The 49,049-nt window shown below is 57.8% G+C and carries 28 protein-coding genes and 1 pseudogene; 18 read left to right on the top strand and 11 right to left on the bottom strand.

Annotated elements, in window-relative coordinates; translation table 11 throughout:
- Window positions 1-27: 27 nt before the first annotated feature.
- The gene (locus ABJK56_RS07170; RefSeq protein ID WP_347243983.1) at window positions 28-1,701 is read right to left on the bottom strand and encodes an FAD-dependent oxidoreductase; all 1,674 of its coding nucleotides are present in this window, start codon (window positions 1,699-1,701) and stop codon (window positions 28-30) included.
- Between the two features lie 299 nt (window positions 1,702-2,000).
- Between ABJK56_RS07170 and rfbB the strand changes: the two genes are divergently transcribed.
- The 3 genes from rfbB (at window position 2,001) to smpB (ending at window position 4,642) form a co-directional block, all read left to right on the top strand.
- Window positions 2,001-3,089, top strand: a complete 1,089-nt coding sequence (gene rfbB, locus ABJK56_RS07165) for a dTDP-glucose 4,6-dehydratase (protein ID WP_347243982.1) — start codon at window positions 2,001-2,003, stop codon at window positions 3,087-3,089.
- A 25-nt stretch (window positions 3,090-3,114) separates the two neighbouring features.
- On the top strand, window positions 3,115-4,005 hold the full coding sequence (gene rfbA, locus ABJK56_RS07160) for a glucose-1-phosphate thymidylyltransferase RfbA (RefSeq protein WP_347243981.1): 891 nt from the start codon (window positions 3,115-3,117) through the stop codon (window positions 4,003-4,005).
- A gap of 142 nt (window positions 4,006-4,147) precedes the next feature.
- Entirely contained in the window at window positions 4,148-4,642 is a 495-nt protein-coding gene (gene smpB / locus ABJK56_RS07155) for an SsrA-binding protein SmpB (RefSeq protein ID WP_347243980.1), read from the top strand.
- A 137-nt stretch (window positions 4,643-4,779) separates the two neighbouring features.
- Here the strand turns inward: smpB and ABJK56_RS07150 are convergent, their stop codons facing one another.
- Window positions 4,780-5,943 (bottom strand): aldose 1-epimerase family protein, encoded by a 1,164-nt coding sequence (locus ABJK56_RS07150; RefSeq protein WP_347243979.1) that lies wholly within the window; start codon window positions 5,941-5,943, stop codon window positions 4,780-4,782.
- A 447-nt stretch (window positions 5,944-6,390) separates the two neighbouring features.
- Here ABJK56_RS07150 and ABJK56_RS07145 point away from each other — a divergent pair, with 447 nt between their 5' ends.
- Together ABJK56_RS07145 and aceE are read left to right on the top strand one after the other, a co-directional pair.
- Window positions 6,391-7,293 carry a PfkB family carbohydrate kinase gene (locus ABJK56_RS07145; protein WP_347243978.1) on the top strand — a complete coding sequence of 301 codons (903 nt, stop codon included), beginning with the start codon at window positions 6,391-6,393 and terminating at the stop codon, window positions 7,291-7,293.
- Between the two features lie 253 nt (window positions 7,294-7,546).
- Window positions 7,547-10,291 carry a pyruvate dehydrogenase (acetyl-transferring), homodimeric type gene (gene aceE / locus ABJK56_RS07140; protein ID WP_347243977.1) on the top strand — a complete coding sequence of 915 codons (2,745 nt, stop codon included), beginning with the start codon at window positions 7,547-7,549 and terminating at the stop codon, window positions 10,289-10,291.
- 40 nt (window positions 10,292-10,331) lie between these two features.
- Here the strand turns inward: aceE and ABJK56_RS07135 are convergent, their stop codons facing one another.
- Entirely contained in the window at window positions 10,332-11,393 is a 1,062-nt protein-coding gene (locus tag ABJK56_RS07135) for a PIN domain-containing protein (protein ID WP_347243976.1), read from the bottom strand.
- A gap of 1,056 nt (window positions 11,394-12,449) precedes the next feature.
- Between ABJK56_RS07135 and ABJK56_RS07130 the strand changes: the two genes are divergently transcribed.
- The 4 genes from ABJK56_RS07130 (at window position 12,450) to ABJK56_RS07115 (ending at window position 20,425) form a co-directional block, all read left to right on the top strand.
- Window positions 12,450-13,778: a DUF1501 domain-containing protein gene (locus ABJK56_RS07130; protein WP_347243975.1), complete on the top strand. Its 1,329-nt coding sequence runs from the start codon at window positions 12,450-12,452 to the stop codon at window positions 13,776-13,778.
- 55 nt (window positions 13,779-13,833) lie between these two features.
- The gene (locus tag ABJK56_RS07125) at window positions 13,834-16,365 is read left to right on the top strand and encodes a pre-peptidase C-terminal domain-containing protein (RefSeq protein ID WP_347243974.1); all 2,532 of its coding nucleotides are present in this window, start codon (window positions 13,834-13,836) and stop codon (window positions 16,363-16,365) included.
- A 30-nt stretch (window positions 16,366-16,395) separates the two neighbouring features.
- Window positions 16,396-18,870 carry a DUF1549 and DUF1553 domain-containing protein gene (locus tag ABJK56_RS07120; protein WP_347243973.1) on the top strand — a complete coding sequence of 825 codons (2,475 nt, stop codon included), beginning with the start codon at window positions 16,396-16,398 and terminating at the stop codon, window positions 18,868-18,870.
- A gap of 103 nt (window positions 18,871-18,973) precedes the next feature.
- Window positions 18,974-20,425, top strand: coding sequence for a c-type cytochrome domain-containing protein (locus ABJK56_RS07115; protein WP_347243972.1), 1,452 nt, complete (start codon window positions 18,974-18,976; stop codon window positions 20,423-20,425).
- A gap of 62 nt (window positions 20,426-20,487) precedes the next feature.
- Here ABJK56_RS07115 and ftsH read toward each other — a convergent pair whose 3' ends face one another.
- Window positions 20,488-22,671, bottom strand: a complete 2,184-nt coding sequence (gene ftsH / locus ABJK56_RS07110) for an ATP-dependent zinc metalloprotease FtsH (RefSeq protein ID WP_347243971.1) — start codon at window positions 22,669-22,671, stop codon at window positions 20,488-20,490.
- Between the two features lie 514 nt (window positions 22,672-23,185).
- Here ftsH and trkA point away from each other — a divergent pair.
- Both trkA and ABJK56_RS07100 read left to right on the top strand, forming a co-directional pair.
- Window positions 23,186-24,541 (top strand): Trk system potassium transporter TrkA, encoded by a 1,356-nt coding sequence (gene trkA / locus ABJK56_RS07105; protein WP_347243970.1) that lies wholly within the window; start codon window positions 23,186-23,188, stop codon window positions 24,539-24,541.
- Between the two features lie 185 nt (window positions 24,542-24,726).
- Window positions 24,727-25,896 carry an aminotransferase class V-fold PLP-dependent enzyme gene (locus tag ABJK56_RS07100; protein WP_347243969.1) on the top strand — a complete coding sequence of 390 codons (1,170 nt, stop codon included), beginning with the start codon at window positions 24,727-24,729 and terminating at the stop codon, window positions 25,894-25,896.
- 165 nt (window positions 25,897-26,061) lie between these two features.
- Here ABJK56_RS07100 and ABJK56_RS07095 read toward each other — a convergent pair whose 3' ends face one another.
- The 4 genes from ABJK56_RS07095 to ABJK56_RS07080 all read right to left on the bottom strand — a co-directional run bounded on the left by ABJK56_RS07095 (window position 26,062) and on the right by ABJK56_RS07080 (window position 32,851).
- Window positions 26,062-28,533, bottom strand: coding sequence for a family 10 glycosylhydrolase (locus ABJK56_RS07095; protein WP_347243968.1), 2,472 nt, complete (start codon window positions 28,531-28,533; stop codon window positions 26,062-26,064).
- A gap of 49 nt (window positions 28,534-28,582) precedes the next feature.
- The gene (ribD, locus tag ABJK56_RS07090; protein ID WP_347243967.1) at window positions 28,583-29,692 is read right to left on the bottom strand and encodes a bifunctional diaminohydroxyphosphoribosylaminopyrimidine deaminase/5-amino-6-(5-phosphoribosylamino)uracil reductase RibD; all 1,110 of its coding nucleotides are present in this window, start codon (window positions 29,690-29,692) and stop codon (window positions 28,583-28,585) included.
- Window positions 29,693-30,258: 566 nt separating this feature from the next.
- Window positions 30,259-31,701: a radical SAM protein gene (locus ABJK56_RS07085; RefSeq protein ID WP_347243966.1), complete on the bottom strand. Its 1,443-nt coding sequence runs from the start codon at window positions 31,699-31,701 to the stop codon at window positions 30,259-30,261.
- Between the two features lie 268 nt (window positions 31,702-31,969).
- The gene (locus ABJK56_RS07080; protein WP_347243965.1) at window positions 31,970-32,851 is read right to left on the bottom strand and encodes a biotin--[acetyl-CoA-carboxylase] ligase; all 882 of its coding nucleotides are present in this window, start codon (window positions 32,849-32,851) and stop codon (window positions 31,970-31,972) included.
- 564 nt (window positions 32,852-33,415) lie between these two features.
- Here ABJK56_RS07080 and ABJK56_RS07075 point away from each other — a divergent pair.
- From ABJK56_RS07075 to ABJK56_RS07060, 4 genes are all read left to right on the top strand, one after another.
- Window positions 33,416-34,633, top strand: a complete 1,218-nt coding sequence (locus ABJK56_RS07075; RefSeq protein WP_347243964.1) for a hypothetical protein — start codon at window positions 33,416-33,418, stop codon at window positions 34,631-34,633.
- Window positions 34,634-34,919: 286 nt separating this feature from the next.
- Complete coding sequence (locus tag ABJK56_RS07070) at window positions 34,920-36,983, top strand: biotin/lipoyl-binding protein (RefSeq protein WP_347243963.1); 2,064 nt, start codon at window positions 34,920-34,922, stop codon at window positions 36,981-36,983.
- A 106-nt stretch (window positions 36,984-37,089) separates the two neighbouring features.
- On the top strand, window positions 37,090-37,983 hold the full coding sequence (locus ABJK56_RS07065; RefSeq protein WP_347243962.1) for an HlyD family efflux transporter periplasmic adaptor subunit: 894 nt from the start codon (window positions 37,090-37,092) through the stop codon (window positions 37,981-37,983).
- Window positions 37,984-38,081: 98 nt separating this feature from the next.
- Complete coding sequence (locus ABJK56_RS07060) at window positions 38,082-40,328, top strand: HlyD family efflux transporter periplasmic adaptor subunit (RefSeq protein WP_347243961.1); 2,247 nt, start codon at window positions 38,082-38,084, stop codon at window positions 40,326-40,328.
- A gap of 142 nt (window positions 40,329-40,470) precedes the next feature.
- Here ABJK56_RS07060 and ABJK56_RS07055 read toward each other — a convergent pair whose 3' ends face one another.
- The 3 genes from ABJK56_RS07055 to ABJK56_RS07045 all read right to left on the bottom strand — a co-directional run bounded on the left by ABJK56_RS07055 (window position 40,471) and on the right by ABJK56_RS07045 (window position 45,186).
- Complete coding sequence (locus ABJK56_RS07055; RefSeq protein WP_347243960.1) at window positions 40,471-41,439, bottom strand: CPBP family intramembrane glutamic endopeptidase; 969 nt, start codon at window positions 41,437-41,439, stop codon at window positions 40,471-40,473.
- A gap of 176 nt (window positions 41,440-41,615) precedes the next feature.
- On the bottom strand, window positions 41,616-43,622 hold the full coding sequence (locus ABJK56_RS07050; protein WP_347243959.1) for a sulfatase-like hydrolase/transferase: 2,007 nt from the start codon (window positions 43,620-43,622) through the stop codon (window positions 41,616-41,618).
- 160 nt (window positions 43,623-43,782) lie between these two features.
- A complete protein-coding gene (locus tag ABJK56_RS07045; RefSeq protein WP_347243958.1) occupies window positions 43,783-45,186 on the bottom strand; it encodes an MATE family efflux transporter in 1,404 nt (467 codons plus the stop codon).
- A 525-nt stretch (window positions 45,187-45,711) separates the two neighbouring features.
- Between ABJK56_RS07045 and ABJK56_RS07040 the strand changes: the two genes are divergently transcribed.
- The 3 genes and pseudogenes from ABJK56_RS07040 to ABJK56_RS07030 all read left to right on the top strand — a co-directional run.
- Entirely contained in the window at window positions 45,712-45,999 is a 288-nt protein-coding gene (locus tag ABJK56_RS07040) for a hypothetical protein (protein ID WP_347243957.1), read from the top strand.
- 434 nt (window positions 46,000-46,433) lie between these two features.
- Complete coding sequence (locus ABJK56_RS07035) at window positions 46,434-47,648, top strand: DUF1573 domain-containing protein (protein ID WP_347243956.1); 1,215 nt, start codon at window positions 46,434-46,436, stop codon at window positions 47,646-47,648.
- Window positions 47,649-47,693: 45 nt separating this feature from the next.
- A pseudogene (locus tag ABJK56_RS07030) lies at window positions 47,694-49,049 on the top strand (hypothetical protein); the annotation flags it as partial.

Here is a 49,049-nt window from a genome sequence, read left to right as displayed (position 1 = left end):
GGCAGAAGCTGTCTCACAACAGATGGCTTACCCGTTGCTCCTTGGTGTGCCCCGCCGGTAAGCACGATAGGTCGAGTATCCGCCGGAGAGATTGCGTGCGCGGAAACCTTTTTGAGTGAGGATTCGCGCACCGTAATAGGAACGCTGGCCGCCGGCACAATGAACCCAAATTTCGCGATCCCGCGGTAATTCGTGCAGCCGGCCACGGAGTTCTCCCAGGGGAATGTTGACCGCGCCCGGCAAAGCTCTCGCGGCAAATTCGCCAGGGGTTCGCACATCGAGGATGAATGGGCGTTGCTCCTCGGGAAAACGGTCCAGCTCATCCCAGTGGGCAGGGGTCACATCGCCCCGCAGTATATTCCCTGCCACAAAGCCCGCTATATTGACCGGATCTCTTGCACTGCCCACTTGCGGTGCGTAGCAGAGTTCCGCTTCTTCCAGATCGTACACGGTGCCACCCTTTTGGATCATCGCTGAGATGACGTCGATCCGTTTGTCTACGCCTTCACCACCAACCGCCTGGGCTCCCAGAATACGACCGTCGCGGGGATCGAAAAGCAGTTTGATGGTTATCGGTTTGGCCCCCGGATAATAGGTCGCATGGCTGGCAGAATGGGTGAAACTTTTTTGGTAGGGGATCCCAGCCCGCTGAGCGGCTTTCTCGGTCAGGCCTGTTTTTGCGATATCCACACCGAAGACTCGAACGAGTGCAGTTCCCAGCACCCCCGGGAAACGGCTGGGACGGCCGCAAATGTTGTCTGCCGCCACGCGTGCCTGGCGGGAGGCAGGCCCCGCTAACGGTACCCAGGTCGGCTGGCCGGTGATCAAATCCTTGACCTCGACTGCATCTCCGACAGCCCAGATTAATGGATCGCTCGTCTGCATGTGCTCGTTGACACGGATTCCGCCCAGGGAGCCGATCTCCAGGCCGGCATCTTGTGCCAGCGTCACGTCTGGACGAACGCCAACGCTGAGGATGACCGCGCCACAGTCGATCTTTTCTCCGCCCGCCATCACCAGAAGCTGGGAACCATCCGCCTCAATCGCTTGGAGGGGGTGCCCAAGGAGTAGACGAACATCGTGGGCGGCCAGTTTATCGTAAATAGGCACGACCATCTCCGGATCGAAACCCGGAAGAATTTGGGGTGCGGCCTCCATGACGGTGACCGTAATGTTGCGATTGACAAGATTCTCCACCATTTCCAGGCCAATATAACCTGCCCCCACCACGACAGCCCGGGTCACATGCCTGTCCTGTAGCCAGCGATAGATACGCTCTGCGTCCTCGAGGAGTCGAAGTGTGAAGACCCCAGGCAAATCGACCCCAGGAACATCGGGGACAATCGGCTTTGCCCCTGGGGAGAGCACGAGGGCGTCATAAGGCCGGGTGAAACGGGCTCCCGTCTGCCGGTTGCGGACTTCCACAAGCCGATTTTCGCGGTCAATGCGAGTGACTTCGTGATTGACCCGAACTTCGACGTTGAAATAGTCTCTGAAGCGCTCCGGTGATGCAACGAGTAGTCTTTCGCGAGGAGAAATAACCCCCCCAATGTAGTATGGTAGGCCGCAGTTCGCGAAGGACACAAAGCCACCGCGCTCGAATACGTAGATTTCAGCATTTTCGTCCAATCGTCGCAGTCGGGCAGCGCAGGATGCCCCGCCCGCCACTCCGCCCACAATCACCACGCGTCTGGAGATCATCGTCAGCTCCTCTTCGAACGCCACCTGAGGGTTTGAGTTGTGTTCTCCGCCACAAAGATGGGAAAACGCCAATTTTTGTTAGCAGATTTCCAGTTACCGCTTATTTCGATTGTAGATTGTTATGGAATGCTTGTCACGGAAGGTGGCGCAAATAACCAAGAAAAGGGGGTTTGTGTCTTGCGAAGGCACTCGGTAGAAATGGTACGCGAATTAAGCTATATAGAGAAAGCAGTACCAGCAACCTGATCACCGGCGGAACAATCACGGCAACCAGGAACTTTTCAAGGGGACCGGTTACTATGGACACCATTCTCGTCACAGGCGGGGCCGGATTTATCGGGAGTAACTTCGTTCGGTTCTGGCTGCGGGAAGAGCCGGGACGAGTCGTCAATTTGGACAAACTCACATATGCCGGGAACCTGGACTCCTTAGCGGACGTGCTCGATGATCCCCGCCATGTGTTTGTGCAGGGGGATATCTGCGACGGGCCTATGGTGCGGCAGCTCCTGGAGGAGTTTCGTCCCTGGGCCATTGTGAACTTTGCAGCCGAGTCTCACGTGGATCGTTCCATTGACGGACCTGCGGCATTTGTTCAGACCAACGTGGTCGGCACCTTTCGACTCCTGGAAGCCGCCCGCGATTACTGGAGTGGCTTGCCCGCCGATGAAAAGGAACGCTTCCGTTTTCTTCATGTCTCCACCGATGAAGTGTACGGTTCGCTCGGTCCCACGGGATACTTCACCGAGGAAACACCTTATGCCCCGAATTCGCCTTACTCAGCTTCCAAAGCGGCGGCCGATCATTTCGCGCGGGCTTATCACCACACGTATGGGCTGCCGGTCCTAGTGACCAATTGCTCCAACAATTATGGCCCCTATCAGTTTCCGGAAAAATTGATTCCCTTGATGATTCTCAATGCCGTGGAGGGTAAACCGCTGCCCGTTTATGGAGACGGTCAAAACATTCGGGATTGGCTGTATGTCGAAGACCACTGTCGGGCGTTACGGTTGGTGTTGAAAAAAGCCCGGCCCGGTAGCGAGTACAATATCGGCGGCAACTGCGAACGGACCAACCTCCAGGTTGTCCACGCGATTTGCGAGATTGTGGATCGTCTTCGCCCAGATCTACCGCATCGGCCGTGTTCCCAATTAATCACGTTTGTTCAGGATCGGCCCGGTCACGACCGCCGTTATGCCATTGATGCCAGCAAGATCCGTCGCGAATTAAGGTGGGAACCCCAGGAAACGTTCGAGACAGGGCTCGAACGCACGGTCCGATGGTATCTTGAGAACACCGCCTGGGTGGAGCGGGTGACCTCGGGCAAATATCGGCGGGAGCGTCTCGGGCTGGGGCGGGTTAGAAGCGAACAACGCGTCTCTCAGGGGTGAAGTGCGGCTTGATGGAGGGCTTCTCATGACCATCTACTGCAAAAAGGGGATTGTCCTTGCAGGGGGAGCAGGCACCCGACTTCATCCCTTGACGCGGGCGGTAAGCAAACAGCTCCTGCCGATCTACGATAAGCCGATGGTGTATTACCCGCTTTCTACCCTCATGCTTGCCGGGATTCGCGATATTCTGCTCATTTCCACCCCCGAGGATACCCCGCTCTTTCAGCGTTTACTGGGCGATGGGTCCGAGCTGGGAATCTCCATTCGCTACGCTGTTCAACCCAAGCCCGAAGGATTGGCACAAGCATTCATTATCGGGCGTGACTTCATCGGGCCGGATCACGTGGCGATGGTGCTGGGCGACAACATCTTCTATGGGCAGGGGTTCCAGGCGATGCTTGTGCGGGCGGCCTCGCGCCCGGAAGGCGCCACCGTCTTTGCCTATCTTGTCAAAGACCCACAGCGCTACGGGGTGGTGGAGCTGGACGAGCAGGGCCGACCTGTTCGAATCGTGGAAAAGCCCAAAGAACCACGCTCGAACTACGCGGTGACCGGTTTGTACTTTTACGACAATGATGTGGTGGAAATTGCGGCCCAGCTCAAGCCCAGCGCTCGCGGAGAACTGGAAATCACCGACGTCAACCAAATCTATCTGGAGCGGGGGCGACTCCATGTAGAGATTCTCGGCCGCGGTTTCGCCTGGCTCGACACAGGGACGCACGAATCGCTCCTGGAGGCGTCCAATTTTGTGGAAACCATCGAGCATCGTCAGGGATTGAAAATTGCCTGCCTTGAAGAAGTTGCCTATCGCAAGGGATTCATCGACGCCGCCCAACTCGAAAGGCTCGCTCGCCGCTACAATAACAGTTATGGGCAGTATTTGCTCGATCTTCTGAAATATCCTGGACTGAAGTGACGCGGCGCCAGACTGGAGGCGTGAGCAACGAATCGCGGCATATGTCGCCCATGCCGCGCGCAGATCCGAGCGGCACATTGTCAATAATCTACAGCAGGTTGCGGACCGGGGGCGAATGCTTCGTGTTGCTCCGGAAAAAATTATGGCCAAGGACAAGAAACCGACCGACTCCGAACACAACAACGAACGCGTCGTAACCCAGAATCGACGCGCCAAGCGCGACTATGAAATCCTCGACACCCTCGAGTGCGGCATCGCCCTTTTGGGCAGCGAGGTGAAAAGCCTGCGCAACGGAAAAGTTTCCATCGAGGAGGCCTTTGCCCGGGTCAAAGACGGAGAAGTTTGGCTCTACAATTGCGACATTCCAGAATATCCACAAGCGAATCGATTCAACCACGACCCCAAGCGTCCGCGAAAACTCCTCCTTCATCGGCGAGAAATCACACGATTTGCCGGACAAGCGTCGCAAAAAGGCCTGACGCTCATTCCATTGAAAATTTATTTCAAGCGGGGACTGGCCAAGGTCCTGCTCGGCTTGTGTCGTGGGCGCAAAGAGCACGATAAACGGGAAATCATCAAGAAAGAAGAGTCGCAGCGGGAAATTCGACGGATTATGCAACGCTATCAGAACCGTTGACGCCAGCCGGGCTTCCTCCGTCTCGCCTGCTCATCCCGATATACACCGCGTGGAGCAACGAAAGTCCAACTGTACACATCCGGCTCCTGCGAGGTGATTGTCACGGACCACAGGGCTGGGAGAGGGGAAGAGTTCCCTCACGGAGACCATTCGGGCCAGGGTTCTCGGAGTACCTCGGGCGCCGTGCTTCCCTGCAGCCAAAGGATTTCACTCCGCGCACTGGAAACGGCCTCAGAGCTACAGAGAGCGGCGATTGTGACCGTGAAGCTGCGGGATTCACCCGGCTGAAGGGTGATGACGCGGCCTTTGGACTTTTCGAAGGAGCGGCGGTTGGGGAAATTCACGGCGGGCTCCAAACCCGTCACGTATCCGTCGCAGAAAGGCTGCTCGTTCTTCCACAGGGTGAAGTAAGGCAGCTCGTGGACATTAAATCCTACGCGAACACCCCGGGTGCCTGTCTCATTGTGCAAAACGGCCTGCGTAAAACCTTTGCCATCACCGAGCGGCTGGATGAAATAGACCGTCTCGGGCTTGCCCGGCGTCTCCGGACCATACCTGTCCCAGCGATCGATTTCCGGCGCCGCCACGGCGTCGCGGGGTGCCAAACGTTTGACCGGCAGGATGACGCGCGACCCCGGCTCCAGGACGGGTCGACCAAAATTAATGTGATAGAGGAGCTCCATTTCGCCGGGCACGGCGGCAAGGTTGGTTACGGTGTCGGTGACAGCTAATTCACAGGAATTGGGCAAAGTGCTGATAGCCGTGGAAAGTTTGAGTTTGTTGAAGAAGAGTCGGGTTTCCAGGACTTCTCCACAAATCGACACCTGGCCGGTTTCGTCGTCGACCACGATTTCTACCCGTGAAGCCGGGAGATTCGCGATCTTGCCGTGGAGGGGATAGCGCAAAACGCCGCGGTCATCAAATTCCGGTGCACCATTGCTTTCCAGACCGCAGCGAACAAAAAGTTCGTCAAAACCGTCCAGCCATCCTAAGCCACTCGGTTCCCAAAGATTGACCCACCGGGGATGCACTGGGCCGCGGATCGGCGCCTTCCAGCCTAGCTCCAGATCGCCGCACCATGCGCGCCAGATACCCATTCCCCGAGTGGGGAGCACCACCACGCGAAGATGTCCGTTGTGGACTTCAATCGTCTCCACGCCTTCAGAACGGCCACCGTGCAGGGTCCGCTTGGTAATGGTAACCCCTTCCGGAATCGCAGGGGCAATATCGTGCGTGAGAGTCAACTGTTCCACCCAAATACCGCGGCTTACGTCGGTGATGACCCATTTTTGTTGCGCCATGGCCGGTCCCGTCTCCGTTGTGGTTTTGTTGATCGACTGATTGCTGGGGATTCCGGGTGCGAGTCTCCGTCGACGTCCGTTGGGGCTCGCTCACCCACAGCACCCTTACCCCTCTCCTGAATTCCTGGTACTGTCGCGTTAGTTTACCTGCGCAAAAGTGTCAAGGAAAGCATGGAGATTGAATCGCTTGCTCCAAAGAGGCGCCCCGAGCGGGCCCCGGATAAATCTCACCTCGCGATTGGAGTCCTGGTATACCAAAGAGAGCTCCTGTTCGATTGGCAAGCATGCCACAAGCACCGGCTCGGTGGTTCCCGCTGAGTTTTGTTCTGCTGGGCAGAGTCAGCAAAAGTCGGTATCCTTAGAAAGACGTCAGATGCTTGTTGGAGGCAGTTCGTATCGCAGATCGAGGTAGGCCGAAAAGGTACTTGGTAACGGAGAGCAGGGTCCATGCCGCTTGTTGTTGTGGGTTCCGTCGCTTTGGACAGTGTCGAAACGCCCGAAGCCAAACGAGAAAACCTCCTCGGAGGATCGGCGGTTTACTTCTCGCTGGCGGCGCGCTTTTTCACCCGTGTGCGTCTGGTTGGGGTGGTGGGGGAAGACTGGCCTCCCGAGCATACCAGGCTCCTCGAGGATTGCGGGGTGGACGTCACCGGTCTCAGTGTGGTCGCGGGAGCGAAGACGTTCCGCTGGCGTGGGCGGTATTTCCCCAACATGAACGATCGTGAGACACTGGAAGTGCAGCTCAATGTGATGGAACAGTTCGACCCTGTGCTTCCCGAGGAACATCGCCGGTGTCGATTCCTTTTCCTGGCCAATGGGTCGACCCGCATGCAGCTTCGCGTGCTGGAACAATGCGTGGGACCCAACCTGACTGTCGCTGATACGATGGACCACTGGATCCGCACGGAGCCTGAGGAATTACGGACGTTACTCCAACGAATCGACGGATTGGTGCTCAACGACTTCGAGGCCAAGCTACTGGCAGAAGACCAGAATCTCATCCGTGCTGGCCGAAAAATCCTTGATATGGGACCCACCTTCGTGGTCATCAAGAAGGGTGAACACGGGGCCATGTTCTTCAGCCGCCACGAAATGTATGTTCTTCCCGCCTACCCAACGGCCGATGTGGTCGATCCCACTGGAGCCGGAGACAGTTTCGCCGGCGGTATGATGGGTTATCTTGCGGAGCAAACTGAATTCTCACCAGAGGATCTCAAGACTGCCATGGCCTACGGAATCGTAGTGGCCAGTTTTACTGTGGAAGATTTCAGCGTGGATCGGCTTCTCAAGATCAGACGCCAGGACATCGACGCCCGGCTCGACGCCTACCGGAAAATGCTGATGTTCTGAATCGCTCCGGCATGGGATACGCGCTACAACGGGGGCGAAGCGAGTTGAGCATTTTCCCATTGAGAATAGTGGCAATTCAGACCGATGAATCGGAAAACTGCCCGCGGGGTCGGTGTGCAAGATATAATTAACAAAATTTGAGAAAGACATACCGGCCCGCACAGGATCTCGCCGAAAGGTCGTGGGCTTTGCTGGCGATCAGAAGTCTGGGATTAAGCCGTTAACAAGAGGGGTAAGCAAGGAGTTACACCTGATGTGTGCCCTAGACGTTCGGGAACACGAAGCGCAGGAGCGCAAGCTACGGAACGGACAACTGCCGGATGGTGCCATTCCGCAATTGGCCAAAGATATCGATCCCGAAGAAACCCAGGAATGGCTGGATGCGCTGGAGTACGTTATTCGAAAGCATGGAGGCGAGCGAGCGGTTTATCTCTTAGAACGCTTGAAAGAAAAGGCATTCCGAAGCGGCGTGCCATGGGTTTCCGCTGCCACGACTCCCTACATCAACACAATTCCCCCGGAAAATGAGCCCGAATATCCGGGCGACCGCGCTCTCGAGCGGCGCATCAAGAGCATCATCCGGTGGAATGCCATGGCGATGGTTGTGCGGGCCAACCGGGTCAGCTCAGGAATCGGAGGACATATCTCCACATTTGCCTCAGCGGCTACTCTGTATGAAGTGGGGTTTAACCACTTTTTCCGCGGAAAACAGGGGAATCATCCGCCCGATTTTGTTTACTTCCAGGGGCATGCCAGCCCGGGAATTTACGCGCGGGCGTTTTTGGAAGGGCGAATCACCGAAAAACAGCTAGAAAACTTCCGTCGCGAGTTGGCGGAAGGTGGGGGACTGAGCTCTTATCCCCATCCCTGGTTGATGCCCAATTTCTGGGAATTTCCCACGGTGTCTATGGGACTGGGGCCGATCATGGCGATTTATCAAGCCCGGTTCAATCAGTATCTCGCCGATCGGGGAATTCTTCCGGAAGCCCGCGAATCCAAAGTCTGGTGCTTTTTGGGTGACGGGGAATGCGACGAGCCCGAGACGTTGGGAGCGATTACCCTCGCAGGTCGGGAACGCCTCGACAACCTCATTTTCGTGGTAAACTGCAACCTGCAACGGCTCGACGGACCTGTTCGTGGGAACGGCAAAATCATCCAGGAACTGGAGGGGGCCTTCCGAGGTGCTGGATGGAACGTGATCAAGGTGATTTGGGGATCCGATTGGGATCCGCTTTTGGCCAAAGATAAGGACGGCCTCCTGGTCCGCCGAATGAATGAAGTGGTGGACGGCCAGTACCAGAAGTACACCGTCATGCCGGGAAGTTACATCCGCAAGCACTTTTTCGGTGTGGATCCCCGGTTGGAAGCTTTGGTCGCCGATTTGACTGACGAGCAAATTCGCCGCCTCAAACGCGGCGGACACGACCCGATCAAAGTCTATGCGGCGTATAAAGCCGCGGTTGAGCATAAAGGTTCCCCCACGGTCATCCTGGCCAAGACGATCAAAGGTTATGGGTTGGGAGAGGCTGGAGAAGGGCGCAATATCACCCATCAGCAGAAAAAATTGAATGAGGAGGAGCTGCGGCGATTTCGGGATCGCTTCGACATTCCCATTCCCGAGGACAAAGTGGCCGAGGCGCCGTTCTATCGTCCGCCCGAGGACAGCCCCGAAATTCAGTACCTCAAAGCCCGGCGCAAGGCGCTCGGCGGGCCGGTGCCAAGTCGTCGGCAGCCAAAAGTGAAGTTAGAGCCACCCAAATGGGAAGACTTTGCCGAGTTCTTTGCCGGAAGCGAGGGACGCGAAGTCTCCACCACCATGGCGTTTGTGCGGTTGCTGGCGCGTTTGATGCGGGACAAGAACATCGGGCGGTATATTGTCCCCATTGTTCCCGACGAAAGCCGCACCTTTGGCATGGAGGCGCTGTTCCGACAGTTCGGAATTTACTCCCACGTGGGTCAGCTCTATGAGCCGGTGGACTCTGACACGGTCCTGTACTACCGCGAGGCGGTGGATGGTCAAATCCTGGAAGAAGGCATCACAGAAGCTGGGTCGATGGCGTCTTTCATCGCGGCCGGTACGGCACATTCGACACACGGAATCAATATGATTCCGTTTTTCATCTTTTATTCCATGTTTGGTTTCCAGCGAATTGGAGATCTCATCTGGGCCGCCGGTGATATGCGGTGCCGGGGCTTCCTGATGGGAGGAACTTCGGGCCGCACGACGCTGGCTGGAGAGGGTCTCCAGCACCAGGATGGCAACAGCCACCTGTTTGCTCTGGCCTACCCGACCTGCCAGGCTTATGACCCCTGCTACGCCTACGAAATGGCGGTCATCGTGCTGGATGGCATCCGGCGGATGTACTACGAGGAAGAAGACATTTTCTACTACATCACGCTGATGAATGAAAACTACGAGATGCCGATCCTGCCGATGGGCTCGACAGAAGGCATTTGCAAGGGCATGTATCGACTCTCGGTGCGTGATCTGGGGCCGGACCGTCCCTGCGTGGACCTTATGGCCAGCGGCGCGATTTTGCGAGAGGCGCTGCGGGCACAGGAGATTCTCGACCAGAAGTTTGCCGTCTCCAGCCGGGTCTTTAGCGTCACAAGCTGGAAATGTCTTCTGGAAGATGCCCGGGAGGTCGATCGCTACAATCGGCTCCATCCAGACTCACCGTCCCGCGTACCGTATGTCCAGCAGGTGCTGGAGGGATCGAAGGGAACGGTAGTCGCGGCGTCGGACTACGTGTCTGCTGTGCCGCTCACCCTTGCCCGGTGGATTCCCGGCGATTATGTGGTGCTGGGAACGGATGGCTTCGGTCGGAGCGAAGCCCGCCGCGAACTCCGCCGTTTCTTCGAAGTCGATGCCGAGAATATCACGCTGGCCGCACTCAGCTCTCTGGCGGAACGGGGGCTTTATCCGAAAGACCGCCTCTCGTCGGCCATCAGAGAACTGGGGCTAGACCCAGATAAGCCCGTGCCGTGGAAGGTTTGAAGTTTCGGTATTGTTTTCCGACGGTCGTGTGACCGAAGGCTCACGCCACGCTGGCGTCCCTGGCGTGGGCGTTGTGTTCCACGACTCGCTCGAAGCGACCGAAAATCATGCGGCCGGCGCTCGTTTGAAGGACGCTGGTCACATTGAGGACCACGGTTTTCCCGACATATTCCCGGCCGTCTTCCACCACGACCATCGTCCCATCGTCGAGATAGCCGACGCCCTGGCGTTCCTCTTCACCCGGCTTGACCAAGCGGACCTGGATCTGCTCGCCGGGGAGGAAGCGCGGCTTGAGGGCGTTGGCAAGGTCATTGATATTAATCACCCGAACACCGTGGACTCGTGCCACCTTGTTGAGGTTGTAGTCGTTGGTTACGAGTCGCCCTTCCAGGTGTTTGGCGAGGGTGACGAGCTTGACATCCACGGACTGCCCGGCGAACTCAGGAAGGTCTCGGTCCCAGATATTAAGCTCAACATCGGGATTATTGCGGAGGCGGTGGAGAATATCGAGTCCGCGTCGCCCCCTGGCCCGCTTGGAACGATCGGCACTATCGGCGATCGCCTGGAGTTCGTTGATGACGAATCGGGGTATGACAAGTCGACTGTCGAAGAGATTCGTTTCCACGAGATCGGCGATGCGCCCGTCAATGATCACGCTGGTGTCCAAGATGTACGGTCGGCGTCCCTTAACCTCCTTGGTAAACTCGACGTAGGGGATAATGAATCGGAAATCGTCTTTGGTCTGAAACAGGAAACTGATACAAACGTAACAGAGGACTGCCGCAAGGATGAGCTGCACCACGTTGCGTACCCGCTCTTCGGTTTGCAGACTTTCGAAAACGGGCGTGAGCGCTAGTCCCGCCACATAACTGAGAAAGAGTCCCACGATCAAACCGAAATAGACGGAGCTGATAATCTCCAGCGGCTTGCGCGGGATCAGGATATCCAGCAGAATGACTGCCCCGCCGATGGCCATGATTCCCAGCACAATCAACCAGGCTGTCCACTGAAGGTCCTGGGGATACAGGCCGGCCTTAACAACGATGACCGCCACACCCGCTAGAACGACGAGGAAGGTGAGGCGCAAAAAAGTGAGAACCATGCTGGTGCCCTCTCTGTTACCGAATGCGCAATCCTATAGCCATATAGAAGGATGGGTCACAGGCCCAGAGGACGCTGCCGACGAAACATCCCTTATCCAGAAGGTGCTCTTTCCCGTGACTCGCCGGCTTCGCTGGGCGTCTGCCCTCGGCTAGCGCCTACCGGGACGAATACGTTCCTCCGTCGATTCTAGCCGAAACGGAAGCCACCATAAAGCCTTTTCGCTGCCAGGACACCTTTTGCGGTGTTCCTCTGGAACTATGTTGTTCGATTCCACAGGTCATTGCATTTGCTAAGAGTCTGCGAAAGGTTTTTCTACAGCACAGAGGAAGGGAAAAAGGCACTCTTCTCCCGAGAAACTCGTTCGTCGCGCCTGGCGAAATCAAAAGGACAACTAATAAAACGGACGTGACGAGCATGTCCCATCGAGACGGCTGGGTAGGCTGGTCGTGCCCGCTCTGACTCGCTGGCTCAGTCAATGAAAGGGAGGCTCCTAGGACTGACGGAGTTTGCTGCCCAAGAGCAGCATTTAGGTACTAATTTACTAAATTCTCCGCCTCATCAACGCTGAAAAATTTTTGATCCCCACACTTGCTTGTCGGTCGAAGGCGAGTACAATGAGGCGGCAAATATAACAGATAATTTTGCCAGTTTTGGAATCTTCCCTTGGAGTTTCTGGGCGCCTCCAGCAACAAGCCGCGCTTAAGTTTCCGCCAACGAAATACTCCCCCAACGAAGCAGACAAATTCCGGTTTCTGACCGGCCGTAAAATTCCCACCGCTGCGTTCCTACGATGGTTGCTTCGCGGCAGATAGCAGGTTTGCGAAGAAGCTGGCAAAGCGGCAGCGGATTACTTGCTGCCCTTTTGGGAGCGCTTCCTCTAGCCCAAGTGTCCAGTCGGCAAGCTCAGTCAGGTGAGGCGGTGGAGGTGTCGGAAAAATGCGGTATTGCGGTGTTGTGTTGCGAGAATAGTGCCCAAAGCCTGTTTTTTAGCATTCAACGATAGGCGAGGGGCTTAATAACAGGTGTTCACAGATTTGTTCGGGGGAGTAAAACGATGGCTCACACCAATTGCCGTGGTAATACGTTCTTTCAGGGTAGTCGCCGGGAATTCCTCACTGTGGGGGCTCTCGGCTTTCTCGGCCTGACGCTCGGTGACCTCTTGCGTCTGGAGGCTGCTCAAGCACAGGAGGGGAGTGCTTCGGCGGATCCCACCTTCGGGAAAGCCAAGGGATTGATCCACATCTTTCTCCCCGGTGGAATGGCTCAGCAGGAGTCATTTGACCCTAAGCCCTATGCCCCTCTGGAATACCGTGGCTCTTTTGGAACTGTGAAAACCAATACCGGCGAGCTGTTCTCCGAAAACTTTCCTAAGCTTGCCCAGGTAGCGGATAAATTCACAGTCATTCGCTCCATGAGCCACGGCGAAGCGGCGCACGAGCGGGGCACACACAACATGTTTACGGGTTATCGGCCGAGTCCTGCTGTGACGTATCCCAGTTTGGGAAGCATCGTGAGTCACGAGCTGGGCCCCCGAGAATCGCTCCCTCCTTACGTGTGCATTCCCAATCAACCGAACCCGTACGCTGGGCCGGGTTATCTTAGTTCAGCGTACGGACCGTTTTCGCTGGGGGCTGATCCGGCAGGACGCGGTTTTCGAGTCCGCGACTTGAGCCTGCCCCAGGGGGTGGATGAGCACCGGTTTGCACGACGTCGCACTCTTTTGGAAGCCGTCAATGCTCACTTTGCCGCTCTCGAAAAGGCTGACGCCGTTCAGGCGATGGACTCCTTCTATTACCGGGCGTACGAAATGCTCAGTTCGGCCAAGGCCCGAGAAGCATTCAACCTAGAAGCCGAGCCACCTCAAATCCGTGAACGGTACGGTTACACTGAGGCCGGCCAACGATTCCTGCTGGCGCGGCGGTTGATTGCGGCGGGTGTCCGCGTTGTCACGGTCACGTATGGCGGATGGGACTTTCATCAGCAGATCGTGCCGGGGACGAAGCGGCTGGCTCCCGCGCTCGATCAGGCGCTGGCGGCTTTGTTCTCGGATCTCGATGCCTCAGGGCTATTGGATGAAATCATCGTGATGGTTTCCACGGAATTCGGCCGAACTCCCAAAGTCAACGGGACAGCGGGTCGCGATCACTGGCCCAAGGTCTTTAGCATTCTCCTGGCTGGAGGTGGCATCGCGCGCGGCCAGATTTTCGGTAGTTCGGATGCCACGGCGTCCGAGCCGGCCAGCGAGCCCATTGGTCCCGAGGACCTCTTTGCCACGATTTACCATCTGCTGGGGGTGGATTACGAGAAGCGCCTGATCGGTCCCGGGAATCGGCCGCTCAACATCGTGCGTGACGGCCGGGTGCGACGAGGCCTGATCGCGTAATGAACCTGCCATGCAGTCCTCCCGCTCGTTGCCTGCCAGTTGGGAATACCTCGCCATGATGCGGAACAATCGCTCAGTCCTCTGGATGAAAGGGTTCGGGATGCCTTGGTCGATTCTGGACCCCGCGCGATGGGAGCACTCCAACCCGTTCCTCGGCGGCAGAAACACTTCATGTGCGGTCGTCCATCGAGCCGTGATTGCCTGCGCGGGACTCGTCCTCAGTTTGATCTTTTCCAGTTGTTTGTGGGCCGTCGATCCGGAGATCACACGTGTGACGCCGATCAGCGCTCAGCAGGGCACGGAAATTGAATTGACTATCGCTGGTTCCCGTTTGGATGACGCGGCGGAGTTGCTTTTCACTAGTGCCGGTTTTTCGGTACGGGAGATCACGACCAAATCAGGCACCAGCTTGGTGGCGAAGGTGGCCGTGGCTCCCGACTGCCCGGTTGGAGAGCACGGCCTCCGGGTGCGCACGGCGACCGGGATCTCGAATCTGATCACATTCCACGTGGGGCTCCTTCCGGAGATTGAAGAGAAAGAGCCTAACAACGACTTCCAAAATCCCCAGGTGATCCCGCTCAATACAACAGTCCGCGGAGTCGTTGAGAACGAGGATGTGGATTACTTCGCCGTGGATCTCAAAGCTGGGCAGCGATTATCGGTGGAGGTGGAGGGAATGCGACTGGGGAAAGCCTTCTTTGATCCTGCTGTAGCCATCCTGGATTCCAAACGTTTTGCGCTGGCTGCTGCGGACGACACGGCATTCGGAGGTCAAGACGCGGTTTGTTCGGCGATAGCGCCGGCGGACGGGCGGTACATTGTGCAGGTGCGGGAAAGCGCCTTCGGAGGATCTGGAGATTCCTATTATCGGTTGCACGTGGGCACGTTCCCGCGACCAGTGGCGGCATTTCCCCTCGGCGGTATGGCTGGTCAATCTGTGAAGGTGCGCTGGGTCGGTGACCCGCTCGGCCCCTGGGAAGAGGAAATGACGCTTCCCTCCCAACCTATGGACCGATGGCCTGTTCTGGCACATCGGGATGGTCAGGCGGCCCCCACGCCCAACTGGATGAGAGTGAGTCCGGACGGTTCTGAAGCCGGAGAGGTTGAGCCCAACGACGCCCCGAACCAGGCCACTCCGGCGTCCGCCCCGGGGGCGTGCAATGGCGTGCTGGATCGACCAGATGATCGCGATTTCTTCCGCTTCTCAGCCAAAAAAGGTCAGGCCTTTGACATCCGCGTCGTTGCCCGCCAGTTGCGCACACCTGTAGACAGCGTGCTCACCGTGCACGCGGCGGACGGCCGGCAACTGGCCGCCAACGATGACGCGGGCAGTCCGGACAGCCTCATTCGCTGGACGGCCCCCGACGATGGCGAGTATCTCATTGGGATTCGCGATCATCTGGGGGCGGGCGGCCCAGATTACGTTTATCGCATCGAAATCACACCCGTCCAACCAAAGCTGCGACTGAGCTTGCCGGAGCGGCAACAATTTCGCGACATTGTGGCAGCCGTGCCACGCGGTAATCGATTCGCCTTCTTGGTTTCGGTGACGCGTGAGGATTTTGACGGCCCCGTGGACCTGCGCTTTGAAGATCTGCCGCCAGGTATCAGCGTGGAGACCTTTCCCGTTCCGCCGGGCCAGACGGTCGTACCCGTCATCCTCACTGCCGCCGCTGATGCTCCGCTGGAAGGGCGATGGGTCAGCATCAAAGGCGTTTCGAAGGTCGGCGAGCAGGAGATTATGGGAGAACTGCTCCAGCGGACTTCACTTGTTCGCGGCCAGAATAATCGCGAGTACTGGAATTTTTACTCCCATCGCCTGGCGACAGCGGTCACCGAACCTGTGCCGTTCCAGGTGACAATTCAACAGCCCAAGGTTCCGCTCGTTCAGGGTGGCACAATGGAACTGACTATCAAGGCGGAGCGAGTTGCTGGATTTGACGGGCCGATCACGGTGGCGATGTTGAACTTACCGCCAGGCGTGTCGGCCCCTACGTCGGTCACGATCGCTCAGGGTGCTCAGGAGGTGCGGATGCCGCTTACCGCCAACAGGGAGGCCGCTGTAGGAACCTGGAAAATCGTAGCCCTGGCGTCTGCCAATATCGGAGGGACCGTTGAAGTGGCCACGCCTCCCGCGGATCTGACGATTGCCACACCTTTTTTGGTGATGACATTCCCTCAGATTTCGCTGGATCAAGGACAGTCAGGAAACTGGCTGGCTCAGGTCGAAGTTCGCACCAAGTTTGACGGGAACGCTCAGGCGGAGCTTCTCGGACTTCCTTCGGGAATAGCGTCAGATCCACAATCGATCACAGCCGACATCCAGCAGTGCACGTTCCCCCTGCGAACAGAACCTACTGCGCCGGTGGGACTTCACAAATCGGTCATTGTGAAGGTAACGGTCATCCAGGACGGCGAGCCCGTCGTTCACCTATTGCCGGCAGGGGAACTGCGCATCCAGAAACCGGCTCCGGCCCAGGTGGCGAAGGCCGCTCCGCCTCCGCCGCCACCTCAACCGACGGAGAAACCTCTCAGCCGTCTGGAGCAACTCCGGCGGCAGCGCCAGAATCAAACCGCGACGCCGTAAACCTTCCTTTAACAGGAGGGCTTCCAAGCCATGAATCGAGTACGTTTCCCTTTCTCGAGGTTTCCTCAGCGTGCAACCCGTTCGGCCGGGATGGCCACACTTGCTGGTTTGATTGCGTTTTGGGGCGTAATCGCGGCCAGCCATGCGGCGGAAATTGTCCGGCTGGAGATCTTCCCTTCTGACGCCCTGCGCCTCGAAACGAAGGACGATCGGCAGTCGTTCGTAGTGGTGGCTGTGGCGGCCGACGGGGTCACTCAGGATGTGACGGCCCAGGCCAATCTCCGTTTGGAAAACCCCGCTCTCGCCCGGTTGGAAAATGCCACCCTCTATCCCCAGGCCGACGGCGAAACTCGTTTGATCGCGGAGTACGGGGGGCAGAGTGCAGGTGTGGCCGTCGTGGTCAAAGATGTGGAAAAGGAACGCCCTCTCAGTTTTCGCTTAGACGTGATGCCGGTATTCATGCGGGCGGGCTGCAACACGGGGGTCTGTCATGGCGCTGCCCGCGGGAAGGATGGTTTCCGGCTCTCCCTCTTTGGATTCGATCCCGAGGGGGATTATGAGCGCCTCATCCACGAGGTGCCATTCCGCCGAGTCAATCTCGCCGTTCCGGAGGACAGTCTCATTTTGCAGAAGGCCATCGGAGCCGTTCCGCATACAGGTGGCAAACGCTTTGAGAAGGATAGCGAATTGTACCGTACTCTCTATCGCTGGCTGGAACTGGGCGCCCCGCGCGACAGTGGAAGCGTGCCCAGCGTGGAGAAGGTCGAAGTATTCCCTCCGCAGAGTGTCCTGCAGGGTGAGAACGTCACCCAGCGGCTGGTGGTTCGAGCTCACTACTCGGACGGCACGGATCGGGATGTTACCCACCTGGCCGTTTTCCTCAGCAATAACGATTATGCGGCTCCCGTTGACGAAAACGGGTTGGTTAAGGCGGCGCACCGTGGCGAGGCGTTCATTCTCGCTCGCTTCGACACAAAGGTTGTGGGAAGTCAGGTCCTCGTGCTTCCCGCCGATGCACCCATGGTGGCCACCGATGAACCTGCAAACTATATCGATGAACTGGTCAATGAGAAACTTCGCAAGTTACGCATCCAGCCGAGCGGTTTGTGCAGCGATGCCGAATTCCTCCGCCGCGTGACGCTAGACATCATCGGCCAGCTTCCGACGGAGGACGACTATGCGCGGTTCCTGGCCGATACCCAACCGGACAAACGGGCAAGGTTGGTGGACGAACTTCTCCAGCGCAAGGAATTTGCGGAACTCTGGGCGATGAAATGGGCAGAAGTTCTTATGGTCCGTTCCGACGTAAACGTCAGTTATAAGTCGGCGTATCTTTATTCCCAGTGGCTGACGGAAAAGATTGCTTCCGGAGAACCTTTTGACGAGATCGTTCGCGAGCTGCTGGCATCCGAAGGTGGCACGTTCACCAATCCCGCCACGAATTTTTACCAGGTGGAAACGGACACCTTGAAGACCGCTGAAAACGTGGCTCAGGTGTTTATGGGCCGTCGTATTCAGTGCGCGCAATGCCATAACCATCCGTTCGACCGCTGGACGATGGACGATTACTATAGTTTCGCCGCGTTTTTTGCCCAGATTGGTCGTAAGGGAGGAGAAGACGAACGAGAAACGATCGTCTTCAACCGGGGAAGCGGCGAAGTCCGTCATCCGGTGGACAATCGCGTGATGGCCCCGAAGTTTTTGGGTGGCCCGCAGCCGCAGATAAACGGCGAGGATCGTCGCAAGGTTCTCGCCGAGTGGCTGACATCGCCCGATTGTCAGGATTTTGCCTGCAACGTTGCCAACCGGATTTGGGCGCACTTTTTCGGGATGGGTATCGTCGATCCGGTGGATGATGTCCGCATGAGCAATCCCCCCAGCAATCCACAACTGTATGAAACGCTGGGGAAAAAGCTCATCGAGTACAAGTACGACTTCAAACGCCTGGTGCGGGACATCTGCCTATCCAAGACTTATCAGCGATCGGCGATTCCGAATGAGAGCAACCGCGAGGACACGCGTAACTTCTCCCACGCCCACGTCCGCCGCCTGCAGGCCGAAATTCTCCTGGATTGTATCTGCCAAGTTACCGAGGCGCCGGAAAAATTCCGCGGTTTACCGCTTGGTGCCCGGGCGATTCAGATCGCGGATGGAAGCACGACCAATTATTTCCTCACTACGTTTGGTCGGTCTCCCCGAGATACGGTCTGCGCGTGTGACGTGCGTACCGACCCTACACTCTCTCAGGCGCTTCATCTGATCACGGGCAATACGATCGAAAACAAGATCAGGCAAGGTGGTCTCATTGACCGGTGGTTGAATGAAAAGGTGTCGCCCGAAGATATTGTCAAGCGGCTGTTCATCCGCACGTTGACCCGCGAACCGACCGAACAGGAAATGCAGGCGGTTCGGGAAGCGCTCAAGGAGCAGGCCGATCCGAAGCCGGTTTTGCATGATGTCTTCTGGGCCCTTTTGAATTCCCGCGAATTTTCCTTTAATCATTGACCGTCCCCGCCTGTGGACAAGAAAAGAGGAATGGCCACCTATTCTTGTCGTCAGGTTGCATTAAACTTGCGGCGGCATTGAGTGTGCGAGGAGTAAGCGTTCCATGCGAAAGTGTCTCTTAAGCGGCTGGTTCGGTGGTGTGGCCCTGGTCTTCTTTGGATGTCTGAGCCTGCGTTCAGTCCTCGCGGAGGAGGCCAAAATCACTTACGCGGATCATGTCCGGCCTATCTTTCGTGAGCACTGCTTCGCCTGCCACAACCAGAATAAGGCTACCAACGATCTGGCCCTGGATAGCTACGAACGGCTCATGCAGGGCGGGGCCAGCGGAGCGGTCATCGAGCCAGGAGATCCTGACAACTCCTATCTCTGGATGCTCGTTTCCCACAAGCAACAGCCTTACATGCCCCCGAACCAGGACCCGCTCCCCGCAGAGAAGCTCGAGATCATTCAGAAATGGATTCAGGGCGGGGCGCTCAAAGACAGCGGGAGCTCGGCTGGGGCGGCCAAACCCAAGGTGGATCTTTCCATGGCGCAGGTGACGCCGGCCCAGCAGGGAACGCCCATCATGCCGGAGAATCTGCCCCAGGAACCGATCCTCGTCACACGACGACCTTCCCCCGCTTACGCGCTGGCCACGGCTCCCTGGTCGCCGCTGGCAGTCATCGCGGGTCAAAAACAACTGGTCTTCTACCATACGGAAACCGGCCAGCGGCTGGGTATTGTGCCTTTTCCTTCGGGGGTGGCCTACGATCTGAAGTTCAGCCGTTCCGGAGCAGTGCTTGCGGCCGGCGGCGGGATTGGGGCCAAGGTGGGAAATGTCGTGATGTATGACGTAAAAACCGGCAAAGAATTGACAACCATCGGCGACGAGCTGGACGTTGTGCTCGCCTGCGATGTCAGTCCGGACCTGAAACTTGTGCTCCTGGGCGGTCCGCAGAAAATCGTACGGGTCTTCAACGTGGAAGACGGTTCTCAGCTCGTCGAAATCAAAAAGCACACGGATTGGATTTACGCAGCCGCCTTCAGCCCCGACGGGGTGCTAATGGCCACAGCCGACCGCGCCGGCGGACTGTGGGTGTGGGAGGCGGGTACGGATCGCGAGTTTGCCAGTCTGGATGGCCACAAGTCCGCTGTGACGGCACTCGCCTGGCGGCCAGATTCGAACGTTTTGGCGTCTGCTTCCGAAGATGGAACGATCAAGCTCTGGGATATGAACAATGGCCAGCAAATCCGCAGCATTAACGCCCACAGTGGCGGCGTGACCACCGTCGCTTTCATGAACGATGGGCGTCTGGTATCAGGGGGACGCGACAAGACCGTGAAAATCTGGGATATCTCTGGACGAAATTTGAAGACGTTGCCCGCGTTTCCAGAGCTGATTCTTCGGGTGGCCGCCACTTATGATAACAAGCGGGTGGTGGCTGCTGACCTTTCCGGAGAAGTACGCCTGATCGACATCGAGTCGGGGAGCACGGTAGCCAATCTGCCGGCCAATCCGTCCCCCGCGTCGGAGGCCCCACCTGCCACAGCCCAGGCTGCCAGTTCAGCAAAATGAAGCTCCCAACAATTTTCGCGGGTGCGTTGACGCGCCCTCGTCTGGAGTGGTAAACACCTTTTCTAGGAAGATGCTCCGCTTTCCGCTTCTGATCCCTCGCTATTCCTGCGCTCTGCGATGGAGTTGGGTGCCGTCCATTTTGGTTTCACTTCTTCGGTTCCGGGAACGACGAATGGACCGGGCGAGTAAGTCTCCACGATTTCCCGCAGCTCTTCCTGATCAATCACTTCCTTTTGCATGAGCCGCTGGGCCAAGGCTTCCAAGGCCGGACGGCGCAACTCCAGGATCCGCCGCGTCCGCTGAAGGGCTTCGTCAATGATCCGCCGGATTTCGCGGTCGATTTCCTCGGCCGTCGCTTCGCTGTACCAGCGAGGTCGTCCAAAATCACTGTAAACACCGAGGTGCGAGGGCACGTCATCGCGGAATGCCAACTTCCCAAGTCGGCTCATCCCGAATTCCGTGACCATGCTTCGCGCGATATCGGTGGCCCGTTGCAGGTCGTTCTGCGCACCGGTCGAAACGTCCTGGAATACCAATTCCTCGGCCACGCTTCCCGCCAGTAAAACCTGAATACGGGCTTCCAATTCGCTCTGGGTCAAGAGGTAGCGATCGCCCTCCGGACGCTGGAGAGTATACCCCAAACCGGCAATACCCCGCGGGATGATGGAGACTTTGTGAACCGGGTCCGTGTTGGGTAAGGAGTAAGCCACCAGGGCATGGCCGCTTTCATGATAGGCTACCCGGAGCTTTTCCTCTTCACTCATCACGCGCTGACGTTTTTCTAGCCCGGCGGTTACCCTTTCCACCGCCTCGGTAAACTCCTCCATGGTGACCGCGTCTTTATTCTTGCGGGCAGCGAGCAGGGCGGCCTCGTTCACGAGATTGGCCAGGTCCGCCCCCACGAAACCGGGGGTTAACGCGGCGATTTCGCTGATGTTCACCGAGGGATCCAGCTTCACGTTTCGGCAATGGACCTTGAGGATGGCCTCCCGTCCGCGGACGTCGGGACGATCCACGAGGATATGCCGGTCGAATCTTCCCGGCCGCAATAGAGCAGGGTCGAGAGTCTCCGGTCGGTTCGTCGCCGCCAAGACAATGACACCGCTATTCGAATTGAACCCATCCATCTCGACGAGGAGGGCGTTGAGGGTCTGTTCCCGTTCCTCGTGCCCGCCCACGATGCTCGTCCCGCGCATCTTCCCCAAAGCATCCAGTTCGTCGATGAACACGATGCACGGAGCGCGGGCTTGGGCCTGCTGGAACATGTCCCTGACGCGGGCGGCGCCCACCCCGACAAACATTTCCACAAAATCCGACCCGGAAAGGCTGAAGAAAGGCACCCCGGCTTCTCCGGCGATGGCCTTTGCCAGCAAGGTTTTTCCCGTTCCTGGAGGGCCCACTAGCAACACCCCTTTCGGAATCCGACCGCCCAGTGCCCGAAATTTTTGCGGATTCTTCAGAAACTCGACAACTTCCTTGACTTCTTCAACGGCCTCATCAATTCCCGCGACATCCTTGAACGTAACGCCAACATCTTCAGGAGCATACAGGCGGCTGCGGCTTCGGCCAAATGCAATGGCCGAACCTGGCCCCCCCATCCGACGCAGAAGAAAGAGCATCAATAGGACAAACACCAAAAGAAGGATGATGTGGGGGCCGTATTGTTCCCAGAAAGTTGGGGGTTCCCCACCCCGAACATCGCGGAATCCTTTGTCCAGAAGCAATTGCAGGAGGGCGTTGTTATCGTTTTCGAATCCCAGCCGGGACGAGCGAAACGTGACCTCTTCCGGCTTGGAACGTTTGCTGGGGGGATCCAGGATCTCCCGAGTTACGGTGCCAACCACTTCCTGGGGTCTGACGACCAGGTCGCGAAGGCCCGAATAGCGTATGCGGTACAGTTCGTTGCCTACTTTTTTGGTGACGACGATGGCCGCTTTCGGATTCTGCTCGGGGCTCCCCTGCTGGATCAGTCGCACAAGCTCCAAATACGGAATTTCTTCCGTGATGGTTGGTCGGACCAGTCCAGCCAGAAGGAGGCTTACGGCAAGCGCAACCAGGAGATACCACAGGATAGCGGGGCCACCGGGACCTCGCCGTTCTTTGGCCTTTTTCTCACCTGGTGGTGACGGCTCTCCCCTGTTGGTATCGTTTCGGTTGCCGGAGTCTCGCGAGAAGAGGTTCCGGATTCTCTGCAAGTCGTTGGGTATTAGATACCAGGCTTTGTCGCCGATTTTCCAGTTCATCATGCCTACGAATAAGCCAATTGTCTGAAAAAAATTGGGATGACTGTCCCGGCTGGCCCCTCCCTGTGTCCTTTTCAATGATAGGTCATAGCCAATATTATTGAGGTCGTCCTTCCGGAGGGAACGCTTGTCCAGTTCTCTGGTTGAGCGGGTTTTTCGCTAACCGGAGAAGTCCCACTCGGATGCACAGGCGGGCTCTGACATCGTTTCCTTTCATTATCCCACTTGTGGGAAAAGAGGCAAATAGCCAAGCGAACTTGCTGGCTCTGCGGTGATTTGATGAAGGGAAATCGGAGTAATCCTTACCCCGGATGCTGGCAGAGACGTTGGCCGGCTCCACAGTTTATTTTCGACCGGCAAAATCGTCGCAGGACAGGCGGGCACAATTTAAGCCCCGATAAACGAGATATAATGTAGTGTTTGGGCATCCCTTCGTGCCACATTGCGGGGGCAGCAAGTGTTGCGGCGGTAGACTACGGGCTTACTTAAGTTCTGGGGCAACCTTTTGATTGCAGCCATGGCCAACTCTATGCGAATTTTGATCCTGGGAGCAGGTACCATTGGAAGCTCGATTGCCGAGTTCCTTTCCCCACACCACAGGGTGACGTTGATCGATCGGGACCGCGAAACGGTTGATCGGATCAACGCAACCATGGATGTGCGCGCACTTGTGGGCTCGGCTTCCGATGCGGTTCTGCTTTTCCAGGCGGGAGCAACCGACGCCGATTTGTGTCTGGCGGTGACTAATTCAGATGAGGTAAACCTTGTCGGGGCCAGTGTGGCCAAAGCGATGGGGACACGGCGTGCCATCGCTCGAGTGTATTCCCCCAACATGCTGGACACCAGCACCTTTGATTACCGCGATCACTTTCGTCTCGACCGGCTGGTAAGTCTGGAGCGTTTGGCCGCGCTGGATCTTGCGAGGGTGGTCCGCGGGACCGGTACGCTGAGCATCGAGATTTTCACCGTCGCGGATTTGGAAATGCAGGAAATTGAAATCCGTGGCAAGGCCCCTGGGGTGGGGGTTCCGCTTCGGGAACTCGGATTGCCGCGCGGTGTGCGAGTAGGGACGGTGCTTCGGCAGGGCAAACTGTTCATCGCCGGTCCGGAGGATTCGATTGAAATCGGGGACCGTGTCGCGCTGTTGGGCAGGCGCGATGAGCTGGACGTCGTGAAAACCCTCTTCGAGACGGAAACGCCCCATCGCCTGGGGGTGGTTATCGCCGGGGGGGGTGAAACCGGCTTCCAATTGGCCCGTCTTCTGGAGGGACCCCGCCACAACGTAGTCCTGATGGAGTCCAATCGAGAGCGTTGTGAGTACCTGGCCAGCCACCTCCGTGAGGTGACGGTGGTCTGCTGCGATGTTCGAAGCCGGACAGCACTGGAAGAGGAGCGAGTGGGTAGCGCCGATTATTTTGTGGCCTGCACGGGCGACGATGAAAACAATCTTCTGGCGTGTGTGGAAGCCAAAGAACTCGGGGCCCAGAAAGTTGCGGCGGTGGTCGCTCGATCAGATTACCGCTATATTCTGACAAAACTCGGTGTGGACCATGTCACGACTCCGCCGGACGTCGTGCGCCGGGAGGTGGAAGCCCACCTCACCACTGGAGTGGTGGTCTCAAAAAAGCCCCTGGTGCCAGGCTCCAAAGTCTTCGTCATGGAGCTGGAGGTCGTAGAAGGGGCGCCGGTTACCGAGCACGTGCTTGCCCGGGTTGGATTGCCCAGACAGTGTCTTATCGCGGCGGTTATCCGCGAGGGCTTTGCCATGCTTCCGGGGGCCGACGATCGCATCAAGCCACGTGACACGGTGATTGTCCTGGTCCACGAAGACATGATCGATGAAATGCTTGAGTTCTTCCAGCCGCCGGAATGAAGTGTGACGCTCCCCTCCTGAATCGTCATCTTACTGGAACATTTCCAGAACAGCGCGGTTTTCTGATCGGACGTCACCTGCCGGCCTAAGTCGTCGGTCCGTTGGTCTCGGTCACGAGGATCGGGGGACGGAACAAGCATACGGCGCTAACACTGATCAACGAAAAACCTTTTGGGGATCATGATATGGCAACGAAACGCATTTATCTGGATAATGCAGCCACAACCTGGCCGAAACCACCAGCCGTTTATGAGGCAGTCGATGCCTATCAGCGGAATCTGGGCTGTTCGCCGGGGCGGAGCACGTATCGGGATGCTATGGAGGCCGACCGCGTGGTGGCTGAGGCCCGTCGAGCGGTGGCTCGATGTCTCGGGCTTTCGGATCCCCATCGCATTGTCTTTGGATTTAACGGCACGGATGTACTGAATATGGCGATTCGGGGTGTCGTTCGGCCGGGCGATCACGTCATCACCACGGCAGCCGATCACAACTCTGTTCTTCGACCCCTGCGTTTTTTTGAAGAGTATCATCACGTTCAGGTGGATCGCATTCCTTGCGATTCCCAGGGGTTTGTGGTTCTCGAAGAGCTGGAAAAAGCACTTCGCCCAGAGACGCGTCTCGTGGCGGTCAATCACGCATCCAACGTGGTGGGGACGGTGCAGCCGCTGGAAGAGATCGTCAAATTGGTGCGGCGGCACTGCGAGGCGATCATTCTGGTGGATGCGGCCCAATCGCTGGGACATCTCCCACTTTTTCCCAAAGAATTGGGAATCGATCTGTTGGCGGCCCCTGGTCATAAGGGGCTCCTTGGGCCGATGGGAACCGGGGTCCTCTATTTGGCTCCCAAGATGGAAGAGAGATTGGTGCCGCTGCGGATGGGCGGAACCGGCTCTCGCAGCGACGAGGACCGCCAGCCGGATTTCCTGCCCGATAAATTCGAACCGGGCAATCACAACGCACCCGGTCTAGCGGGCCTCGTGGAAGGCGTCCGTTACCTGGAAAACCGTACGTTGACGGCTATCCGCGAACATGAAATCGCCCTCACCAGGCAACTGACTGCTGGATTGAGCGAGGTGCCGGGGGTGACGCTGTACGGTCCTCCCTCTGCAGAGCAACGGGTGGGCGTGGTCAGTCTCAATATTGAGGGTTATTCTCCGGAAGAAGTGGCTGGGATCCTCGATCTGCACTACGGCATCCAAGTACGATCGGGGATTCACTGTGCTCCCTTGATGCACCGGACGCTGAGGACTGTGGAACGAGGTGGGGCCGTCCGCTTTAGTTTTAGTCCTTTCACCACGCAGGAAGAGATCGACGCGGCAATACAGGCCGTTAAAGAAATTGTCCGTCATAGCTGACCCATCACCGATTTTCTGAAGGGTCTTTGGCAGGTCAAACATTCCACGTGATCGGGAAAATTCTTGAATTTCGACGTTTAAACAGGCACCGCACTGGGCAGACGGGGCGCCTTCGAGTGCGGACGCGGCAGGCTGGTCCCTCCGAGTTCCTTCAACACGTTTCTGTTACGGCTGAGTACGGTGGGGCGGAGTTGCCGGGTTGCGGGTGGCTCCCATCTTCACCGCGGGTAAGATCGTTTTCGGAGATTGCTCATCGAGGTTGAAAATGGTGAAGCCGGGAACGCCGGCAAGGCGGGCAAGCGCGATCTGTCCCACCACCTGATCGGGACCATCCAATCGAAAAGCGCCAATTCCGGGATACATAGGAATTTTTCCTTGCGTGGCCTGCCACTGGTTTTTCACCCAGCGTACGAACTGTTCGGGGTTATTCGTGTAGTCCATGGGGCAAACAAAGTCGAGATAGCCCGCCTGAACCCAGCTCACCCAATCCTGACCGACAGAATCTCGGCAGGCGGGATATTCGGGAAAGACGGCGGCCGAGATCTTGATCCCTGGCCGGATCTGGCGCGCCTCCCGGGAAACGGCCTCCACCACCCGTGTGATGTTCCTCCGTCGCCACTCGAGATACCGCGAGCGCAGGGGTCCCGAGACGCAATCCTCCGGCCATTGGGGGACTTTCACACCCATCTCAGCTTCGAATCGCTGCCGACACCCCGGGCAGAAACAATTGTCGGGGCCAGGATAACGGATGTAGTCAAAATGGATGCCGTCCACTGGGTATTTGCGGACCACTTCCAGCATGGTGTCCACTTCCAGGCGTTGATTTTCTGGATGCGAAGGACAGAGCCAATTGCTGGGTTCGCCGCGTCCTGTTATTTGGGTGCGTCCTGCCGCCCGCATTTGATCAACGAACGACCGCGGCGCATTAGTCAAATTGAAATTGACCTTCCAAACGTGAACTTCCACACCGTGTCGATGGCAGGCGGCCACGCACTGCTCTATCTGATCTCCGTATTTTTGAAACGCTTCACTTCGCGGGAGGATGTCGCTGGCATAGTGGGCCAGACCTGCCCACAGCATGTTGGGCACCACCATGTTGAACCCTGCCTCGGAAAGCTCTTTTGCCGTGCGTTCCCAGTCGCCGGGGTAGATGCCCAGGCCGGAATGGTTCCAGTAGGCTCGGCCTTCAACGTTTGGGCTCGGCTGGGCCGACAGGTAGGCCTCAACCAGTTTTTCGCGGACCTGCTGAAGCTCTCGCAAATTGACGGGAGGAGCTTTTCCCTGGGATTCTGCCTCACGAACCGCAAGAAGGATCTGCTCGGCTTCCGCGAACGATTGCCAGGCTGGGTGGGTACGGTCGGGGAGATACGTTTTCAACCACTCGCGCAACTCATCGAGGGTTGTTAAATGCCCTACCTGCACCGCTCGTGAAAGGAGTCCCCGAATCACCTCGGTTTTCAGCTCGGGGGCCATCGCCGTGAGAACAGCGGCAACCATCAACCGCTGATTCTCGACGTCTCCTTCTAAAAGAATGTGGCTGAAAAACGCACCCCGGGGGGAAAGAATCATGGCCGGCTTTCCCGTCGCTTCACCAGAAGCCGAGTACCACCACGCAATCACACGGGCATCGGTGGTGGCTGGTTCCACTTCTGTGATGTTCCACGAACTTTGGCGCATCACTTCGGGCAGGTCGGGAAGGATTTGACGGTCGAAACGCACTTCCGCGAACTGGCCAGGGAATTGCTGTCCCACCCATCGGGCTTTTCCGATGCCAAGCAGCCCGAGCAACTCTGTCGGGGCCTGGTAGTTCAGAAAGACCCGGGTGCCCTGGCGGATTGCGAGCCCCAGGGCCTTCGTGGCTTCCGGAGAAAGCCGCGGATGGTAGGGTACAATGATGACTTTCTGTTGCGCCCACACCTGCGGGTTGGGAGACGCATCGTCCCATTCGTCATAACCGAGGCCAAGATCATCCAGCAATTTGGCGAACCGCTGAAAAGTTTCCCGCGCTACACGGTATTCCGGATCGCGTCCGTAGATCGCTGCGGCAGGTGCCAGAATGGCGATGGCGTGTCGGACCGCCACCAGACGATAGATTCGGGCGCGGCCATCCACGTTCTGCCCCCGCCAGAAAGAGATGCGAATGCCGTCAATACGGTCCCACCCACTGGGGTGCTCCTCAATGCGGAAGTCGGACTTGCGAAAGCGCAGCACCTGGCGGCCCGGTCGCGTCACACTTCCAGACGCTGCGTACCAACCCTTACCACTGCGAAAATAGAGCGATAGATACCCGACCGCTTCCACTGGCTCCACCGAGACTTCCAGGAGGAACTCACCGGGACGCGACAGATCCAGCGACATCTGGCGGTCGTGCACGCTTCGCGGCCAGTCGGGTTGAGACGCAAACGGCAGAGCAACTTCCAGAACCCGTGTGCCGTTCTCGTAGACAAGCCGCACCGGTGCCGTGCGTTCGCTGGGTTGCCACGCTCGCTGAGCGTCAATTTCCGCGACATAGGCCAGGCCTTCCAAGACGGTTTCCTGCGTCCCCCAGGTTTGAGCCGTTGCTGCGACGGGCCAACCCAGCATCCCGATAATGGCAAGCGCCGACAGTAATTGCCTCTGACGCCCGAGTATTTGCATGAAACAGCTCCTTAAGTTCGACTCTCAGGTTGGTGAAATGGTGAACTCTTCACGCGGAAGGCGAAATTTGGCCGTGCAGATAAAGATCGTCTCCCACGCGCTCCCAGGTAAGATGGGCGATGTGGAGGGCCTCCGCCATCTTGGTCACGCCTCTTCCCGCCACGGGCGTCCGCCCGTTCTCACCCCCCACAATCTTGGGCGCAACGAACACGTGAACTTCGTCCACAAGTTGATGGTCGAATAATTCGCCCAGGACTTGGCTTCCGCCTTCAAACAGGACATTGGTCATGCGGCGGCGGCCCAGTTCTTCCAGCAGGGCCAGCAAACGTTCGGAGCGGGTATTACCGGGACATTCCAGCACTTCACATCCGGCGGCCTGCAGTTTCCGACGTGCCTCGCTGTCGGCCTGTGCTGAGACTGCTACCAGAAGGGGCACTTCCCGCGCAGTTCGAACAAGACGACTGTTGAGCGGCAACCGGGCACTGGAGTCCAAAACGATCCGCACAGCAATTCGGGGTCCCGGCGGACGAGCCGTTAGCAGCGGATCGTCTATTTCGACTGTTCCAATCCCGACAGCAATCCCGTCCACACGACCACGCAGCAGGTGGACCCGCCGACGCGACTCTTCTCCACTAATCCACCGACTGTCGCCCGTCGCGGTGGCAATTTTCCCATCGGCCGTCATCGCCCACTTGGCAATCACCCACGGCCGTTGTGTAGAGAGCAACTTGAGGTAGGGCGCGTTCAGATGCCGGGCCTCCTGTTCCATCAGGCCGACAACGACTTCGATTCCCGCTTCTCGCAGGCGAGCGATTCCCTGGCCACGGACGAGTGAAAAAGGATCCGCCATTGCGGCCACCACGCGACGGATTCCCGCTCGAATGATGGCATCGGTGCAAGGAGGTGTTTTCCCGAAATGACAGCAGGGTTCCAGCGTGACATACATGGTGGCTCCGGCTGCCCGGTCTCCTGCCATACGCAGTGCCTCCACCTCCGCGTGCGGCTGACCGTAAGCCCGGTGCCATCCTTCGCCTATGATTTCTGCCCCTCGCGCGATCACGCAGCCAACCATCGGATTAGGTTCCACGGCACCTTTGCCCCTGGCTGCTAGATCCAACGCTCGCCGCATGTGCCAGGCATCTAGTTCCATCTGATCCATGGTGCTCCCCCATTGCTGCATGGTAAGAGATGTTCACCGCGAGCAGGAGTGATTAGTCCGAGCTCGTCTACCCTTTGCATGTGTTCTTCCTACGACCGGTGATTGCTCGCGTGCTTTGCTTTCCGCGACCGCCACACAAAAGGCACATCGTGTCTCCCGTGCGGCCAGACTCCCTTCTCTCCAGAGTGGCAGGCGTCTTGGCCGGAGGAGACGCGTCTTTCGTGCCCACCCGTGTTTCAGCCCCTGCGCACACCTCGGGCCGAGGAACCAATCCGCTTACAGTTTCCCCTCCGCAGAACGTCGTGCCAGTCGCGTTACGATCGCTACTACTTCGGTCGAAGAACCCACGTGGACTATTGTACCGAAACAGCAATCGTTTTGGCTAGCACGACAGGAGAGGCGATAAACTCTTGGAGGAGCAATTCACGAATTGCTCCCTGGGGCACGGTGAGGCTTTGCCTTCCCTTTGATCCTTCCCAAAATGGGGATTACTCAGGAATCGCCTGGCGTCGCAATGGATGCTTTTGGCGATTCAACACACCTGCCGAAATGTCGTGCCTTATCAGTCACTTTGTGACTACGGCAAACTCCGGGACCTGCCACGTCACATGGTGACCAGCCCGTCGCAGCATGGCCACCACTTCTTCTACCGGACGGCGATCCACCACGGGAAACTGGCCGCCCTCCTCGTCTTCTACGGCTTCTGCCCCCGCCCGATAGCCGCCGGGCACAGTGGAACTGGCCGCGCTGATCTGGGTGATGCAAGTTTGGGCGAGAAGGTCTCGCAAAGCGGGCGGCTCTCGCGTGGAAAGGACCAGTTCGGCCGTGGGAAAGGCGTGTCGCAACCCACAGTACAGCCGGATGAGAGTTTCATCATCAACAGGATGTGGGATGACAAAGTCAGCCGGCCCTTCGTGAATTCGCGGCAGGCTGAATGCAATCCGGCGGTTTGGAAATCGCTCTTTCAAATAGGCCGCATGACGGACCATGGCTTTTGCATCGGGCACGGGATCGCCCAGCCCAAGCAGGATTCCCAACCCCAATCGTTTTACACCACCCTCCGCCGCGCGTTCTAGACCTTCCAGCCGCCAGGCGTAGTGTGATTTCGGCCCGCGAGGATGGAAATGGCGATACAAGTGCCAATCGTATGTCTCCTGATAGAGCGTCACCCCAATGATGCCGGCGTCCACCAGGGCTGCGTATCCGGCTGTGGATTGGGGGGCGATCTCCACGGCAAGACTGACGGGATATTGCCCTCGAATAGCTCGGATGATTTCGCTGTAATATTCCACATCGGTTTTCTGAGGATAATCTCCTGCGACAAGCAGAATATGCCGCATTCCCCGTTTGACAAGGATTTCTGCCTGCTCCAGGGCTTCCACCGTGGTCAGCCAGCGCCGTGGTATCTTTTCCGGAAAGCGGAATCCGCAATAGAGGCAGTAGTTCACGCAGTAGCTCGACAAGTAAAGCGGAGCGTAAACAAGAACCCGCCAGCCAGTCGAGCGGTCCGCAGCCGGGTGATCCTGTTCCTGTCCTTCACGCACCGGGGAACACACAGAAAAAAGTTCGCGGGTAAGGCGTTGGGCACTGGCCAGCACATCATCAAGAGGTCGCTTCCGGTCGAGACATGCCTCCAGTCGGGCCACTGCTTCCGCTGCCATGTTCTCATCGTGAACCGCCTGGATCGTTCGACGCGGAGTTCGCTCACGTTGCCCACTGAGCCGGGCAAACAGGACGTCCAGCATCTCGGCGGCACGAAAATCATCTCCGTCCAGGACCTCTTCTCGCTCGTGCAGAAGCTGGTAGCGCAATCGCTCCACACGCTCGGCAAAAGGGGAAGCAGCAAGCTTTGAAATTTCTTTTCGCGAACTGTTTGGATCCTCTTCCAGAGTCGCCCGGGCTTCGCGCAAAAGCTCCCAGTGGCGGGCAAAATGGGGATCCCGCTCTGCAAGGTACCTTTCCAAGAATTCCCAATCGGTGTTCTGTTCAACGAACGTGTTTGTGCTCATAAAGTTATGGTCATACTTTACCAGGCGATCAGCTCGCAAAGAATCCAAACAAAGTCAGTTTTGGGATTCTTTGCTGAACGCTTATTCGGACGGAAAACTTTGCAAGTTTGGATGAAACTTCGACCGGCGGCCCGGGGGCGATTCGAGTGAGATTTTCGCGGTCTTTTACGTCTTCGCTTCTCTGTTCAATTGTAGAAGTGGAGGAAGACACAGGACAAACACTTCTATGGTCACTAAAATGCGAGTCATTGATAATTGCCGTGGCGTGTTATTCCGGTAGCGAATCGCTGCGGAGAATGGTTCCACTTACGAACTTGCGCAGGCCTTCGGATGTTTCCAGGAGAATTCCCCCTGTTATGTCGATGCCGCGGCAAACTCCTTGGTATCGCCGTTTCTCGGTTTCCAGGATGAGGTGATGGCCTTTCTGAAGACAGAGCCGATCTGCTTCGCTGGCCAGTTCTGCAGGATTGCGCGCGAGCACCTCAAGTTGGCTTTCCATGTGCCGGAGGATGCTGATCAGCACATCCGTCCGGTCCAGAAACGTTCCGCAAATATCGCGGAGACTGGTTACGAAAGGCCGGAGCTCTTCGGGCGCTTCCCGAGCGACATTATTCGCGTTCACCCCAATGCCAAGAATGACTCGCTGGTTAGCGGGAACCTCGACGAGAATTCCGGCGATTTTTCGTCCGGCCACGTAAACATCGTTTGGCCAGTGAAGCCCCACCGGCACGGTCGGTGGCACGAGCGGCCAGATCGCGCGACACACACTGAGCGCCCCGACCAAGCCAAGAAACCCTGCAGCGGATTCCGGCGCGAGTTGACCGCCCGTTGCCGACGCATCTGTCGCATTATCGATCGCCGTGTTGCTTTCAGGTACCCTGATTGGCCTGCCGGGTGTTATCGGTAGGTTGAGGATCACAGAGAAGGCGAGGCTTCCCTGCCCGGTCCACCAGCGGCGATTGCCACGTCCCCGTCCCGCCGTTTGATGCTCAGCCGCCACCAGAAACGGAAGCGGTAAGTCGGGCCGCCCGACGAGCGTTTTGGCCCGGTTGTTTGTTGAGTCTATTGTTTCCCAAACTTCCCCATCTTCAACAAAAGTTTCCCGGATGATCCTGTGAAGGTCTAATTGGTACGGGGAGCTGTCTGCCATTTCCGCGATCCTTCGTCAATTTAAGTGGCGCAAGACTCGCCAAACCTACTTGTTAAGCGGAGACTCGAGGATCGCACACTCTAGAGTGTATCGAGCTCTCCCAATCGGTCTCCAAATTGGGAAGCGTCTCTATTCCGCGGGGCCGTCGTCTTCAAGGCTTCTCTCTTGACGGCAAAAAACAGGAACGGTAAGTAGCACCATCACCGTATTGTCGTCCTCGGTTCGCCGACGGAACAGCCGTTGCGGAAACCTAAGCTTGGCCGACAGGACTATCTAGTGCACTGTTTTGCTGGCACGGGGTGCCCGGCCGTGCGTTGGATCATGCGAAAGAAGCGACAAAACTATCCCCCCCGTTGTTGGGGAGCTTTTCTAGTTTGGGCTGCGCTCGGCGGGATGCTGGTTGCTTCTGGACCGGCTCTGGCTCAACGGGTTCGATTTCCCACTGCCTCTTTAAGCACACAAAGTCAGTCCCCCGCTGGTAGTGCCAACCCTTCTCAAGGGACCTGGGCCACGCCGAGTCCCGGTACCAGTGTTCAGCCGACCGCCCCGGCTCCAAGTGGAAGCGTGTACGGCTCCCCAGCTATCTCGTCGGGGGTGTACGGGTCCCAGGTCCAGTCGGCGACTCCGGGAGCCACTACACCTCTTCCGGGGCAAAGCGGCGTATACGGTGCGGCCCCGGCCACCCAGGGAACTGAATCTCTACCTTCCCCGTGGAGTGTACCTCCGCCTGCCTCGCCTCCATCAGCCACGGCGCCCCCTGCTTTGACGTATCCTCCCGGACAGGTTCCGTCCTATGCCCCGGCCGGTCCTAATGTGGTGCCTGGACCAGGGGCGGTGTATCAAGGTGCTGCTCCGCCGCCATCAAACTGGGACCCCTATGCTGCTCCCGGCACAGGTCCCCAGAGCGTGTTTCCTCAGGGTGGAATTTTTCCCGGCGTGGGTGGCCAGGATTTCTACAACACGATGATTAAATTCCGTGAGTCTACCGGGTTTCGGTTCACATGGATCCCGGGTAACGGAGGCTCTGAACTCGGTGTGGACGATCTCGAGCTCTATTCCACGTTCGCGTTCCCATTCCTGAGCACCGCGGGGCCGCCCCTGCGGGTGACACCAGGATTCACGTTTCACTGGTGGAATGGGCCAATATCGTCGGCACTCCCGCAATCCCAGGACATGCCTGCAGTAACCTATGATGCCTACCTGGATGCGGCCTGGAATCCTCAACTAACCCCCGTCCTGGGGGGTGACCTCAGCTTTCGTATCGGCGTCTATTCGGACTTCAAACGGGTGACGGCCGACAGCCTCCGCTTTCAAGGGGCAGGATACCTTACGTTGAATATGACCCCCAACTGGAAACTAAAGGGGGGAGTGGTGTACCTCGATCGTGTTCGCATCAAGATGCTTCCCGCCGGGGGGGCCATTTGGGTCGACAACGCAAGTGACCCCAGTATGGAGATCTCCATCCTATTTCCTAACCCGCGGTTTGCGATGCGGCTTCCGCGATCTGTCGGCGCCGATATCTGGTGGTACGTACGAGGCGATTACGGTGGCGATTCCTGGACGATCAAGCGAACGAGCGGCGTTAATGCCGGTGCTACGGAACGTGTTGACTACAACGACCTGCGGTTGGCCACCGGGTTGGATTTTTACCGGATGCGGGGATTGCGCGGATATGTCGAAGTGGGGCTGGCGTTTTCGCGTGAACTTGTTTACGAGGCCGGCTGGACTGACAAATTCAAACCAAATTCTGCCGTTTTCCTCGGCGGTGGCCTGGCATTCTGAAACGCCGGGGAATTCGGTGCGGCGTTCGGGCAGGGTGTCGCTCAGTGTGGGCGTCCGCTACTGGAACGGTGATCGGAATGTCCTGTTGCCTGGCGGGTGCCCATTCCCACGCAATCAGGTCACGATTTGTGAGGTATAGTCTGATAGGAATGCGAAAGGGGCGGGTCGCGGCCGGGTTATCCTCTAGGGCGGTTTTCCGGGCCAATCGGTTACAATGAAAGTGAAGAATCTCTCGAGATTTGGTGTCACGCCCGCCCAGGAGCTTTCCTGAACAGTGTCCACCTGGATGAGTACCGAACAGCCCCTCGATCCCGAACTGATTGAACAGACGCGGCAGCAGATCCGTCAGCTTGTCGCGGAGATAGCGCAGCTTTCTTCCCGGGCGGAGTTGGCCCCGGAACAATACTGCGCGGAGTTTCTGCCCAGGGTCGTGACGGCGCTGGCTGCTGTGGGAGGGGCCTTCTGGCTCACCGAAGGCCAGGGACGCCTGAGCCTGGCCTACCAGATGAACCTCCAGCAGACGCGGCTTGCGGAAGACCAAGAGGGACGCCAGAAGCATAATCGCCTGCTTCAGCGGGTGTTGGAAAAGAAGGAGCCCCTTCTTGTCCCACCGCATTCGGGCAGTGGCGGGAACAACGGTGAGGGGAATCCCACGGATTTTCTGCTCATTCTCGGCCCGGTGAAGACGGAGCTGGAAGTGGTCGGCCTCGTGGAGGTCTTTCAGCGTCCGGACGCTCCTCCGCCTGCCCAAAAGGGCTATCTGCGATTTCTGAGCCAGATGTGCGATCTGGCGGGCGATTATTTCAAGACCCAGCAACTCAAAAGCCTCACCGATCGCCAAATACTGTGGTCCCGGCTGGAAGAGTTCACCCGGCTCATTCATCAAAGCTTGGATCCCCGTGAAACCGCTTACACATTGGCGAACGAGGCACGTCGGCTCATCGATTGTGATCGGGTGAGCGTTTCTGTTCGGCGGGGGCGCCGCCAGGTCATCGAGGCCATTTCTGGTCAGGATGTGGTGAACAAGCGATCGAACGTCGTCCGACTGCTCGGGGATTTGGCGACGGTTGTGGCCGCGGCTCAGGAGAGTGTGTGGTATTGCGGCGACACCTCACAGTTGGCCCCGCAGATCGAGGATGCGCTCCAGGAGTATGTGGACGAGTCGCACTCCAAGACGGTAATTGTCATTCCGTTGGGACGACCCGCTCCTCCTCCCACTGACGAAAGCGAGGCGGACCGTCCTAGGGATCGACCGCCGCCGGTGGGCACAATGATCGTCGAGCAAATCGAAGACAGCCGCATCACGCCGCAATTGCGGCAGCGTGTGGAGGTCGTTGCCGAGCATGCAGCCATCGCGCTGGCCAACGCGGTGGAACATAACGAGCTTTTCCTTATGCCTGTGTGGAGGGCTCTGGGCAAATCACGCCTGATCACCGAGGCGCGGATGCTGCCTCGAGCGGTGCTTTTCGGAGCCCTGGCGGTGCTCGTGTGCTTGATGCTTATTTTGGTACCGTGGCCCTACAAACTTCATGCGCGAGGCACGCTGGAGCCCGTCGTGAAACGCGACGTCTTTGCGGGGATCGACGGTGTTGTCGATGAAGTGCTGGTCCAGCACGGACAGCATGTGGAAGCGGGGCAGATTCTCGCCAGGCTCCGCAACACAGAGCTGAAGCAGAACATCCTGGAGATCGAGGGCCAGTTGGCCTCCAACCAGAAACAGATCGCTACCATCCGGCGGGAGCTCGCTGATCTTCGGGCCCTGAGCCTTCAGGAGCGGAATCGACTCACCGGCCAACTTGCAGAGCTGGAAGCCCGGCAGATCAGCCTCATCGCGCAGCGGGCGATCCTCAAAGAAAAGGAGAAAGAACTTACCGTCATCAGTCCCATTGCCGGGGATGTGGTCACCTGGGACGTTTACAACCGGCTCATCAACCGGCCTGTCAATCGGGGTCAGATCCTCATGAGGATCGCCGACACGTCGGGAGATTGGGAACTGGAACTCCATATGGCTGAGGACCGGATGGGCGAAATCGTCCTTGCTCGCCGCCAAATCCAGGAACAGGATCCGAACGAGGATCTTACAGTGGAATACGTGTTGGCCACCGATCCTGGTCGGGTCCGCATCGGTCGGGTTAAGAATATTTATGCCTCCGCGGAAGTTCTTCCCGAGGAAGGCAACGTGGTCATGATCAAGGTCGCCATCAACAAGGAGGATTTTGACCCTGCTCAATTGCGGCCGGGAGCCACCGTAAGCGCGAAGGTGCACTGCGGGACCCGATCCATGGGGTACGCATGGTTCCGCGATCTTATTGCGTTCATCCAGACGCGAATCGTTTTCTACTTGTGGTAACCGCGGTCTCCCTTTCAGCTGGAAGCAGGCGAGATTGTGCCAAGAATCGGCCGAATTCGGACGAGGAATTGCTGGAAAAAATAGAGAAATTCAAACTGGGACAACCATGATGTTATGGTTCGTACTCAACATCGCACTGTGGGGAGTTGAGGTCGCCGGTGGATCGCCCGATTCTGGGATGATCACGCTCCCCAACTGTCCGGTGTCCATCATCGACGAGGCTCAGGTTCCCGCGCGTGTTCAGGGGCAGTTGAGCGAGCTTTCTGTGAAGGAGGGAGATGCTGTCAAACGGGGAGATATTCTTGGGCGAATTGATGATGCGGTGCTTCAGAAAACTCTGGATGTCAAACGCTATCAACTGGAAGCCGCCAAGAAGGATGCGGACAACGACGTCAATGTCCGCTATGCGAAGTGGGCCAATCTCGTGGCGGATGCGGAATATCAACAGGCCGTGGACGCCAACAACAGGGCCCCCGGCGCTGTCCCTCAGGCCGAACTACGGCGGCTTCTGCTGGAACGCGGCAAGACATCGCTGGCGATCGAGCAAGCCGCCCACGATCTGGAAGTCGCCAAACTCACCGTGCAGGTTCGTCAGGCGGAACTCGCGGAAGTGGAGGAGCAGCTCCGCATGTACCAGATCGTGGCTCCCATCGATGGAATTATCATCAAACGATTCTTGCATACCGGGGAGTGGGTGAAACCGGGAGATCCGGTTTTTCACGTCGTACGGATGGATCGGCTGCGAATCGAGGGGATGGTCAGTGCAGAAAAATACCTGCCGGCCCAACTCGACAAGGCGCCGGTGGTGTTTATCGTCAAGCTCCCGCAACTGGGAGAACGGCAGTTTCAAGGACAAGTGGTCTACGTCAGTCCCGTGGTCGAAGTGACCGGGGAATTCACGGTGTGGGCGGAAATCGTCAATGTTCGGGACGAACGGAGCGGCCACTGGTTGCTGCGGCCCGGATTGACAGGCCAGCTTAGGATTCGATTGAACCCATGATCACGAAGCTCAGCAGAAGAATGGCCAGCCATGGGATCCTGCCGGGTTCTGCGTATCAGTTGTGGACTTGTTGATCGCCCTGCGGGCCGGTAAAGCGCATGGTCACACTTGCCGACAGTCTGCTTTCCAGTTCGGCGCGACCTCTTCCAATCCGGAAGCGACCGGATCTGGTGGCCCAGCGCCAGCGCTACGAGGGCGAAGTGTACTGGGTGGTGAAGGATCCGGTCGGCCTCAATTATTTCCGATTTCAGGAAGAGGAATTTTTCATCCTCAACCAGCTTGACGGCCGTTCCAGCCTGGACGAGATCAAGGCTCGTTTTGAAGCCGAGTTCCCCCCACAGAAGATCACCCTGGAAGAACTCCAGCAATTCATTGGGATGCTCCACCGGAGCGGTCTGGTGGTAGCGGCAGCTCCCGAACAGGGGCGCCAGTTGCTGAAAAGACGTTCCGAACGCCACAAACAGGAGTGGATCAACGCGCTGAGCAATATCCTGGCGCTGCGGTTCCGGGGAATTGATCCAGAACGCCTTCTCAACGCCCTCTATCCCTGGGTGCGGTGGATGTTTCACCCCGCCTTCCTGGTTGCGTGCGTCATTTTGTGGCTGGCCGCGCTGCTTCTTGTGGCCTCAGAGTTCCGCGTGTTTCTATCTCGACTGCCAAGCTTTTACCAGTTCTTTACTCCGACCAACGCCCTCTGGCTGGCAGTTACGTTAGCGATCACGAAGATTCTTCATGAATTCGGCCACGGTTTAAGCTGCAAGCATTTCGGCGGTGAATGCCACGAAATGGGTGTCATGCTCTTGGTCCTGACCCCCTGCCTGTATTGCAACGTGTCGGACTCCTGGATGTTGCCCAACCGGTGGCACCGCGCGGCCATCGGAGCGGCAGGTATTTTCGTGGAGCTAACGCTGGCGGCCATCGCCACATTCGTGTGGTGGTTCAGCGAGCCAGGACTGATCAACCATTTGGCGCTCAACGTGATGTTTATTTGCTCCGTAAGCACGGTGGTTTTTAATGGCAATCCGCTGTTGCGTTACGACGGATATTACGTGCTGGCCGATATTCTGGAGATTCCCAACCTCCGGCAGAAGGCCACGCAGATCCTCAGCCGAACAGCGGCCAAATGGTTCCTGGGTCTGGAACTGCCCGAGGATCCCTTTTTGCCGCAACGCCATCATGCTCTGTTCATCGCGTATTCTGTGGCTGCGGCCATTTATCGCTGGGTGGTGGTCCTTTCGATCCTTCTTTTCCTCAATAAATTTTTCAAACCGTATCGACTGGAAATTATCGGTCGCGCTATCGCTCTTGGCGCGCTGTATGGGTTGGTCGTGCATCCGTTGTATCAACTGGGCAAGTTCTTTTACGTGCCGGGAAGGTGGAATGAAGTGAAAAAGCCCCGTTTGATGATGACTCTGGCGGGTTTGGCGATCGTCGTGGCTTTTGTGGTGTTTGTGCCCCTGCCGTATCGGGTGATGTGCACTTGTGAGATCCAGCCTCAGGATCCCGCGCCGGTGTACGTGGATGTTCCTGGTCGGTTGGAAGAGGTGTTGGTTCGGCCGGGTCAGCACGTGAAGGCCGGACAACCGTTGGCGCGGCTTGCGGACCACGATCTGGATATTGAAATTGCCCGTCTGGAAAGCCTGTACCGCCAGTATGCCGCGAGGCTCTCCGCACTGGAACGGCGGCGAAGTGATGATGAGGCTGCCGCCAACGAATTGCCCAGTCTTCGCGAAGCCATCCAGACTGTGGCCCAGCAACTGGCAGAGAAAAAAGTGGACCAACAACGGCTTGTGCTCGTCGCTCCCCGCGATGGCGTCGTGGTCCCGCCGCCGTGGAAGGTCACTCATGAAGACCCCGATGCGCCCTTGCCGGAGTGGTCCGGCAGTCCCCTTGAACCACAGAATATCGGCGCTTTCCTCAAGGAGGGTGATCTCTTCTGCACAATCGCCGATCCGAAGAAGATGGAGGCTATTCTGGTCATCGATCAGGCGGACATCGAATTCGTCCATCCTGGCTTATTCGTTCGCATCAAGCTCGACGAACTGCCCTGGAGAACGTTAACCGGCCACGTGGAAGAGGTCGCCAAGCGAGAAGTGGAGGCCGCCTCCCCGCGACTGGCCGGCAAGGCGGGCGGAGAACTTCCTACCAAAACGGATCCCCGTACAGGGTTGGAAAAGCCAATTGGCACCGTCTATCAGGCCCGCGTGCCGTTACCCAATCCGGACGGACTGCTGATCCCCGGCCTGCGAGGTCGCGCCAAAGTCCACGTGGATTATGCCCACTGGCTGAGCCTCGGACAGAGAATCTGGCGGTTTGTTAGTCGTACATTCAACTTCCGGCTGTGAACGAGCTCTGCAGCGGAGCAGAGCGAAGAGAGGGTCAGGCCCCACAGGGTGTTCTTTGGTGGACGTCCCTGGTGGCTCCTCACGCGACAGTGCCCCTTCCAGATCTCCGCGCGAACGCTTGGGTTTGGGGGTGGTCAGCAGGTTAGGAATTTGGCCTAGTTGGGAGAGGGTTTAGACCGGCGCGAAGAAGCGGAGCAGCTACGACGTACTCGGTGATCACCATCACAGCAAAAGCTGCTCCCAGGACGATCTCAGGTTGGGCGAAAGTCAGTTGCCAATTGCCGATGGCCATCACGGTGGCCAGTACGTTATTCGTGCCGTGGAGGATCATAGCGGGAATGACGCTGCCTGTGCGTTCCGTCAGCAGCCCGAGATAAAGTCCGAGAAGTGTGGCAAACGCGCCCTGAAGAAAATTGAGATGCATGGCCCCGAAGAGGATGGCGGTTACCAGGGCTCCGCGCCAGGGTCCCCAGCGGCGGGTCAGTCCCGTCTGGACATACCCGCGAAAGAGCACTTCTTCACAGATTCCTGGGGCCACACCAATGAAGAGAATCGCCGTTAGTCGGCCAACCGGCCCCATCGCCTTGACTTTGGAGAATATTTCCTCGAGCAACTCAGAGTCAGGAAACATCTGCAATTGCGTGGCCGCCAAAAACGCCAGTTGCAGGCTGAGGATCCCGATGAAAGAGAGAATAAGCAGACTCGGAGAGGCGACCGGGCGGAACAACCGGAGACGCTCGTCGAGCCTTTCGCCCTCCATCCACGTAGCACCGCCTGCGAGCAGGGCAAATCCCGCCATGGTCAACGCGGCAGTGGTGAGGACGTACTCGGGGGCATTGACGGCCTCCCGAAAAGCGAATTGCAAATCCGACGCTGACTCGATCATTCCCACCCGAGCTACAGCGCCCAAAACCGCTGCCAGGCCCACCGCTCCGATTTGAACGAACACCGAGATCATTAGCACGAGGAACACCGGCCAGATGCGCGGCGGGCGTCGGATCACACGGACACCCCCCAGCAATGGAGGGGGACTTTCCGTGGGCATGACAATCTCCGCGTGGACGATTTCTTCCTCCGGGGGGCTTGGAATCGGCGTCTGATCGCTCATCATGATTCTTCCGCAAAACGGGCTTCACGGCGGGAAATGCACTCTTTGCCACAGCGGGCGAGGCCCGGCCAACCGTCACGCATGACGACGGATCTCATGTATAAAGATAGCCAACCAGGCAACGGAAAGGCCAGCCTGCTAGAACCTAAAAAGGCCACATAACGTTCCCGACCGAGCTGTTACTCTTCCCCTACGATGCCGATTTCCGCGGCGGATGCCCACGGGCCACCGTTGATTTCTGAAAGGATGCGGATTCGGACATACCGTCCCCGAGTAGGCGTGATATTCCGCTCTTGGGCTTCTTTGGTTTTGCTGAACTCCACTCGCGTCACTGTTGCTTCCGAAAAGTCGGGATTTTTGCTGACCGCTATTTCGCACTCCTTGAACGTTCCGTTCCAGCTCTGATCCTGGCGGGCCAGATAGCGAATTCCGCTGACGGTGAACTCTTTGCCCAGGTCGATGACGAGCTCGTGAGGCGGATGTTTCAGCTTCGGCTGAAACTGTGTATGCCACCATGTTCGCGGATCGCCGTCGATGGCGTACCGTGCAAGGCGGTCGTTGCTCTTCGATTCACTGCTGCAGAAAAGGATGGTGTAAAACTTCCGTGGGATCGTTCCTTCCTGCGGCAACCGGTTGACCATGGCGACGTTGACTTTCTCCGGGGGCACTGCGTCGCCAAATTTCGCGCGACGGTCTTTTTCATTGAGTTGCGGTGCGAAAAAGTCGCCTTCTACTGCCGGCTCATGTGCCTCTTCTGCCAGCGCGATGAGCTGTTTCAGAATCTCGGGATGTTCCCCCGCCAGATTGTGCGTTTCGCTGATATCCTGGGCAAGATCATACAGCTCCCAGGGTTTTCCCATCCCTGGACGAATGGCTTTCCAGTTCCCCTTTCGCACTGCAATTTGGCCGGACAGCTCCCAGTACAAAAAATCGTGCTGGTGCTGTTTTCGGCCCACCACGTCCTCCCCTAGGAGCTCAGGAACGATGGAAATGCCATCGATGTCGGCCGGTGGTGTCGCGCCTGCCAATTCGGCCAAGGTGGGAAGAACATCCGGGAAGTACCAGAGCAGGTCGCTGACTCGACCGGGTTTGATTTGGCCTGGCCAGCAGACGATCATCGGCACGCGCAGGCCACCTTCGTAAAGGTTGCCTTTCCCGCCCCGAAATTGCTGGCCTGTTCGTGGGTCCACGTTGGGAGCGTGAAATCCCCGGGGATGATCGGCATCGCGAAAGTACTCATGGCCGCCGTTGTCGCCGCTGAAAAAGATGATCGTCTTCTGCTCCAACCCCAGCTCTCGCAGCAGATCGCGAATCTCGCCCACGTGGCGATCCACCATGTTGACCATCGCCGCGTACTTGCGGGCGTCGAGGGACCATGGCTTATCTTTGTAGAGGGCCCAGGCGGGATCGGTTTCTGGGATGTCATGGATCCCATGCGGTGGCGTCACCGGCAAATAACAGAAAAACGGGCGATCTTTATTTTCCCGAATAAACTTTTTGGCTTCTTCCACAATGAGGTAGTGCGAATACGTGGTGCCCTTACTCAAACCGTGGTTGCCCGGCAGGGGAACCTCCTCGCTGTTCCGGATCAGATAGGGCGGATAATACGAATGGGCGTGGACCTGGTCGTAGTAGCCGAAGAAGATGTCGAACCCATGTCGCTCCGGTACACCGGTAGAGCCACGACCGCCGCAGCCCCATTTGCCGAACCCGCCGGTGGCGTAACCCACCTGCTTGAGCACCGAGGCGATGGTGGGTTCATCGGCTCGAAGGGGCGTTCCGCCGCCGTTCGTGCGGACGGAAGTGTGCCCCGAGTGTTTTCCTGTCATCAGGCAGCACCGAGTGGGAGCACACAGCGAACTTCCTGCCAGTGCCTGCGTAAACCGAATTCCTTCCGCGGCGAGTCGATCGATGTTGGGCGTCTGGAAGTGGGGATGTCCCATGCAAGAAAGCTCATAGTATCCCAATTCGTCGGACACAATATAGACAATATTGGGCTGAGACGGCCACGGACGTGACTTTGTCTCTGCCCCAACCTCGCCCAGGCACAGCCTTCCCGTGCAAATTGTGCAGAGAACCGCGAATAGCATCAGCATCCGCGATAGCTGCCCATGCAAAGAAGAACCCGGCAGTCCCGCGGGAAAAATACCGGTCCCAATCCACGACCCATAAGAACACTTCTTCATGACAGGCCTCCCCAATAGTAAGCCGATGACAACACGATCCACCCTGGGGGCCAGCAGTCCAATCCGGTCCGGCTAGACGATTTTCGAATGGACGGGGAAGGATGGAACGCTGTTTTTAGTGTAGCTGACGAGTTGGTCTGAATAAACTGAGACACTCTTCTCACACACGGATGGTTTTCCATCCTCCCTGCACGAATCGCCAGGTCGTCAGGCAGGCACGGAGATAGAGATCCGCCACCATCGCGTACCAGGCTCCCAGGACACCCAGTCCCCATCCTGGGAGTGTCAAATCGAAACCTGGCAGTACGATGTCGGGGCGAGTGAGCCAGTAGGCCCCAGGAATTCTGACCCCGAGGAGCCCGATCAAACTGAATAACAACGGCCAGCGTGTGTCACCAGCACCACGTAGGGCACCAGAGAAAATCGTCACGAAAACGAGCGGAGGAATGCCGACAGCGATCGTACGGAGAAGAGGTGCGGCCAGGCGAGCCACGTCGCGCTGGTGCTCTCCCACCATGAGGCTGGCAAGCTCAAGGGGAAACGTGTAGAAAAGAACGGCTCCTGTACCCATCACCAAACCCGCCAGAACACACGCGGCGATGACGCCTCGCGTTGCCTTATGGGGCTGGCGTGCGCCCAGATACTGGCCGGTCATGGTGGCGGCGGCCACCTGAAAAGCAGCACCGGGGAGAAACGCTAGCGATTCGATTCGAATGGCCACTCCGTGGGCAGCGGCCGCCTTGTCACCCAGCGCGTTCACGATGGCCACGAACCACAATTGACAGAGAATGACCGAAAAGGTTTCTAGCCCCCCCGGGATGCCTACTCGAAGCAAACGATAGACCAACTTCCCTTGATAGCGAAACATCCGCCAGCGAAGGCGCAGTCCCGCCAGTCCTTTTAAGAGGATGAACAGCGTGGCCAGACCCCCTACGCAGTAGCCGCATGCCGTCCCGAAAGCGATGCCTTCCCAGCCCCAACGTGGACACGGTCCAAAGCCGAGACAGAAGGCCCAACTCACGGCGATGTTGACAATGTTGACGACGGTCATAATGATGAGGCCTTGAACCATGGCCCCGGCCCCACGTAAACAGGCGATCCCCACCGCACTGAGCATGACGAACGGCATGGCGGGGATAACGATCTCCCAGTAGCTCCGGGCGGCTTCCGCCGAGGGGCCTTGAAGCTGGAGTAGGGCAATGATTCTCGGACCCAGCGCCGTGGCGAGGACTGCCGCCGGCACAGCCACGAGGAAACCGACGAGCAGGGCCTGGTGCATGAACCGCTCTGCCATCATGAAACGACGGGCTCCCACATAGCGTGCCACCAGAGCCGAGGCCCCAATCGCCACAACGCTGAAAAGTCCATAGAGCAGCCACAAGAGGTAAGCCATCAAATTGACGGCCGCCAAGTGGGATTCGTTGAGATAGTGCCCCGTGAGGATTGTATCCGAGAAGCCCACGAGCAAGGCCAACCCTTGCTCCAGAAGCACTGGCCAGGAAAGCCGAAGCAACGGCCGATAAACGCCCGGTTCGTCGATCCAATCGTTGACGGGAGCAGCCATGCGATAACAAAAAGGAGATGTGTTAGCAGGTGGTTGGACATTTGTTCCTACGCGGGTTGCGCGTTGGGCAAGAAATCCAGTTTAATCCCTCCGCGGTAAGTTGTGACCTAGGAGGCTTTCTGCGGCTGGTTACGGACGGGGCCACCTATGACCGACGGTTGGGCGCAGGATAATGATTTCGCAAGTTGCCCAGGCTGTTCCCACACGAACAACCGAGGGGAGCTCCTGTGCGGCTATCAGTCGGTCTTTGCCCTGTGTCTGACACGTGGGCAAAATATCCTGAAACCGGACGAGATCGCAGATTCATCCACCCGAGCTTTCAGAGATGCGCTACCACAACACGCAGTACGGCCGGTGGTACCTTCTTGTGCCTGTGATCGTGCTTTACCTTTTTATCTTGGATCTTATTCTCCCAGGCAAACCAATTCCCTGGTGGACGTATCTCCTGGTTGCCGGGATTGTTGGGGGCATCACCCTTTGTTTTGTTTTACATCGCTAACTATCTATGATGGGGGAGATGCCCTGGTGGTTCAATTTGGGCCGATTCCTCTCCTGCGCAAACGCATTCCTTACGAGGCAATCACGCGGGTTGAAAAAGGCCGCACGAGCTGGTTGGACGGTTGGGGCATTCACTATCGCCTCGGCTGGGGATGGACGTACAACGTTTGGGGTTTCGACTGTGTGAGAGTTTTCTGCGGGAAAAAAGTATACAACCTCGGCACGGATGATCCCGACGGGCTCCTCGCGTTTCTGCAGAGCCAAATCGCCTCACGAGAAACGGCGACGCCATCCATCGAAGCCGTGAATGGGTAGGCAAGCTCAGGATAACTCACGTCCAATCGCCACGCCAGTCACGACGTCGCTCTCATCCCGCCCAGGGCAAACCCAGGCAAGACAAAGTGCGGCCGTCCCGGGTGTCGATGGGTGAGCCAATGCAACGCCGTCGGTTTGAATGGCTACTTGTTATCTGAACGATGGCGGCGCCAAAAAACTAACCGCGATGGCATCCGTATGTACAATACGGAGAAGATGCCGAACGGCCTGGCCCCGTGGCCCTTTCACGGTGAGTAGCGGGGACCACGGTGATACAGCCTGGTGTGGTGGCGATCCCACGCGGCAGGCTGGAACTGAAAAATACGATGGCGCGTGGGGGAAAGATGTGAAAGTCTTAGCTATCACCCAACGGCAATAGAACCACCGTAGAAATAGAACCTTATTGAGCGCTGGAGCAGTGCGGGAGGAACGCCATGCGAGGCTTAAAACTTGTGGGGCTGGTCGTTTTCGTGGCAGCGGTCGCAGGGGTGGCCGTGGGTTTGGGGCTCGGATGGCTCGCCGTGGAGTCCCGTCCCTGGCCGGGGTATCCCGTCTTGGCAGAAGCCCAGCCTGCTCAATCCGGCGGTGTCCAGGCAAGTGCGAGGTCGAAGCAGGAAAATCCCGAGGCAGCACAGCCCAGGGTGGAAGTGCCAGAAGACACCTATGATTTCGGCAGAATTGAGTCCAACTCGGTCGTTCGACATGAATTCGAAATCAGAAACGTCGGTTCGGCACCACTTCGGATCACCAAAGGCGACAGTTCCTGCCGGTGCACAGTTCTCAATTTTGAAGAGGCGGAACTGGCTCCGGGCCAGTCTCTCAAGATCGCTTTGGAGTTTGACGGCAAAGATTACGTGGGACCGGTCACCCAGCACGCCACTCTTTACACGAACGATTTACGAAAACCCCAGGTTAAGCTCACCGTCAAGGCGGATGTTGTCCGCTCCATAAGGGTGGTGCCACCAGAGATCGTCTTCACGCGGGTGGTGCGAATGCAGCCGGCAGTGGGGGAGGCCAAAATCTACATCTTTCGTCAGCAGCCAGTCAAAATCAGCCAGCCGGAATTGGCATATCAGGATGAAGCGGCGAACTTCTTCGAACTCGAGTTGTCTCCCCTTTCGGAGGGGGAGCTAGCGGTCGAACCCGGCGCTAAAGCGGGTTATCGGTTGCTTGTTCGCATCAAACCAGGCTTGCCTCTTGGGCCGTTTCAACAGAAAATCCGCCTGCACACCGATCAGAAAGATTCACCCGAGTTGGAGATTCCCGTTCAGGGACGAGTGGAAAGCGATGTGAACGTCGTGGGGGCGGGCTGGGATGCTTCGCGGGGAATCCTTCACATCGGTCGCGTGAGTCGCCAGACGGGGGCGGAACGCCGGGTGATGTTGCGCTTAGCCGTTCTTCCTGATGAGAAGCTGGAATTCCGTGTGGAAAAAAGTGTTCCTGAATTCTTGGAAGTCACCGTGGAGACTGATCGGATTGTCCACAAGGATGTTTCGATGCTGGTGCCCATCGTTATCAGGATTCCCCCCGGAGCAGGTCCCGCAAACTATTTCGGACTGGAGGAGCCAAACCTCGGGCGAGTTATCATCAGAACGAACCATCCTGATGCTCCTGAGGTAAAGATTCTGGTCCGATTTGCCATCGAGTGAATATGACATGTTTCCTTTCACTGGAAGATAGGAAGGAGACCTGAGATGTCACGGACCGGTCACCGCGGCATGGCGGCCGTCACGGTTTTTGTCGTTTCTTTTCTAGTCGCAATGGTGTCGGTGATTGAGCTGGGTTGCGAGCGTTCGCCGCCTCCGCAGGCCATCACCCGGAAATCCCAGGTTTCCGTGCTGGAAACGTCTCGTGGACAAGAGTCACCATCCGCGGTTGCCGGAAGCGCAAAGGGTCCAGAGAAGACGGCAGGTCCTTCTGCGACTATTCCGTTGAAGGGAGCGGCCTCCGCCTCGTCGGCGGCAAGTTGGTTGGAGCAGCCGGAATCGCTATCCGTTGCCCCGCCACCGGCGGTTCCCTCGGGATGGATCATCCCCGATGAACCACCAGCACAGCCTGTTGCGCAGTCCCGTCAGGGTTCAGAAGGCGCTGCATCTCAGGCCGCCCAAGTTCCGGCGAGTCCTGTTCCTGCCTCACAGAAAGTGGACGGGCAAGGGGAATCGCGGGTTAATGGGGAGCGTGCAGTTTCCAAAGCCTCTGTCTCAGAGGTGGCAGCCGGGGAAGCCCTCCCCAATCCGCTGCGGAGCGGCAACCGCGGAAACGGGCGGCTGCCCACTCCACCGATTGAGTCTTCGTCTGAAGCATCGGCGCCGTCGAAGCCCGCTGCGGTGGTTCCTGCCGCCCAATCGCAGCCCCAGTCTATTTCTTCCTCGGGATTCAAACGGCGTCTGGAGCGTCCGCCGTTTGACCCTATCAAAGAAAACGGCCAATTCTTTGTGGGCTGGACAAAACCGCAAGTCGCGCTGGTCTTTACTGGCCGCCAGGACGGCTACTTTGAGCCGTGCGGTTGCGCTGGTAAGGATCGCATGAAAGGCGGGCTGAGTCGGCGTCACACGATGATTCGGCAACTTCGCCAGCAGGGTTGGCCCCTCGTGGTGATGGATGTAGGGGGGCTCATCAAGGGCTTTGGCAAACAAACGGAGGTCAAATTTCAGGTGACGGTGGACGCTCTGCGGGTAATCGGTTACGACGCGATTAATCTGGGACATAACGACTTGCGGCTTCCCGCACCGCTTCTTCTCTCGGTGGTGGCACCTGTCGGTCAGAAACAGAGCGAATTCGTTTCCGCGAATGTGGCCTTGTTCGATTTCTCGGCAGATCAGTGGATGGCCCGCTATCGAATTGTGGAGGCGGGCCGAAAGCGCGTGGGTATAACGTCCGTGCTGGGTAAAAGTTTTCAGCAAGAGATTCGAAATCCCGATCTGGCGTTTAGGGATCCTGAGGAAGCGCTGGCCAAGATCGTACCGCAGCTTAAAGCGCAGGCCGACATTCTGGTGTTGCTGGCCGACGCTGCCGACGATGAGGCGTTTGCCCTGGTCAAAAAGTTTCCG

This window comes from Thermogutta sp. (genome assembly GCF_039793925.1).
GTDB lineage: Bacteria > Planctomycetota > Planctomycetia > Pirellulales > Thermoguttaceae > Thermogutta.
This window is presented reverse-complemented; position numbering and strand designations above follow the sequence as displayed.

What these genes read in the sequence shown, in the direction of transcription:
- ABJK56_RS07170 (WP_347243983.1), bottom strand. Translation starts at nt 1,701, where the DNA reads ATGATCTCCAGACGCGTGGTGATTGTGGGCGGAGTGGCGGGCGGGGCA.
- rfbB (WP_347243982.1), top strand. Translation starts at nt 2,001, where the DNA reads ATGGACACCATTCTCGTCACAGGCGGGGCCGGATTTATCGGGAGTAAC.
- rfbA (WP_347243981.1), top strand. Translation starts at nt 3,115, where the DNA reads ATGACCATCTACTGCAAAAAGGGGATTGTCCTTGCAGGGGGAGCAGGC.
- smpB (WP_347243980.1), top strand. Translation starts at nt 4,148, where the DNA reads ATGGCCAAGGACAAGAAACCGACCGACTCCGAACACAACAACGAACGC.
- ABJK56_RS07150 (WP_347243979.1), bottom strand. Translation starts at nt 5,943, where the DNA reads ATGGCGCAACAAAAATGGGTCATCACCGACGTAAGCCGCGGTATTTGG.
- ABJK56_RS07145 (WP_347243978.1), top strand. Translation starts at nt 6,391, where the DNA reads ATGCCGCTTGTTGTTGTGGGTTCCGTCGCTTTGGACAGTGTCGAAACG.
- aceE (WP_347243977.1), top strand. Translation starts at nt 7,547, where the DNA reads ATGTGTGCCCTAGACGTTCGGGAACACGAAGCGCAGGAGCGCAAGCTA.
- ABJK56_RS07135 (WP_347243976.1), bottom strand. Translation starts at nt 11,393, where the DNA reads ATGGTTCTCACTTTTTTGCGCCTCACCTTCCTCGTCGTTCTAGCGGGT.
- ABJK56_RS07130 (WP_347243975.1), top strand. Translation starts at nt 12,450, where the DNA reads ATGGCTCACACCAATTGCCGTGGTAATACGTTCTTTCAGGGTAGTCGC.
- ABJK56_RS07125 (WP_347243974.1), top strand. Translation starts at nt 13,834, where the DNA reads ATGATGCGGAACAATCGCTCAGTCCTCTGGATGAAAGGGTTCGGGATG.
- ABJK56_RS07120 (WP_347243973.1), top strand. Translation starts at nt 16,396, where the DNA reads ATGAATCGAGTACGTTTCCCTTTCTCGAGGTTTCCTCAGCGTGCAACC.
- ABJK56_RS07115 (WP_347243972.1), top strand. Translation starts at nt 18,974, where the DNA reads ATGCGAAAGTGTCTCTTAAGCGGCTGGTTCGGTGGTGTGGCCCTGGTC.
- ftsH (WP_347243971.1), bottom strand. Translation starts at nt 22,671, where the DNA reads ATGATGAACTGGAAAATCGGCGACAAAGCCTGGTATCTAATACCCAAC.
- trkA (WP_347243970.1), top strand. Translation starts at nt 23,186, where the DNA reads ATGGCCAACTCTATGCGAATTTTGATCCTGGGAGCAGGTACCATTGGA.
- ABJK56_RS07100 (WP_347243969.1), top strand. Translation starts at nt 24,727, where the DNA reads ATGGCAACGAAACGCATTTATCTGGATAATGCAGCCACAACCTGGCCG.
- ABJK56_RS07095 (WP_347243968.1), bottom strand. Translation starts at nt 28,533, where the DNA reads ATGCAAATACTCGGGCGTCAGAGGCAATTACTGTCGGCGCTTGCCATT.
- ribD (WP_347243967.1), bottom strand. Translation starts at nt 29,692, where the DNA reads ATGGATCAGATGGAACTAGATGCCTGGCACATGCGGCGAGCGTTGGAT.
- ABJK56_RS07085 (WP_347243966.1), bottom strand. Translation starts at nt 31,701, where the DNA reads ATGAGCACAAACACGTTCGTTGAACAGAACACCGATTGGGAATTCTTG.
- ABJK56_RS07080 (WP_347243965.1), bottom strand. Translation starts at nt 32,851, where the DNA reads ATGGCAGACAGCTCCCCGTACCAATTAGACCTTCACAGGATCATCCGG.
- ABJK56_RS07070 (WP_347243963.1), top strand. Translation starts at nt 34,920, where the DNA reads ATGAGTACCGAACAGCCCCTCGATCCCGAACTGATTGAACAGACGCGG.
- ABJK56_RS07065 (WP_347243962.1), top strand. Translation starts at nt 37,090, where the DNA reads ATGATGTTATGGTTCGTACTCAACATCGCACTGTGGGGAGTTGAGGTC.
- ABJK56_RS07060 (WP_347243961.1), top strand. Translation starts at nt 38,082, where the DNA reads ATGGTCACACTTGCCGACAGTCTGCTTTCCAGTTCGGCGCGACCTCTT.
- ABJK56_RS07055 (WP_347243960.1), bottom strand. Translation starts at nt 41,439, where the DNA reads ATGATGAGCGATCAGACGCCGATTCCAAGCCCCCCGGAGGAAGAAATC.
- ABJK56_RS07050 (WP_347243959.1), bottom strand. Translation starts at nt 43,622, where the DNA reads ATGAAGAAGTGTTCTTATGGGTCGTGGATTGGGACCGGTATTTTTCCC.
- ABJK56_RS07045 (WP_347243958.1), bottom strand. Translation starts at nt 45,186, where the DNA reads ATGGCTGCTCCCGTCAACGATTGGATCGACGAACCGGGCGTTTATCGG.
- ABJK56_RS07035 (WP_347243956.1), top strand. Translation starts at nt 46,434, where the DNA reads ATGCGAGGCTTAAAACTTGTGGGGCTGGTCGTTTTCGTGGCAGCGGTC.